General features: G+C 50.1%; 52 protein-coding genes and 1 tRNA gene (1 of these 53 running past the window's edge). 29 read left to right on the forward strand and 24 right to left on the reverse strand.

Features of this window, described 5'->3' with window-relative positions:
• Positions 1-113: 113 nt before the first annotated feature.
• The 5 genes from V2P20_RS15095 to V2P20_RS15115 form a co-directional block, all read right to left on the reverse strand.
• A complete protein-coding gene (locus tag V2P20_RS15095) occupies positions 114-605 on the reverse strand; it encodes a hypothetical protein (RefSeq protein ID WP_331819725.1) in 492 nt (163 codons plus the stop codon).
• A gap of 1 nt (position 606) precedes the next feature.
• Positions 607-1200, reverse strand: coding sequence for a pancortin-3 (locus tag V2P20_RS15100; protein ID WP_331819727.1), 594 nt, complete (start codon positions 1198-1200; stop codon positions 607-609).
• A gap of 413 nt (positions 1201-1613) precedes the next feature.
• A tRNA-Thr gene (locus V2P20_RS15105) sits at positions 1614-1689 on the reverse strand.
• 27 nt (positions 1690-1716) lie between these two features.
• Positions 1717-3903 carry a YgiQ family radical SAM protein gene (locus V2P20_RS15110; protein ID WP_331819729.1) on the reverse strand — a complete coding sequence of 729 codons (2187 nt, stop codon included), beginning with the start codon at positions 3901-3903 and terminating at the stop codon, positions 1717-1719.
• Positions 3900-4706 carry a spermine synthase gene (locus tag V2P20_RS15115; RefSeq protein ID WP_331819730.1) on the reverse strand — a complete coding sequence of 269 codons (807 nt, stop codon included), beginning with the start codon at positions 4704-4706 and terminating at the stop codon, positions 3900-3902. The genes V2P20_RS15110 and V2P20_RS15115 overlap by 4 nt, the downstream gene beginning before the upstream one ends.
• 205 nt (positions 4707-4911) lie before the next feature.
• Here V2P20_RS15115 and V2P20_RS15120 point away from each other — a divergent pair, with 205 nt between their 5' ends.
• The 7 genes from V2P20_RS15120 to greB all read left to right on the forward strand — a co-directional run bounded on the left by V2P20_RS15120 (position 4912) and on the right by greB (position 14816).
• Complete coding sequence (locus V2P20_RS15120) at positions 4912-5292, forward strand: hypothetical protein (protein ID WP_331819732.1); 381 nt, start codon at positions 4912-4914, stop codon at positions 5290-5292.
• Between the two features lie 23 nt (positions 5293-5315).
• Positions 5316-5975, forward strand: a complete 660-nt coding sequence (locus V2P20_RS15125) for a DUF2760 domain-containing protein (protein ID WP_331819734.1) — start codon at positions 5316-5318, stop codon at positions 5973-5975.
• 245 nt (positions 5976-6220) lie between these two features.
• Positions 6221-8065 carry an Hsp70 family protein gene (locus V2P20_RS15130; protein ID WP_331819817.1) on the forward strand — a complete coding sequence of 615 codons (1845 nt, stop codon included), beginning with the start codon at positions 6221-6223 and terminating at the stop codon, positions 8063-8065.
• Between the two features lie 294 nt (positions 8066-8359).
• On the forward strand, positions 8360-11116 hold the full coding sequence (locus tag V2P20_RS15135) for an Hsp70 family protein (RefSeq protein ID WP_331819819.1): 2757 nt from the start codon (positions 8360-8362) through the stop codon (positions 11114-11116).
• 17 nt (positions 11117-11133) lie between these two features.
• Positions 11134-11496, forward strand: coding sequence for a hypothetical protein (locus V2P20_RS15140; RefSeq protein WP_331819736.1), 363 nt, complete (start codon positions 11134-11136; stop codon positions 11494-11496).
• A gap of 433 nt (positions 11497-11929) precedes the next feature.
• Complete coding sequence (locus tag V2P20_RS15145; RefSeq protein WP_331819738.1) at positions 11930-14029, forward strand: AAA family ATPase; 2100 nt, start codon at positions 11930-11932, stop codon at positions 14027-14029.
• Between the two features lie 301 nt (positions 14030-14330).
• Positions 14331-14816 carry a transcription elongation factor GreB gene (gene greB, locus V2P20_RS15150; RefSeq protein ID WP_331819740.1) on the forward strand — a complete coding sequence of 162 codons (486 nt, stop codon included), beginning with the start codon at positions 14331-14333 and terminating at the stop codon, positions 14814-14816.
• 230 nt (positions 14817-15046) lie between these two features.
• On the opposite strand, the gene V2P20_RS15155 is transcribed toward greB, so the two are convergent.
• Entirely contained in the window at positions 15047-15850 is an 804-nt protein-coding gene (locus V2P20_RS15155) for a L,D-transpeptidase family protein (RefSeq protein WP_331819742.1), read from the reverse strand.
• A gap of 263 nt (positions 15851-16113) precedes the next feature.
• Between V2P20_RS15155 and V2P20_RS15160 the strand changes: the two genes are divergently transcribed.
• Complete coding sequence (locus tag V2P20_RS15160; protein WP_194969105.1) at positions 16114-16593, forward strand: peptidylprolyl isomerase; 480 nt, start codon at positions 16114-16116, stop codon at positions 16591-16593.
• Positions 16594-16636: 43 nt separating this feature from the next.
• Here the strand turns inward: V2P20_RS15160 and corA are convergent, their stop codons facing one another.
• Complete coding sequence (corA, locus tag V2P20_RS15165) at positions 16637-17701, reverse strand: magnesium/cobalt transporter CorA (protein WP_331819744.1); 1065 nt, start codon at positions 17699-17701, stop codon at positions 16637-16639.
• A gap of 35 nt (positions 17702-17736) precedes the next feature.
• The gene (locus V2P20_RS15170) at positions 17737-18372 is read right to left on the reverse strand and encodes a YchE family NAAT transporter (protein ID WP_331819746.1); all 636 of its coding nucleotides are present in this window, start codon (positions 18370-18372) and stop codon (positions 17737-17739) included.
• Between the two features lie 92 nt (positions 18373-18464).
• Between V2P20_RS15170 and V2P20_RS15175 the strand changes: the two genes are divergently transcribed.
• Both V2P20_RS15175 and V2P20_RS15180 read left to right on the forward strand, forming a co-directional pair.
• A complete protein-coding gene (locus V2P20_RS15175; RefSeq protein WP_331819748.1) occupies positions 18465-18950 on the forward strand; it encodes an ATP-dependent zinc protease in 486 nt (161 codons plus the stop codon).
• Positions 18951-19221: 271 nt separating this feature from the next.
• Positions 19222-19671: a CBS domain-containing protein gene (locus V2P20_RS15180; protein WP_331819749.1), complete on the forward strand. Its 450-nt coding sequence runs from the start codon at positions 19222-19224 to the stop codon at positions 19669-19671.
• A gap of 3 nt (positions 19672-19674) precedes the next feature.
• Here the strand turns inward: V2P20_RS15180 and V2P20_RS15185 are convergent, their stop codons facing one another.
• Both V2P20_RS15185 and V2P20_RS15190 read right to left on the reverse strand, forming a co-directional pair.
• Complete coding sequence (locus V2P20_RS15185) at positions 19675-21072, reverse strand: alpha/beta hydrolase (RefSeq protein ID WP_331819750.1); 1398 nt, start codon at positions 21070-21072, stop codon at positions 19675-19677.
• A 115-nt stretch (positions 21073-21187) separates the two neighbouring features.
• Positions 21188-21757 (reverse strand): YbhB/YbcL family Raf kinase inhibitor-like protein, encoded by a 570-nt coding sequence (locus V2P20_RS15190; protein WP_331819751.1) that lies wholly within the window; start codon positions 21755-21757, stop codon positions 21188-21190.
• Between the two features lie 170 nt (positions 21758-21927).
• On the opposite strand from V2P20_RS15190, the gene V2P20_RS15195 reads away from it, so the two are divergent.
• The gene (locus V2P20_RS15195; RefSeq protein ID WP_331819752.1) at positions 21928-23547 is read left to right on the forward strand and encodes an AAA family ATPase; all 1620 of its coding nucleotides are present in this window, start codon (positions 21928-21930) and stop codon (positions 23545-23547) included.
• Positions 23548-23681: 134 nt separating this feature from the next.
• Complete coding sequence (locus V2P20_RS15200; RefSeq protein ID WP_331819754.1) at positions 23682-24782, forward strand: AI-2E family transporter; 1101 nt, start codon at positions 23682-23684, stop codon at positions 24780-24782.
• 52 nt (positions 24783-24834) lie between these two features.
• Here the strand turns inward: V2P20_RS15200 and V2P20_RS15205 are convergent, their stop codons facing one another.
• Genes V2P20_RS15205 through V2P20_RS15215 form a run of 3 tightly spaced genes read right to left on the reverse strand, consistent with a single transcriptional unit; the run spans position 24835 to position 27298 of the window.
• The gene (locus V2P20_RS15205; protein WP_331819756.1) at positions 24835-26250 is read right to left on the reverse strand and encodes a PhoH family protein; all 1416 of its coding nucleotides are present in this window, start codon (positions 26248-26250) and stop codon (positions 24835-24837) included.
• On the reverse strand, positions 26247-26729 hold the full coding sequence (locus V2P20_RS15210) for a peroxiredoxin (RefSeq protein ID WP_331819758.1): 483 nt from the start codon (positions 26727-26729) through the stop codon (positions 26247-26249). The genes V2P20_RS15205 and V2P20_RS15210 overlap by 4 nt, the downstream gene beginning before the upstream one ends.
• Positions 26730-26737: 8 nt before the next feature.
• On the reverse strand, positions 26738-27298 hold the full coding sequence (locus tag V2P20_RS15215; protein WP_331819760.1) for an ACT domain-containing protein: 561 nt from the start codon (positions 27296-27298) through the stop codon (positions 26738-26740).
• Between the two features lie 130 nt (positions 27299-27428).
• On the opposite strand from V2P20_RS15215, the gene V2P20_RS15220 reads away from it, so the two are divergent.
• Both V2P20_RS15220 and V2P20_RS15225 read left to right on the forward strand, forming a co-directional pair.
• Entirely contained in the window at positions 27429-28919 is a 1491-nt protein-coding gene (locus tag V2P20_RS15220; RefSeq protein ID WP_331819762.1) for an SPOR domain-containing protein, read from the forward strand.
• A 26-nt stretch (positions 28920-28945) separates the two neighbouring features.
• Positions 28946-29848 (forward strand): 5'-nucleotidase, encoded by a 903-nt coding sequence (locus V2P20_RS15225; protein WP_331819764.1) that lies wholly within the window; start codon positions 28946-28948, stop codon positions 29846-29848.
• 36 nt (positions 29849-29884) lie between these two features.
• Here V2P20_RS15225 and epmB read toward each other — a convergent pair whose 3' ends face one another.
• Positions 29885-30913 (reverse strand): EF-P beta-lysylation protein EpmB, encoded by a 1029-nt coding sequence (gene epmB / locus V2P20_RS15230; protein WP_331819766.1) that lies wholly within the window; start codon positions 30911-30913, stop codon positions 29885-29887.
• An 87-nt stretch (positions 30914-31000) separates the two neighbouring features.
• On the opposite strand from epmB, the gene efp reads away from it, so the two are divergent.
• The 7 genes from efp (at position 31001) to rnhB (ending at position 37495) form a co-directional block, all read left to right on the forward strand.
• Positions 31001-31570 carry an elongation factor P gene (efp, locus tag V2P20_RS15235; protein WP_194968702.1) on the forward strand — a complete coding sequence of 190 codons (570 nt, stop codon included), beginning with the start codon at positions 31001-31003 and terminating at the stop codon, positions 31568-31570.
• Positions 31570-32550: an EF-P lysine aminoacylase EpmA gene (gene epmA, locus V2P20_RS15240; protein ID WP_331819768.1), complete on the forward strand. Its 981-nt coding sequence runs from the start codon at positions 31570-31572 to the stop codon at positions 32548-32550. Before efp ends, epmA begins: the two co-directional genes overlap by 1 nt.
• 74 nt (positions 32551-32624) lie before the next feature.
• Positions 32625-34937, forward strand: coding sequence for an outer membrane protein assembly factor BamA (gene bamA / locus V2P20_RS15245; protein WP_331819770.1), 2313 nt, complete (start codon positions 32625-32627; stop codon positions 34935-34937).
• Between the two features lie 104 nt (positions 34938-35041).
• Entirely contained in the window at positions 35042-35542 is a 501-nt protein-coding gene (locus V2P20_RS15250; protein ID WP_331819772.1) for an OmpH family outer membrane protein, read from the forward strand.
• Positions 35543-35597: 55 nt separating this feature from the next.
• A complete protein-coding gene (gene fabZ, locus V2P20_RS15255) occupies positions 35598-36041 on the forward strand; it encodes a 3-hydroxyacyl-ACP dehydratase FabZ (RefSeq protein ID WP_331819774.1) in 444 nt (147 codons plus the stop codon).
• Positions 36042-36043: 2 nt separating this feature from the next.
• Complete coding sequence (lpxA, locus tag V2P20_RS15260) at positions 36044-36814, forward strand: acyl-ACP--UDP-N-acetylglucosamine O-acyltransferase (RefSeq protein WP_348532250.1); 771 nt, start codon at positions 36044-36046, stop codon at positions 36812-36814.
• A gap of 72 nt (positions 36815-36886) precedes the next feature.
• On the forward strand, positions 36887-37495 hold the full coding sequence (gene rnhB, locus V2P20_RS15265; RefSeq protein ID WP_331819778.1) for a ribonuclease HII: 609 nt from the start codon (positions 36887-36889) through the stop codon (positions 37493-37495).
• 23 nt (positions 37496-37518) lie between these two features.
• Here the strand turns inward: rnhB and V2P20_RS15270 are convergent, their stop codons facing one another.
• The 7 genes from V2P20_RS15270 to aceE all read right to left on the reverse strand — a co-directional run bounded on the left by V2P20_RS15270 (position 37519) and on the right by aceE (position 47438).
• The gene (locus V2P20_RS15270) at positions 37519-38508 is read right to left on the reverse strand and encodes a serine/threonine protein kinase (protein WP_331819780.1); all 990 of its coding nucleotides are present in this window, start codon (positions 38506-38508) and stop codon (positions 37519-37521) included.
• 170 nt (positions 38509-38678) lie between these two features.
• Positions 38679-41309: a glycosyltransferase gene (locus V2P20_RS15275; RefSeq protein WP_331819782.1), complete on the reverse strand. Its 2631-nt coding sequence runs from the start codon at positions 41307-41309 to the stop codon at positions 38679-38681.
• Positions 41310-41547: 238 nt separating this feature from the next.
• Positions 41548-41739, reverse strand: a complete 192-nt coding sequence (locus tag V2P20_RS15280) for a hypothetical protein (RefSeq protein WP_331819784.1) — start codon at positions 41737-41739, stop codon at positions 41548-41550.
• A complete protein-coding gene (locus V2P20_RS15285) occupies positions 41739-41936 on the reverse strand; it encodes a hypothetical protein (RefSeq protein ID WP_331819786.1) in 198 nt (65 codons plus the stop codon). Before V2P20_RS15285 ends, V2P20_RS15280 begins: the two co-directional genes overlap by 1 nt.
• 50 nt (positions 41937-41986) lie before the next feature.
• Positions 41987-43423 carry a dihydrolipoyl dehydrogenase gene (gene lpdA / locus V2P20_RS15290; RefSeq protein WP_331819788.1) on the reverse strand — a complete coding sequence of 479 codons (1437 nt, stop codon included), beginning with the start codon at positions 43421-43423 and terminating at the stop codon, positions 41987-41989.
• 14 nt (positions 43424-43437) lie between these two features.
• Entirely contained in the window at positions 43438-44739 is a 1302-nt protein-coding gene (gene aceF, locus V2P20_RS15295) for a dihydrolipoyllysine-residue acetyltransferase (RefSeq protein ID WP_331819790.1), read from the reverse strand.
• A gap of 14 nt (positions 44740-44753) precedes the next feature.
• Positions 44754-47438 (reverse strand): pyruvate dehydrogenase (acetyl-transferring), homodimeric type, encoded by a 2685-nt coding sequence (gene aceE / locus V2P20_RS15300; protein WP_331819792.1) that lies wholly within the window; start codon positions 47436-47438, stop codon positions 44754-44756.
• 518 nt (positions 47439-47956) lie between these two features.
• Here aceE and V2P20_RS15305 point away from each other — a divergent pair.
• From V2P20_RS15305 to V2P20_RS15320, 4 genes are all read left to right on the forward strand, one after another.
• Positions 47957-49231, forward strand: coding sequence for an FAD/NAD(P)-binding oxidoreductase (locus V2P20_RS15305; RefSeq protein WP_331819794.1), 1275 nt, complete (start codon positions 47957-47959; stop codon positions 49229-49231).
• 10 nt (positions 49232-49241) lie between these two features.
• On the forward strand, positions 49242-49442 hold the full coding sequence (locus V2P20_RS15310) for a DUF2892 domain-containing protein (RefSeq protein WP_268120057.1): 201 nt from the start codon (positions 49242-49244) through the stop codon (positions 49440-49442).
• 112 nt (positions 49443-49554) lie between these two features.
• Positions 49555-50766: an argininosuccinate synthase gene (locus V2P20_RS15315; RefSeq protein ID WP_331819798.1), complete on the forward strand. Its 1212-nt coding sequence runs from the start codon at positions 49555-49557 to the stop codon at positions 50764-50766.
• 205 nt (positions 50767-50971) lie between these two features.
• Positions 50972-51583: a hypothetical protein gene (locus tag V2P20_RS15320; RefSeq protein WP_331819800.1), complete on the forward strand. Its 612-nt coding sequence runs from the start codon at positions 50972-50974 to the stop codon at positions 51581-51583.
• 85 nt (positions 51584-51668) lie between these two features.
• Here the strand turns inward: V2P20_RS15320 and V2P20_RS15325 are convergent, their stop codons facing one another.
• Together V2P20_RS15325 and cysG are read right to left on the reverse strand one after the other, a co-directional pair.
• Positions 51669-52007: a cytochrome c gene (locus tag V2P20_RS15325; protein WP_194968684.1), complete on the reverse strand. Its 339-nt coding sequence runs from the start codon at positions 52005-52007 to the stop codon at positions 51669-51671.
• A 351-nt stretch (positions 52008-52358) separates the two neighbouring features.
• Positions 52359-53753 carry a siroheme synthase CysG gene (gene cysG, locus V2P20_RS15330; protein WP_331819803.1) on the reverse strand — a complete coding sequence of 465 codons (1395 nt, stop codon included), beginning with the start codon at positions 53751-53753 and terminating at the stop codon, positions 52359-52361.
• A gap of 82 nt (positions 53754-53835) precedes the next feature.
• On the opposite strand from cysG, the gene V2P20_RS15335 reads away from it, so the two are divergent.
• From V2P20_RS15335 to V2P20_RS15345, 3 genes are all read left to right on the forward strand, one after another.
• The gene (locus V2P20_RS15335; protein ID WP_194968682.1) at positions 53836-54066 is read left to right on the forward strand and encodes a sulfurtransferase TusA family protein; all 231 of its coding nucleotides are present in this window, start codon (positions 53836-53838) and stop codon (positions 54064-54066) included.
• A 260-nt stretch (positions 54067-54326) separates the two neighbouring features.
• Complete coding sequence (locus tag V2P20_RS15340; protein ID WP_331819805.1) at positions 54327-55205, forward strand: PhnD/SsuA/transferrin family substrate-binding protein; 879 nt, start codon at positions 54327-54329, stop codon at positions 55203-55205.
• Between the two features lie 82 nt (positions 55206-55287).
• Positions 55288-56181 (forward strand): ABC transporter substrate binding protein, encoded by an 894-nt coding sequence (locus V2P20_RS15345; RefSeq protein ID WP_331819807.1) that lies wholly within the window; start codon positions 55288-55290, stop codon positions 56179-56181.
• Between the two features lie 946 nt (positions 56182-57127).
• Here the strand turns inward: V2P20_RS15345 and V2P20_RS15350 are convergent.
• Positions 57128-57409 carry a hypothetical protein gene (locus V2P20_RS15350; protein WP_331819809.1) on the reverse strand — a complete coding sequence of 94 codons (282 nt, stop codon included), beginning with the start codon at positions 57407-57409 and terminating at the stop codon, positions 57128-57130.
• Between V2P20_RS15350 and V2P20_RS15355 the strand changes: the two genes are divergently transcribed.
• Positions 57371-57671, forward strand: the 5' portion of a protein-coding gene (locus V2P20_RS15355; RefSeq protein WP_331819811.1) for a response regulator. Its footprint extends 2630 nt past the window's final position; the window shows 301 of its 2931 coding nt (coding positions 1-301); its start codon is at positions 57371-57373; its stop codon lies off the right edge, out of view. The two genes, V2P20_RS15350 and V2P20_RS15355, sit on opposite strands and share 39 nt — an antisense overlap.

A 57671-nucleotide genomic window follows, 5' to 3' on the forward strand; every position in this document is an offset into this window, starting at 1 on the left:
CTAACCCAAACGATAATTTTAAAATGGAGCCGGATTAAGACGCGTCGTTTAGTCGACGCGTATCCGGACTTTCAGTCCGTTATTCGAACCCACCCGCTTGAGCGGGTGGTTGTTTAGTCTGACTTATGTCTAACATCTTTCGCAATGTCTATTAAACTCCTGGGATCAGATGCTGGCAAATAACCATTTTGATTTATCTGCGGAAGCTCAATATTGACGGGGTTCGTGACAATAATTAGCATGTCAACGTCAGAATGCCCTTTAATGTGAATATCAAGCGCAACTGAACCTTGGAGCCTTTTGGTTACAGATTCACCTTTAGCATTTAGACTTGGAATTAGGCTATCTGCTACTCGATTTCCTTCTTTCTTTGAAACTTCAGTCGATTTAGCCTCAACTGGAGCCATAGAGCCAATCGCATATTTGACACTAACCGGTTCTTTAAGGGTTTCGTAATTCTCAGGTTCTCTAACATCAATACCGCTTAGCGCAGCTATACGAGCAGTAGCTGAATCCCTTGATTCCATTGATTCATATATTGCTCTTTCCCTAGAACCTTGCCTACGTTCTTTTAACGACTGCAATCTTTTTTCAAAATCAATCATACTAATCCTTTTTTAAAGTCATAACGCCAAAAGTTCTTCTTCCTGCGCTATTAAAATATGAAGCCTTACCAATTGATAAGCCTGAGTCAAATTCAATTTCACAATATCCTTTATGAGCGTTAAGTTCATGGCTTTTCTCGAGTTCAGGCTCGTTTTTATAACTATAACTAAGTTGCCAGCCTCCAGTTGGGCCATGTCGTTTTGACAGCGTAGCGGTATAGCTTGAACTTTGACTATTTTTGGTTTTAAGATGGATCAAAATTGATTTCCAGTTTTGTTCGATGCCTATTTCACCGTCCCAGTTAAAACGAGTACTGCAGTCTTCATTAAGTGTTTGCCCTGAGAGTATCCACCTGCCATTCAAATTTGGTATGTCCATGAAAGGAATTTTCCACGCCCACTTATTGAAGGCCCAATCTAGGCAAAAATAAACTAAACCTGTCGTTATAGTTGCTCGGGTAAATACGTCGCTTCCAGTTAGGTTATTTGCCCATGCCATAAACTGAGCAAGTCCACCTGTGATTGAAATAGAGGCAAAACCTAACCATCGCCCTACTGTAGCCCGATCATGTCCAAATATTGCGTAATCATGCATTCAATTTAATCCTATGATTAAATAGAGATTCATAAAGTCCATCCCTTAAGTTTAAAATCTAGTATATGGGTTCATGCTCATAATATTTCAAGTTAATAACTTAAATTTAAATTGTTGGGGATAATTAGAATGGCCTGAATTGGGGATTTTTAATAAGTGTCTTTTAATAACAGAAAATAGCGAGGTAGGATGCAGTGAGGCACGAACTGCATCATTCGAGATGAACTTTAAATGCGATAGGCATGCTCGGCTGCGGTCTAGGCTGTGAGAAATATTAGAACACAATGAGCTTAAAGGATTGCAGCAAGAATTGCTGCTCAATTAAGCAATTTGGTAACAGCTGCCAAAAAGTCGATTCTGATTCGATAGGCAATAAAAAAGGCCTTGGTAAATTACCTAAGGCCTTTGGAATATGGAGCTGGCGATGGGAATCGAACCCGCGACCGGCTGATTACAAATCAGCTGCTCTACCGACTGAGCTACACCAGCGAATGATTGTCATTATACAGCGTTTTATTATTTTGCCAAGCGTTTTTTTAATTTTTGTTTATTTCCTGTTTTATTTTTGTTGCCCGACGGGTGAATCCCGCTGCGTTTGTTGTCCAGGCCGGTGTGTTTGGTTTTAAATGGCAGGGTCTTCTTGTCGGCAGGTTCGACAGTGCCTTTGGGCTGGAATGAAGGCACCAGATGATGCTTGCCGTTGCCGATCAGATCACTGCGGCCCATGGCTTTCAGCGTCTCGCGCAGCAGCGGCCAGTTTTTCGGGTCGTGATAGCGCAGGAAGGCTTTGTGCAGGCGGCGCTGCTTGACGCTTTTGGGGATCGGAATGTCGGCGACAGTACGGCTGACTTTATGCAAGGTGTCCTTGCCCGAGTGGTACATGGCCGTGGCGATGGACATCGGCGAAGGCAGGAAGGCCTGCACCTGATCGGCCCTGAATCCGTTGCGCTTCAGCCATAAGGCCAGGTTCAGCATGTCCTGATCGGTCGTGCCGGGATGCGCGGCGATAAAGTAAGGAATCAGGTACTGCTCCTTGCCGGCTTCCTTGGAAAACTTGTCGAACATGGCTTTAAAGCGATCATACGTACCCATGCCCGGCTTCATCATTTTCGACAGCGGGCCTTTCTCGGTATGTTCCGGGGCGATTTTCAGATAGCCGCCGACATGGTGTTTGACCAGTTCCCTGACGTATTCGGGCGATTCCACGGCCAGATCATAGCGCAGGCCCGAGGCGATAAAGATTTTTTTGATGCCGGGCAGGGCGCGCGCACGCCGGTACAGCTTGATCAGCGACGAGTGGTCCGTGTTCAGGTTAGGGCAAATGCCCGGATAAACGCACGACGGCTTGCGGCAGGCCGCCTCAATCTTCTTATCCTTGCAGGCCAGCCGGTACATATTGGCGGTCGGCCCGCCCAGATCGGAGATATGGCCGGTGAAGTTGGGCGAAATGTCGCGTATCGCTTCGATTTCGCGAATGATCGAATCTTCCGAGCGGCTCTGGATGATGCGGCCTTCATGCTCGGTAATGGAACAGAAGGAGCAGCCGCCGAAACAGCCGCGCATGATGTTGACCGAATGCTGGATCATCTCGAAAGCGGGCACGTTGGCGTTGCCATAAACCTTGTGCGGCAGGCGTGAATAGGGCAGATCGAAGACGCCGTCCATTTCCTTCGTGGTCAGCGGGATCGGCGGCGGATTGACCCAGAGCAGCCGCGAACCGTGTTTCTGAACCAGCGGCCGGGCATTGCCGGGGTTGGTCTCGCCGTGCATGACGCGCGAGGCATGGGCATACAGGATCGGGTCGTCCTTGAGGTCTTCATAATCGGGCAGGCGGATCACGGTCTGCGCGCGTTGGCTTCTGATCAGGTGCTTGTCGAACTGGACGACTTTTTCATCGCTCGGCTCGGCCGTGTTTTTGATTTCGCAGGCGGGCTGTTCCTGATAGGGATTCTGCGGCGGCGCCACGGGGCCGGGCGTGTCGAGATGCGTGGAATCCTTGACGATCCAGCCTTCGGGAATCTGCTTGACGAAATGCGCGGTGCCGCGGATGCCTTTCAGGTCGGAAATGGCCTCGCCGTTCGCCAGCCGGTGCGCGATTTCGACGATCTGCCTTTCGGCATTGCCGTACACGAGCAGGTCGGCTTTGGAATCGAGCAGGACCGATTTGCGGACCTTGTCGGACCAGTAGTCATAATGCGCGATGCGCCGCAGGCTGGCTTCAATGCCGCCGATGATGATCGGGACATCCTTGTAGGCTTCGCGGCAGCGGTGCGAGTAGACGTTGACGGCGCGATCGGGCCGTTTGCCGGCCGCGCCGTCCGGCGTATAGGCGTCGTTCGAGCGGATTTTCTTGTCCGACGTGTAGCGGTTGACCATCGAGTCCATGTTGCCGCCGGTCACGCCGAAGAACAGGTTAGGGCGACCGAGCTTCTGGAAATCGCGGGCGCTGGTCCAGTCCGGCTGCGAGATAATGCCGACCCGGAATCCCTGCGCTTCCAGCACCCGGCCGATCAGCGCCATGCCGAAGCTGGGATGGTCGATGTAGGCATCGCCGGTCACGAGGATGATATCGCACGAGTCCCAGCCCAGATCATCCATTTCTTCCCGGCTCATCGGCAACATCGGCGCGACGCCGAAGCGCTGCGCCCAGTATTTGCGGTAACTGAAAATGTTGGGTACGAAAGGCAAAGCGGAAGACGTCATGGTTTTATCAGATTGGTCAGCGTGTGAGGGTTGTGCGTGTTCAGGTCTCTCAGGAAGACTGGAAATTCGATTTGATACTGCTCTTCAAGAGCCAAAGCTCTTGCTCTTAAATCTCTCATGGAATAAAAGGCGGAATGATCATTAAAGGCGAAGGCGATAATATTGCCTTTGCAGCGTACCGGCAGAAATAAAAGTTTCCACTGGAAAATGCGGCCCAGCCATTGGGAAATTTGCCTAAACTGGGAATTTTCGGTGCCCCAAAGATTAATGACCAGCATGCCGTCTTTTTTCAGCAGCAGCTTGCAGGCTTCAAAAAAAGCTTCATTACAGATGGATTCGGCCATGCCTTCATGATCGAATGCATCGACAAAAAGCAGGCTGTAATGTTCCCGTTCGGTTTCGGTCCGCTTGCAAACGTAGCGTCCGCCGTCATCGATAATAATTTTCAGGCGCGGGTCCAGCGGCAGGCCAAAATGGCTGCGCGCGATTTTGACCACGCTTTTCCTGTATTCCACCGCTTTCAATTTGCATTCGGGAAAATAGTGCAATAAATGCTTGGTGAGTGAACCCCCGCCTAAACCGATAATCAGAGCATCGTCGGCCAACGTTTGCTTGAACAATAGCCAGCCGGTCATGGCGCGCACGTAAGTCAATTGCAGTATGTGCGGGGCGGCCAGACGCATGCTGCTTTGTCTGGGATGGGAGCCGAAATGCAGGGATCTGATGCCGTTGAGTTCGACCACCTCTATAATGCCGTCATCGTCGTGGCTTTGGTGGATCAGGCGGCCATCATATTTGTACATAAAGATTGCTGGTGTTTAATAGTAACCGAATATTATACAGAGGAATGACTCCCGGCCGGTATTTTTGGATAAATAGCCATTCCGTCATACTATGTTATTTATCATGGACAGCATTGAAAAAATGACATTTGCCCCGATTTAGATGTTCATTACTTATTTTTTAACCAGTTCGCGTAAAATTAAACGTTTAATATTGAGGACTATCATGAAAAAGCTTTTTTTCCTGACTATCTTGCTCTCGGCAGTAACCGCTTTCGCTGACGATGCGAAAAACGAATGGCACAATACCGTACTGACTGAAGCCACGATGAAAAAAATTCAGGAAGCCAAATACGACTATAGAAAATGCGTCGTGGAAGAAATGAAAAAACCGGCGTATCAGCAACTGGAAAGCCGCAAGGCAACGGAAGACCTTATCAAGCAGTGCGAGCCGACCTTAGCGAAAATGCGCGAAGTGTACACGGAAGAAAACGTGCCCGGCGTAGTCGCCGACCGCCATCTGAAACAGATGCGCATCCAAACCACTCGTACCGTGCTTCAGGAACTGATGTTTGCCGAAGCAGCCCGTAAAGCGGGTCAACAATAATAATCGAAAGAGCTCCTAATTGAATGAATACTAACTACGCAATTGATTTGACGCTGGTGCCGACCACGTTTGACTTGTGGCATGTGTATCTGGCCGGCGCCGTGGCGCTGTTGTCGCTGATCCTGATCATTTTGCTGCTGGCCATGGTGATCAGTCTGGCCCGCGGCCGCAAGAAAGCGGTAGCGCCGGTTGTCGTGCCAGCCGTACCTGCACCTGCGCCTGAACCCCGAGTCATCGAGAAAATCGTCGAAGTCGAAAAAATCGTCCATGCCCCGGCGCCGGAACCGGTGATATTGAAAGAAGCAACGCCTGATGCCGCCCTGCAATTGCTGGGACTGCTGCAAAAAGAGGCGCGTTTTATCGATTTCATCAAGGAAGATATTTCCGCCTATGGCGATGCCGATGTGGGCATTGCCGCGCGCGTCGTACACGAAGGCTGCAACCGGGCTATCAACGAGCACTTCAGCCTGGCGTCCGTACGCAGCGAGCAGGAAGGTTCGAAACTGACCCTGCCGCAAGGCTTCGATGCCGCCAGTGTGCGCTTGACCGGCAATATTGTCGGCGCGGCGCCGTTTACCGGCACACTGGTCCATAAAGGCTGGAAGGTGACGGACGTCCGCCTGCCGAAACTGACTCAGGGCCATAATGCCCATATCGTTGCACCTGCGGAGGTCGAGCTATGAAAGGGCTGTTCAGTCATATAAAGCCGGATGCGTTGAAAAAAAAGGATGAGAAACCCGACACTTCCGCTCCTGCGCCAGAGCCGGAAAATGTCGCTCCTGCCGCTGCGGATTCAGAGCCTGTAGTGAACACAATGCCGGAAACTGAAAAGGTTGAAGCTGTAGATCAGCAGGCTGGCGATACTTCGCCAGCGGGTGAGAACCTGCAAGCAAGGGATGAGCCGCAAGAAAGTGATGAGGTTGCTGAAATGACCGCTCACGACGGGCCAAGGTTTTCCGTCGGCATCGACTTGGGCACGACGCATTGCGTGCTGTCCTATGCCGATCTCACCAAAATAGAGGACGAATTTCATCAGCAGGTCATGGCCATCCCCCAATTGACCTCGCCCGGTGAGGTTGAGGAAAAAGAGCAGTTGCCGTCGTTTCTGTATCAGGCGCACGAAGCCGAACTGGCGGAGGGTTCGACTTCGCTGCCATGGGCGCCCAAGCCGGATTACCTGGTCGGTGAAATCGCCCGTAACCTGGGCAGCAAAACGCCGATCCGCCTGGTCTCCAGCGCCAAAAGCTGGCTGTGCCATGCCGGCGTCGACTGCAAATCGCCCATCCTGCCGGCCGAGGCGCCCGATGAAATCGAGCGTGTCTCGCCTTTCGAGGCCACGACGGCTTATCTGCAGCACATGCGCGATGCCTGGGAAAGTCTGCATCCCCATGCGCCGCTGGATGAACAGGATCTGGTCATTACCGTGCCGGCCTCGTTTGATCCGGCGGCGCGCGAGCTGACCGTCGAAGCGGCCCGGTCCGTGGGCCTGAATCAGGCGATTCTGCTGGAAGAGCCGCAGGCGGCTTTATACAGCTGGATCGAGAAAAGCCATGGCGACTGGCGTAATTACGCCACTTGCGGCGATATCATCCTGGTCATCGATATCGGCGGCGGCACGACCGACTTGTCATTGATCGCCGTTACCGAACAGGACGGCAATCTGGAGCTGACCCGTGTCGCGGTCGGCGACCATATCCTGCTCGGCGGCGACAACATGGACCTGGCGCTGGCCTATACGGTCAAAGCCAAGCTGGAAAAGGACGGCAAGCGCCTTGAGCCCTGGCAGATACAGGCGTTGACGCACGGCTGCCGCGATGCGAAGGAAAAAATCTTCAACAATGCCGAGATCGATACGATTCCGCTCGTGGTCGCGAGCCGCGGCTCGTCGCTGATCGGCGGCACGCTGCGTACCGAGCTGACGCGCGAAGAAGTCAACCGCGTATTGGTCGAAGGCTTCATGCCCAAGGTTGCAGCCGGCGACCGGCCCATTACCCGCACGCGTACCGGTTTAAGGACTGCGGGCCTGCCTTATGCGCAGGATGCGGGCATTACGCGGCATCTGGCCGCGTTCCTGGCCAAACAGCAAGGCGCGGCAGAGGATTTGAAAGACGTCAATCTGCCCGAGCATGCCTCATTCCTGCACCCGACGGCCGTGCTGTTCAATGGCGGCGTGCTGAAAGCGCAGGTGCTTGCCGACCGGTTGATGGAAGTCCTGAATTCCTGGCTGAAGGCCGAGCAGGCGCCCGAAGCCAGACTATTGCCGGGCGTTGATCTGGATCTGGCCGTCGCGCGCGGCGCCGCTTACTATGGCTACGTGCGCAAAGGCAAAGGCGTGCGCATCAAAGGCGGTACGGCCGCGTCCTACTATGTGGGCGTCGAAAGCGCCATGCCGGCCGTACCGGGTATGGCGCCGGAAATCGAGGCCCTTTGCATCGCGCCGTTCGGCATGGAAGAGGGCACTCAAGAGGAACTGCCCCATGATGAATTCGGTCTCGTTATCGGCGAGCCGGTGCGTTTCCGATTCTTCGCGTCCAATACGCGCCGCGATGACCAAGTAGGCACGCGTCTTGATTATTGGGCGCCTGACGAGCTTGAAGAGTTGGATGAAATCGAGGTTACGCTGCCGGAAGAAGGCCGCCGGCCCGGTGAAATCGTACCGGTGCATCTGTGCGCCGCCGTGACCGAAGTCGGTACGCTGGAATTGCAGGCCGTATCGCAAAAAGACAATGGCCGCTGGAAGATCGAGTTTGATGTCAGGGCCGGGGAAGAATAGCAGGTTCCACGGACAACAGGGCGGCCGGTTGGCCGCCCTGATGATATCGGCTGAATCCGGCAAATATCATCTCCAGGACTTACGCAGTTTGCCTGTTCAACCGCCGAAACAAGTGGTTTTAAAACTTGTGGGGGCGACTTCGCCTAGAGCGCCTACTGTTGGTAGTCGCCTTTTATCTGAATGGGCGACTGAAGTCGCCCCCACAGGCTTGCGTAAGTCCTGATCCCAATGACTCATGGAAGAGGCTGATTTAAATAGCCTGGATCAATTGGACTCTTGAAATCATATAACACCGTGCAAAATCAATCCGCCAAGTATTTAGTCGGCATCGACCTGGGCACAACGCATACCGTTGTCGCCTTTGCCAGAGCCGATAAACCCAATTCCGAAATCGAAATTTTTCAGGTCGAGCAGCTGGTCGCTCCCGGCCAGGTTGCGGCGCGGCCTTTGCTGCCGTCCGTGCGTTATCATCCGGCTGCCGGCGAGTTGTCCGGGGCCGATGTTGCTTTTTCGCCGGCCGGCGAGACGGCCGTGATCGGCGAGGCCGCGCGCCTGTTGGGCGCCAAGACCAAAGGCCGGTTCGTGACCAGCGCCAAGAGCTGGCTGTCGCATCCGTCGGTCGATCACGGCGCCGAAATCCTGCCCTGGGGCAGCAGCGACGACATCGACAAGGTGTCGCCGATCGACGCCAGCGCCAGTTATCTGGCGCACATCCGTACGGTCTGGGGGCACCGGTTTCCCGATGCGCCGCTGGATAAGCAGGATATCGTCATTACCGTGCCGGCCTCATTCGATGAAGCGGCGCGCTCGTTGACGCTGGAAGCGGCCAGAATCGCAGGATTTCCCAATGTCCGCCTGCTCGAAGAGCCGCAGGCAGTGTGCTACGACTGGCTGAGACGCCATGCCGGCACGATCGGGCAAGCGCTGGCCGATGTCCATCTGCTGCTGGTCTGCGATGTCGGCGGCGGCACGACCGACCTGACGCTGATCAAGGTCGAACACGGCGAACAGGAGCCAAAATTGACCCGTATCGGCGTCGGCGAGCATTTGATGCTGGGCGGCGATAATATCGACCTGGCCTTGGCGCATCTGGCCGAGAGCCGGCTGGTCAGCGACGACAGGCGCCTGTCGGCGGCCGATCTGTCGCAGCTGATCGAGCAATGCCGTATCGCCAAAGAGCGGCTGCTGGCCGAGGATGCGCCGGAGCGGGTCAATGTCACCTTGCTGGGCGGCGGCTCCAAACTGATCGGCAGCTCGCGTTCCGTTTCACTGAACCGGGATGAGGTCAGGGCCATCGCCCTGGACGGATTCTTCCCGCTGTCGGGGCTGGATGAATTGCCGGACAGAAAGCGCAGCGGCGTGGTGGAGTTTGGTCTGCCTTATGCGGCCGAGCCGGCGGTCAGCAAGCATATCGCTGCGTTTTTGAAACTGCACCGAGAAGCCTGCCGCGAAGCTCTGAAAGGCGAGGGCGTCGTACCCGATGCGTTGCTGCTCAACGGCGGCGTGTTCCGCAGCCGGCCGCTCACGCAGCGCACGATCGGGCTGATCAATTCATGGGCCTCCAAGCCGCCGGTGCTGCTGGAAAACAAGCATCCTGAATTGTCTGTGGCTTTGGGCGCGGTCAGTTACGCCATCGCCCGCCGCGAAAAGAAGCTGAAAATCGGGGGCGGCGCGGCGCGCAGTTATTTTCTGCTGGTCGATACCGACAAAGCCGTGCAGCAGGGCGTCTGCATCCTGCCGCGCGGCAGCGAAGAGGGCGACGAGGTGATCCTGAAAGATCGGCAATTCGCCTTGCGTCTGGGGCAGCCCGTGCGCTTCCATCTGGCCTCGCTGTCGGGCGATGCGCCGTTCAAGCCCGGCGATCTGGCCGACATTACCGACCAGTTCCATTCGCTGCCGCCTCTGGCCGTGGCCTTCGGGGCTGACGAGGAGCAGGGCAACCGCGAAGTCATCGTGCAACTGGCCGTGACCCAGACCGAAATCGGCACGCTGAAAATTCAGTGCGTGTCCGTGGCCGACAGCACGCAGCGCTGGGATGTGGAATTCCAGATCAGAAAGAAAGGCATGGCGGGATTGCAAACCGATGCGGCCCTGCCGGCCCAGTTTAATGCCGCAGTCGAAAAGATACAGACGGTCTTCGGTTCAAAGTCCAGGCAGGTCGATCCCAAAGCGGTCAAGAATCTGCGCGCCGACCTGGAAAAGCTGCTGGGCAGCTCGCGCAATGAATGGGAAACGCCGTTGCTTCGGGCCATGTTCGCGGCGCTGCTGGATGGCCTGAAGTATCGCCGTCGTTCCGATAACCATGAAAGGGTCTGGCTCAGCCTGACCGGCTTCTGTCTGCGTCCGGGATTTGGCTATCCGCTCGACGACTGGCGCGTGGAACAACTCTGGAAAACCTATCCGCAGGGTATTCAGTTTGTCAACGAAGCCCAGAACTGGAGCGAATGGTGGACGTTGTGGCGCCGTATTGCCGGCGGCCTCAGCAGCGAGGCGCAGGAGCAGATATTCAACGATATAGCCAAGTATATCGATCCCACTGCCGCCAGACAGCCCGCTGTTGTCAAACAGCTGAAGACGCGCAGCTATGATGACATCGTGCGTCTGGCGGCAGTGCTGGAGCGCCTGCCGGTCGACAAGAAGATACAACTGGGCGAATGGCTGCTGAAGCGCTTGCAGAAAGCCGGTGAGTCCAGCCAGACCTGGTGGGCCGTCGGACGTATCGGGGCGCGCATGCCGTTTCATGGCAGCAGCCATAATGTGATCCCCGCCGATACGGTCTGCCTATGGCTGAAACAGATGATGTCGGAAGACTGGAAGAAAAATCCTCAGGCCGGTTTTGCCGCAACGCTGATCGCGCGCATGAGCGGCGATCGCGCTCGCGACATCGACGAGGCCGTGCGCAGGCAAATCATCGACAAATTGAGGCTGAGCAAGGCACCTTCATCCTGGGTAGACATGGTCGAGCAGATACGCGAGCTCGATGAAAAAGAGGAGAAACAAATTTTTGGCGAGGCACTGCCGCCGGGGCTAAAATTAATCAATAATAATTAAAACCTAGCGAACTAAAGATGAAATCAGTCGGCATTGTCATGGTGGTAGGATTTATCCTGCTTTATTTCGTAAATGCGGCCTTTAAGGTGGATATATGGCACCAGGAGATTCTGATCCACAGTGCCATCCGATTCTTTACCGGCTTTATCGCTATCGGAATCTGGTTTTTTTTAAAGCATAAAATCAGATTCATGAACGTGTTATATGTCATTCTAGCCGTGGCATTCGCCGATGATATCTGGGATTATTTCAGAAATATCAACAGCTTTCAGTTCGAAGCCGAGCTGCATGGCGCTTATATGCTGCTATGGGGCGCTCTGGCGGGCTATGTGTTCGCGAGGCATTTAAAGAACAAGAGAGATAAACGGTGGGAGCTCTAGTCTGGATATTTCATAAAACCACAGCGAACACGAAGAAAAGCAAGCCGTTGTCATTCTCTTCACTGATCACTTCATGAATTCATCTGAAAATATTGGCAAGCATCTGAATTGAAAAACCTTCGTGTACTCGATTGCTGTTCCAGACGCAATTCTACCTTCTGCGTCCATGCAGTCGTTCGTGGTGAAATATTCAGATTAATGACTACATCATCAATCGTTTTCTTAAGCAGCGCTCTTAAATCAGGTATCGAAATGTGTGTCTGAGGCAATTCACTGCACATCAACTCTTCTTCGACCCTTTCTGGCCCGGTTTCTGTGTATTTGCACAAAGGCAGCGGAACCTCAGGCTTGAATCAGGGTCTAACAGGCTTTTGTTCAGCGCACTCATGCTCCGGCCCCGGAACATGATTAGCGCCCGCTTTGAGGTACTTTCATGTCAGATTTGTCGAAATCCAGCGATGCGGCTCCGGCTGCAACGCGTCTTAGGCTCGCCATCAGGAAGGCTCCCGGCCGGCTGCAGGACTGGTTTGTAATCCAATCGGCGGCCGTCAAGCTGACGGTGCTGGCCGTTGCCCTCCTGATCCCCGTCACCGGCATCTATTCGTTCACGCTCATCCAGAAACAGGCCGTCGTGGCCGAGCAGGTCAAGAGCATGACGACGGACGAGGCGGCGTGGACGCTCAACGACAAACTGCCCGTAGTGTTCGGTACCGGTTCGGTATTGAGTTTTTTGGAAGCGAACCCGGTCGAGCGCATCACCGTGGTTTACGAACCACTGCTGTGGAACGTATCGGAGCGCATCATCCTGGTTGAATCGCAGGGCAAACTGCATGCGTATTACCCCAGCGACATGGAGGCCAAGATTTTCGCCGACAAGGCCGTCACTGCGCCGTGGGGCGGCAAGCTTGCCTTCATACCGCGCGCAGAGCTCAATCCCGGCAGCCTTGAATTGTTCGAGCTTCTGGACCAGCGCTTTGCCAGCGCCCGCCCGCAGTCCGAGAACGACGACTTGAAGGCAGGCGTCAGCGGTGTAGTGTCGGTCCTACTGACACTCGGCGTGCTGGGCTTCCTGTACTTCCAGCTCAAGAGCCAGCACAAATCGCTCAAATTCATCGAGCCGGCCCAGGTGGACGGTTCCATCGACGATCTGGTGGGCATGGATGACATCAAGGCCGAGGTGGCGCAGATCAAGGATCAGTATGAACGCCGCGCGGAATATGCCGAGTACGGTATATTCAAGCCCTTCAATGTAATGTTCAGCGGCCCGGCCGGTACCGGCAAGACCAAGCTGGCCAGCTATCTGGCCAAGGAACTGCAGTTGCCCATCCTGTTCCACTCCGCAGCCAACCTGGAAACGGGGTTCGTATCCGGCGGCTCGAATACACTTAGCCGCATCGTGGCCATGGCCAAACGGCGCAAGCGCTGCATCGTCTTTCTGGACGAGGCGCAGGATCTGTTCATGAAACGCGGCGGCCGCCGCAAGTTTGACGACGACACCGCGAATACGTTTCTGTCCGTGCTGGATGGCGTGCGCAGCAAGAATGAAGCGGAGATTATCTGGATCGTAGCCAGCAACTTCAATAGCGAAACCATGGAGATGGACGAGGCCATGCTGCGTCGCTTTCAGATGAAGGTGGACTTCCGCATGCCCAACCGGGCGGAACGGCTGGCTATCTTCGATCACTACCTGGGGCAGCGGGTCGACAAGGTGCTGCCCGACCTGGACCTGCGCCATCTGGTGGAAGTGACCGAAGGCCGCAGCCCGGCCGATCTGGAAACCATCGTCAACCAGGCGGGCATCACGGCCGTGAAGACGGGCTGCATGATCGGCGCCGACACCCTGATGCAGGCCGCCGAGCGTGTGCTGGTGGGCAACGTCAACACCAACACCACGAAAGAACGCGAGCGCGACCGCCGCATCATTGCCGTGCACGAATGGGGCCACTTTCTGGTGGACCTCGAGCGCGAACGCCAGCTGACCAGCGACAACTGGGAGCAGATCCTGGCCGACATGAAAACCATCAAGATTTCGCTCAAGGCCAACCCGCGCACCAACGCCTTGGGCTTTGTCTTTCACAAGCAGGGGACCAACCTGCTCAAGACCAAGGGCGATATCGAACACGATGTGCGCGTGCTGCTGGGAGGGATGGCCAATGAGGAACTGTTCTTCGGCGAAGATGGCACGACCAACGGCGCGCATAACGACATCACCCGCGTGACGCAGTTGCTGCACCACGCCGTGGGCGAGATGGGCATGTACCGCAAGACCCGCCTGAACTTCGGCGCGCTCTCCCGCGAGAGCCGCGAAGTGGACGAGGAAACGCGCAGCATCATGGAAGCGCAGAGCGAGCGCATGTACGGCGAAACCAAGGCCGTGCTGGCTAAGCTCAAGCCGCTGACCGAGCATCTGGTCGGCAAGCTCCTGGCAGCCAATGAAATGAGCCTGAGCGAGGCGCTGTTCGAGGTCCGCAACTTCGAGGCGGCCTGTAATGTGCAGGAATTTCAGAGTGAGGCTGAGATCGAAACAGTTTGACGCTTGCAGCATCACATAAAAATGCGCTCAAGGCGGAAGCTATTGCGTACAGCGACGGCAGGCGCTTGCGCCGGGTTTCGATAATCATGGCCTAAAAATTAATATTCACAGGACTTACGCAGTTTGCCTGTTCCACCGTCGAAACAAGCGGTTCTAAAACCTGTGGGGCGACTTCAGTCGCCACTTGGGCCTGAAATGGGCGACTACCAACAGTAGGCGCTCTAGGCGAAGTCGCCCCCACAGGTTTGCGTAAGTCCTGTATTCATATAAATTATTGAAGTAAATCAATCATAAAAAAATAATGACTTCTAGAAATAATCTGATAACTCGTGAAGGAAGAACTCAGTTGGAAAACGAGCTGGATTATCTTTGGCGGATAGAGCGCAGAGCGGTAACGCAATCGGTCACAGAAGCTGCTGCACATGGCGATCGTTCAGAAAATGCCGAGTACAAGGAAGGGAAGCGGCGGTTAAGAGAAATAGATCGTCGAATCCGTTTTCTTACCAAGCGATTGGACGTTTTAAAAGTTGTTGATTACTCACCGCAGCAAGAAGGTAAAGTATTTTTTGGAGCCTGGGTGGAGCTTGAAAATGAGGCGGGGGAAATCGTTCATTATCGAATAGTTGGCTCAGATGAATTTGATCCACACAAAAAGGCGATTAGCATAAATTCGCCTATGGCCAGAGCCCTTATTGGAAAATCAGTTGACGATGAGATAGTGGTTATTACCCCTGAGGGAAGAAGGGAGTGGATTATCAATGCAATTCAATATAAACCTTTTGACTGAGGCGGTTGGCAGGAAATAGCTTTATCAGGACTTACGCAGTTTGCCTGTTCAACGGCCGAAACAAGCGGCTTTAAAACCTGCGTGGGGGTGACTTCGCCTAGAGCGCCCCCACAGGCTTGCGTAAGTCCTGATTGGTTATCTAAAATCGAAAATAACCAGCCGCCAATTGGAAATTGGCGAGCGACTCCCGGGCCGGTTTTTTTCGATTCCAACACGCCCAGACTGGATGATCACAGTCCGGCGGCAGCCACCGGCTTCGGCTCAGGCGACAGGGCTTTAATTTCGCGGGAGATCCGCGAATAGAGCTCCGGAGTCCAGGCCGGGAGGCCTTCGATGTCAGCCTTCAGAGGGAAAATTCTAGGGTCATGCGGGGCAATCACAACTTTCACATTTTCGGCGCCCGTGTGTGCGGTCAGGACGAAAAGTTCCTCTATCGTTTCATCTTCCATGGCCAGGCAGCCGAGGGAATTGGCTTTGCCATGGATAAAAATATCCGACCCCGGATCGGAGCGTCCTTCCTGCCATGCATGGAAGAGGTCGAATTCGTTGGGGTAATTTAATTTCATCGACAAATGGAAATGACTGTTCGGATTCAGTCCCGCGATCCGGTAAACGCCCTCCGGCACTTGCATGTCGCCCTGGCGCAGCTTGGGGCCGGGCATGCCGCTGGCGGCGCGGATGCGATAATCACGGATGAGGCGGAACTCGCCGCTGTCCCTGGCCCAGAGCTCCAGCCTCATTTCCTGTTTCAAGGCGATGAAAGTCACTTCCCGGGGCGGATAGGCCACCTTCGCCTTGTCGAAATAGGGTTTGAGTTTGCTCGCTGCATAAGCGCCATAAGTTTGCAGAACATCCTGCACGGTCCGTTGGCCGGGCAGCTTGCTGAGCGGGATGTCATGAGTTTTCCTCGCAGCTTGAGTCTGCGGTTTGACGACTGTGGCGTTGGCCGTAGGAGAGGCAGGCTTGTGCCCGGAGCAGGCGTTGAGGAGTCCTGTCACGGCCAAGCCGACGATGATTTTGGCAGTTGATTTCATTATAGACGCTGGAAATGAAGTGGCGGCCAGCATAGTTTAGGTAACCCTTAACCTATCCGCAAGCTCAAGATTTGCCATCGAAGGAAAATGGTGCAGGATTTACGCATTTTGCCTGTGATTGAGGCGACCGCCAGCGTGATATGTAAGAATTCCTCATGGCTGATTTCAATCATAGGATTTTGGCTTTGTCGCTTATTTTTCCAGACAAATGCTCGATAAATCTATATGATAGCCACCTTTTAATTCACGAAAAAGGTTTTATCATGCAAGTAGCAGACAATATGGCTGTTTCTATTCACTACACTTTGACCAATGATGCCGGCGAGGAGTTGGACAGTTCAGTTGGGGATGAGCCGTTGGTTTACCTGCATGGCATGGGAAACATCATTTCCGGCCTGGAAAAAGCCTTGACGGGTAAATCGGCAGGGGACAAATTCAACGTCCACATCGAGCCGGCGGATGCTTATGGCGAACATGAAGACGATATGGTTCAGGTTCTCCCTCGGGCGATGTTCGAAGGCATAGACACGGTTGAAGTCGGCATGCAGTTTCATGCCGATGTCAGCTCAGGTCCGGGCATTGTCACAGTGGTCGATGTCGATGGCGATGACATTACCATCGACGGCAACCACCCGCTGGCCGGCGAAGCGTTGAATTTCGACGTTGAAGTCGTAGCGGTCAGGCCCGCAACACAGGACGAGCTCGCGCACGGCCATGTGCACGGCGCCGGTTGCCATCACTAATTTATTAGCGATACCGGTTCCGGCATCAGCGGAACCGGTTCGCCTAAAGCCAGTTTTTCTTCTTGAAGTAGCCGAGCAGAAAGACCGAGATGGCGATAAAGACGCCCCATAAGGCCGGGTAGGCCCACTTCCATTTCAATTCCGGCATATACTCGAAGTTCATGCCGTAGACGCCGGCGATGAAAGTCAATGGAATAAATATCGTGGCGAACACGGTCAGGACTTTCATGGTCTCGTTCATTTTGTTGCTGACGCTGGACAGGTAAATGTCCATCATGCCGGCGATCAGATCGCGGCAGGATTCCATGGCTTCGATGACGCGTATGGCATGGTCATAGACATCGCCGAAATAGCGCTTGGTGCGTTCCTGCAGCAAATCCGACTCGCTGCGCTGTATGCCGGCCAGCAATTCCCGCAGCGGCGAGACGCTTCTGCGTAAAAAAATCAATTCGCGCTTGATGATCTGTATGGTCGCCAGCGTTCTTGCCGAGGGCGATGACAGCAATTCATCCTCGACGGTTTCAATCAGCTCATCGAGCTTGTCCTGCAGGGTGAAATACTCATCGACGACGGTATCCATGATCACGTAAGCCAGGTAATCCGTGCCGAAATTGCGCAAGCGGCCTTTCTCATTGTTGAGCTGCGCCAGAATCGGATCGAATATATCGTCGGGTTTTTCCTTGAAAGAAAAAACGAATTTGTCGAGGACCAATAAGCTGACCTGTTCATAGGCTACGTCAAATACGTCGTCACTGAGGGACAGGGCTTTCAGGACGATGTACAGATAGTCCTCATAATCCTCGAATTTGGGCCGTTGATGGGTATTGAGGATATCTTCAAGCACCAGCCCATGAATACCGAAATGCCTGCCGATAGCCTCGATGGCTGAAACATCCGTCAGACCCTCGATATTGACCCAGGTTACCGTATCGGTATCTTTATACGGCAGAATGTCGTCGATCGATTTGACGCTGCGTTTTTCGAGCATGGATTTATTGTAATCCACGACCGTGATGCGGTTTTCAACCATGTGCACTTCGCCGACATGCACGAGCGAACCGGACGGCAGGCCGGATTTTTCAGACGAATAACTTAATGATTCAGGCATGATAAAAAATAATCAGGTGAGCAGTATTGCTGGTTTCAGCCGGCCAATACCGGGAACAAGCCTTTCAGGCCGCTGGCGATAAATTCAACGGCTAGCGCCGAAAGAATCAGTCCCATTAGCCGTATGAATATGTTGATGCCGGTTTGGCTGATATGCCGGACCAGCCAAGGAGTCGTCCTCAGCACGATCCATAAAATTATCATGACGGCAATGATATCCAGGCTCATGAACAAGTAATGATTGATGTCAGTGCCCCGGTGCGAATACAGGATGACCGTGCTGATGGCGCCAGGCCCTGCCAGCAGCGGCATCGATAAAGGCACCACAGCAATGGATTGTTTGGCTTCGCCTTCTTTGGCTTCCTTTTTGGTATGCACGGTTTCGCTGATTTTAGCTTGCAGCATGGAAAGCGCCATCAGCATCAGCAAAATGCCGCCGCTGACCCGGAATGAATTGAGGCTGATACCGAAAAATCGAAGCAGGCTTTCGCCCAGAAAGAGCGCCAGCAGCAGAATCGTCGTGACCGTTATCACGACGGTTTTTTCGATGGTTCTGAGTTCGGTTTCCTTCGTGTTGGCGGTTAGCGCGGCGATAATAGGAATCATGCCTATCGGATCGACCACGGCAAATAAGGCGACAAATATTTTTATATAATCCGTATATTCAAGCATAATGTTTTCCGGCAATCGGAGCGAATCGAAGGATTCGACAGGCTACAAGCATAACTCTAAACCGATAATAGATCTCCAGGCAAAGATAAATAATGACTGATTTATCGACACAGTTACCGATGCTGGGCTGGCGCGAATGGGTGGCGCTGCCAGAGCTGAATATCGGACAGATCAAGGCTAAAATCGACACCGGCGCCCGCTCGTCGGCCCTGCATGCTTTCACTATAGACCCTTATCGAAAAGGCGGGCAGCGCTGGGTCATGTTCGCCCTTCATCCCAGCCAGCTCAGGACCGACGTGGTGGTTGAATGTCACGCGCCGGTCAAAGATCGCCGCCTGGTTTCGGATTCGGGCGGGCATAAGCAGCTGCGCTACGTCATAGAGACCGAGCTTGTGCTGGGGCGTTCGCTGATCAGGGCCGAAATGACGCTGACCAATCGCGACAGTATGCGCTTTCGCATGCTGCTCGGGCGTACCGCGATGAACAGGCGCTTTGTTATCGACCCCAGTTCATCCTATCTGCAAGGAAAGCCGGAAGTCTGCCGGGATGATCGCTTGCTGGAACTCGCTGATAAGTGACCGGTATGGCGATAGCGACACAGGGAGGTTTTTGGCGATGACCTTATTGTGACAGTCCGGCGGCCGCATTCAAGATGATGCGGGCCCGCTGCACCAAACTGTGCAGCAGTTGCCGGCTGCGAACTATGGCTTCCAGTGTCGATTGTTGGCCTGCTGTCAAAATGAGGGGTATTTTTAATGAGTTGATCAAAATCATTATAAATTTTATCCAGTCGGTCATTATGACGATTCATACCCTGTCGTTCAGGCTTCTTTAAATTCAGGAGGCGTTATGTCAGTAGGAACAATTTGTAATCGTGAAGTGGTCATCACCGAAAAGGAGTCCTCTGTCTCGGAGGCCGCAAAGCTTATGCGCGAGTATCATGTCGGTAATGTGATCGTCGCCGAAAACCGTAATGGCTTGAATTATCCGATAGGCATGGTAACCGACAGGGATATCGTGATTAAGCTCATCGCCAAGGATATCGATATCGATGCCGTTGATGTCGGCATCATTATGGCTGAAGATCTTGTCGTGGCCAGAGAGAGTGACGATCTGATCGACACTGTCAAAAAAATGTGCAGCAAAGGCATTCGGCGTCTGCCTGTGGTTGATGCGGGAGGCGCGCTGATCGGTATTTTGGCCATGGACGATCTTATCGATCTGTTTGCCGAGCAATTAAGGGATCTGGCTGGCTTGATCAGAAAAGAATTGCTGTATGAAAAAAATCTCAGATCATAACTATTATTTTCGTGTCAGGCGTTTTTGCAGCCAGTCATCGATAACGGACAGGATACGCTCGCGCAACGGCGGGGACGAAAAAAGCTGCTCGTGGTGGCTGATGCCGGCTAGCAGGACGAGCCGGTTGTCAGGATGATTCGATCGTGCAGCGGCTGCGAAATCAATGCTCCCCCAGGCCGGCGTGATGGGATCGTTTTCGGAATAAATAAGCAGATAAGGGGCGTCGAATCGATCCATTTGGCGCCTGAACCGGATAATTTCCTTTTCAATCGCCAGCACATAGCGCAGCACGGACTGCCGCATCATGTATTTATCCTTTCCCAGTTTTTGTTTTTCCTCTTCGGAATCAGTCAGATAATCTTTTACCCAATCCGGCGAGGTCGGTGAAAACAGGCTGCGCATGCCCGGCAGTGAAAATAATTCAATCACGCCGTCTTGCAGCGGCACGCTGATCAAGGCCAGCAGCTGGTTGAACAGCATGACAGGCAGCGCCTCATCCTGCGGATTCAGAAAATGTTCATGCGTATGAAAAGTAAACCGGACTATCGGGTTTTGGAACCAGCCGCGCCAGCCGGGCACTTCGGTCACAGAAAAGGCCGGGGCACTGAACACAACGCCTTTCACCCGTTCCGTTAATGCCTTATCTTCAGTTTGCAGCAAATAGGAGGCGGCGACCAACGAACCCAGGCTGTGGGACAAAATAAATATAGGCAGCGGTTTATCGCCAGGGATGGCGTGTATGCCGCAGGCCAGTCGGGAACTGGCGCGGCGATCGCCAGGGATGGCGTGTATGCCGCAGGCCAGTCGGGAACTGGCGCGGCGATCACCAGGGACGGCGTGTATGCCGCAAGCCAGTCGGGAACTGGCGCGGCGATCGCCAGGGATGGCGTGTATGCCGCAGGCCAGTCGGGAACTGGCGCGGCGATCACCAAGGGCGGCGTGGCTACTGCATTGCTCGGCCAGATAATGCAGCGCAGACGCCAGATCGTCGCGCATGGGTTGCAGGTCCCGGAATTGGGCCTGCTCGAGATAAGCATGGCTGGCATCATAAGCCGCCGCACCGGCAGTGATGCTTTCATGGGCTTTTGATAATACCGGATTGCTCAGCCCGTGAGCCGTCAGGTCCAGGCCAGCTACTATAAAACGGTCGGCGAAGTGTTCGGCTATATGCCCATAGCGGCCGATATGTTCATTCATGCCATGCACGATCAGCAGGCAGCCTTGAGCGGCATCCGGCGCGGTCGGCCTCAGGATCTGCATGCTCCGCCAGACATCACTTCCCTCTGCCTTCAGGTAGACTGGCCGCCCCCAGAAAGGATAAGGCGCTGTGACTGTCTGCTGACGCGAGCAGGCACTGCACAACAGGCATATTGTGAAACAGAAAAGCACCGGCTTATTCATGCCTGTAGGCTGGTTGGCGCTTTAGCGGAAACCCGGCATGGGCGGCCGAAATACTGGGTTTAGCAACCAGCCTACAGCGGTTGTAGCCGCCTTAAGAATGTATCTGCGCATCCGTTTATTGACGCTGGTAAGTGCCGATCAATTCCGTCTGGCCGATGATGTGACCGGCCATCGCCTTCTCAAGCTGGGCTTTATCAGGCCAATGCATATCCGGCAGTTCTATATCCAAGGCGTACAGCTTATGAAAATAACGGTGCCGGCCTTTGGGCGGGCAAGGTCCGCCGTAACCGGTGCGTTTCCAGTCGTTCTTGCCTTGCAGCGTGCCGGTCGGCAAGGCGCTTGGAGCGACACCTTGCGGTAATCCGGAAGCTGCCGGCGGGATGTTGTAAAGCACCCAGTGAACCCAGGTCATTTTAGGAGCAGCCGGGTCGGGCGCATCGGGGTCGTCGACGATTAATGCCAGCGATTTGGCGTTTTGCGGAATGTCCGACCAGGTCAGTGCCGGTGAAACATCAGCGCCATCGCACGTATATTGCTTGGGGATTTCGCCCTGGTGGTTAAAATCGGGAGACTTCAACGTCATGGTCATGGACTGTCCTCCTTCAGCCGGAAAGGCCGGAATGGTATAAAAACAGCAAGCCAAAAAAATCGAGCTTATAGAGACGGCTCTATTGATCGCCTTCATGGGTCACCTCGTTTTCTGTTGATGGCATAGTATCGGCGGCGCTGTTCAAGTGCCGCCATGAGACGAATCAATAAACCCGCCATTTCAGGTTGGCGGCAACTCTAGGAAGATCTGGTACTCTTAAGGTCATCTACAAATTTTTTGCCATACTAAAACGGCAGAGGTATAGCATGAATAATGAGTCAGACGAAAAGCGTCATGAGCCAACCAGGGAAGGAGATGCCCTTCATCCGCCGCTGATCCAGGCATTACGCAAGGCCGATGCCTATCCGCATGCGGTTGCCTCGATCAGGCTGATTGAAACGCATATTTCCTGGTTATTGCTGACAGGAGACTATGTGTACAAAGTCAAAAAACCGGTTGATTTCGGCTTTCTGGATTTTTCAACACTGGAGCGGCGGCGATTTTGCTGTGAGGAGGAGATAAGGCTTAATCGCCGCCTGGCGCCGGAACTTTATCTCGATGTCGTGCCCATAACGGGAACGCCGGAGCATCCGCAGCTGGCCGGTACAGGCCAGGCCTTCGAATATGCCGTCAGGATGGTGCAGTTTCCTGCCGGGCAACTGCTGAGCGAGCGGGCTGCGGACGGGAGGCTTAAGGCCGATGAGATCGATCAGACAGCCAGGCTGATTGCCGAGTTTCATGAATCCGTTGAACGGGCAGATGAAGACTCCGCTTATGGCGACAGTGAGGTGATTCAAAAATGGTTTCTGGAGAACCTCGACACGGTCAAGCCGTTGCTGACCGATGAGCGACAATTGCGCCAGCTTGAATTGATCCTGGAATGGGGCGATGCGCAATGGCGCTGCAAGGCCGGCCTGATGCAAGTGCGCAAGCGGCAGGGTTATGTGCGCGAATGCCACGGCGATCTGCACCTGAACAATATTACCCTGATCGACGGCAAGGTCACGCCGTTCGATTGCATCGAGTTCAATCCGACACTGCGCTGGATCGACGTCATGAGCGAGATAGCCTTTTTGTTCATTGATCTGCTGCATGCCGGGCATGAACGTCTGGCTTATCGTTTTCTCAATCATTACCTGCATTACACGGGTGATTATTCCGGCTTGGCGTTGTTGCGTTACTATCTGGTTTACCGCGCCATGGTGCGCGCTAAAGTGACGATGCTGCGGATGGCGCAACAGCGCAATGATGAGGCCGTTTGCCTGCAGGCACGCGCCGAGTATGCCGTTTACGCGGATCTGGCCGAGCGCTTTACTAAAGAGGGCAAGGCCGCATTGATCATTACCCATGGCTATTCCGGATCGGGAAAGTCCACGCTGGCCAGCCAGCTGGTCGAGCGGCTGGGCGCGATACAGATTCGTTCCGATATCGAGCGCAAGAGGCTGTTCGGTTACCGGATGCTGGAGGCGACTGACAGCGGCGTCGATCAGGGCCTTTATACGCAAGAGGCGGGGCGCCGGACTTTCCAGCGTCTGTCCGAACTGGCTAAAGCCGTGATCGAAGCGGGCTTTACGGTGATTGTCGATGCGACCTTTATCCAAGCTTCACTGCGTGAGCAATTTCGAAATCTGGCAAGTGATTGCGGCGTACCATTTCTGATTATTGATTTTAAAGCCTCCGAGCAGGAATTATACAGGCGCATAGAACAGCGGCGGCAATTGATGAATGACGCGTCCGAAGCGACTTTGGACGTGCTGAAAAAGCAGCTTGTGTCGGCGCAGCCGCTGTCTGCCGATGAACTGAATTGCACGATAACCGTGGATACCGAGATGAACAATGCGCTGGATCAGTTATTAGATGAGCTAAGTAACGTTCTGCCGCCTTGATGGCGGCAGAGCTTACATCGGGTTGGGCGATAGGTATCCTTTTTAAGCATCTCATCCCCAAAATCATCATAGGTCTAATGGTTTATTGGATGTAGAATAAAGCTAATAACTATTATAAAAATGCGTCGTTATTTATGACAACCCAACCCCCATTTGTGAATTCAAGTTTCTTTCGAGACGGTTTCAAGCGTTTTCTGCCCAATTCTCAAGCAATTGCGTTGGCAGTTATTTTAATCGTCGGCTTTGTGCTGATTTATTCATTATCCGGTTTGTTGATGCCGGTTTTCGCTTCCATTGTATTGGCCTACTTGCTTGAAGGACTGGTCAGTAAGGCTGAGAGTATACATGTGCCGCGGCTGCCGGCGGTCTATCTGGTGTTTTCCGGATTCATGGCATGTTTGGGATTTTTGCTGTTCTATTTGATGCCGATAGTGTCACAGCAGGCCGTAGAGCTTGTTCAGCATATTCCACTGATCATCAACCAGGTGCAGGATGGCATCATGCGCCTGCCCGAAAGGTATCCGCAATTCATTTCGGAACATAGAGTCAGGGAAATGATGCTTGTCGTTCAGCGGGAACTGTTGACGTATGGTCAGAATATGCTGTCGATGTCGGCCGCGTCTGTGATGAGTCTGGTCAGCGCCATGGTTTATCTGTTTCTGGTGCCGCTAATGGTTTTTTTCTTTTTAAAGGATAAAAAAGTGCTGGTGGACTGGCTGTTGCAGTTCATGCCCAGGGATCGGCATTTAACCGAGAGCGTATGGCAGGAGGTCGACATACAGATAGGCAATTATATACGCGGAAAATTTGCCGAGGTTTTTATTCTGTGGTCGGCCAGTTATGTTACGTTTTCTACGATGGGCCTGAATTACGCCATGTTGCTGGCTGTGCTGATGGGCTTGTCGGTCATTATTCCGTATGTAGGCGCCACGCTGGTGACTTTTCCGGTTTTGGGCGTGGCTTACTTTCAATGGGGACTGGCTGGCGATGACTTTATGTATGTCGTGGTAGCCTATTCAGTCATTCAGGCATTGGATGGCGTGTTTCTTGTGCCGTTCTTATTTTCCGAAGCGGTTAATTTACATCCGATAGCGATTATCGTGGCGATCCTGTTTTTTGGCGGCTTATGGGGGTTTTGGGGCGTATTTTTCGCAATTCCGCTGGCCACAGTCGTTAAAGCCGTGCTGACGGCCTGGCCGCGCCTTGGCGATAACAGCGACAATAACGTTTACTAAAATTCAGGACTAAGGCGATTTTATTCATTCGCCTTGATCCCTTCTGCCGGCTTTACAATATATCCGATGCGTAATCGGCCAGGCGCGAGCGTTCGCCCCGGCGCAGGGTGATGTGCGCACCATGCGGCCAGGTTTTGAAGCGGTCCACCACATAGGTTAATCCGGATGTGGTCGCGGTTAAGTAGGGCGTATCTATTTGTCCCAGATTGCCGACACAGACAATTTTTGTGCCGGGGCCTGCGCGCGTTATAAGGGTTTTCATCTGCTTGGAGGTCAGGTTCTGCGCCTCGTCTATAATCAGGAAGCGGTTCAGGAATGTTCGGCCGCGCATGAAGTTTAGCGATCTGATCTTGACCCGGTTCATGATCATATTCGTGGATGCGCCTTGTTCCCATTCGGTTTGCCCGGAGCGGCTACCGAGCAGTTCAAGGTTGTCGATCAATGCCCCCATCCATGGAGCCATTTTTTCTTCTTCGGTGCCGGGCAGGAAGCCGATATCTTCGCCGACCGGAATGGTTTCGCGCGTCATGACGATTTCATGATAGGCTTTGTGCTCTATGGTCATGGTCAGGCCCGCGGCCAAAGCCAGTAAGGTTTTGCCGGTGCCTGCCGTGCCCAACAAGGTGACAAAATCGATGTCCGGGTCCAGCAGCACATTAAGGGCGAAGTTCTGTTCGCGGTTTCTTGCCGTAATGCCCCAGACATTATTGTGTTTGGAGCGATAGTCCCTCGCCAGTTCCAATACGGCCACCTGGCCTTCCACGGATCTGACGATGGCTTCAAAATTGGATTCATCTTCTATATATAAGTACTGATTGGGATACCATTCGGCGACCAGCGGATTTTCCAGTTTATAAAAAGTGCGATCTTTTTCCTGCCAGGATTCCATTTTCGTGCCGTGCTTTTCCCAGAAGTTGCTGTCCAGCGCTTTGACGCCGCTGTATAACAGGTCGATGTCTTCCAGTGTTTGGTCGTTATGGTAATCCTCGGCGGGCAATTCCAAAGTCGCTGCCTTGATGCGCATATTGATGTCTTTGGAGACCAGAATGACTTTGGTGTCGGGCAATTCTCTTTTGAGCGCCAAAACAATACGCAGGATAGAGTTATCGGCGATATTGCCGGGCATGCTTTCCGGCAACAGTGCCGTCATGGCGCTGGTTTGGAAATACAAGCGTCCTTGACTTTCAACGCCTTCCGCCAAGCCATGTTCTATGCGCGATAAGGGCAGGCCGTCATTGATGGTTTGCGGGCTGGCATCGCGGATCAGTTCATCCAGGAAGCGGCTGACCTGTCTGACGTTGCGGGCAACTTCGGTCAGGCCTTTTTTGGAATGATCCAGTTCTTCCAGTACGATCATCGGGATGAAAATGTCGTGCTCCTGGAAGCGAAAGATGGCGGTCGGATCGTGCATCAGCACATTGGTATCTAAAACGAATAACTTTTTGTCCGGCGATGTTTGAATGTTCATTGCTGATTTCCTGTGAGTTCCATCAATGCTTGCAACACTTCTTCTATGTGTGTTTTGACTTTTACTTTGCGCCATTCACGGGCAAGCAGTCCTTGCGGATCGATAAGGAAAGTGCTGCGTTCGATGCCGCGGACCTCCTTGCCGTAAAGGGTTTTCATTTTTATGACATCAAACAATCGGCAAAGTGCTTCATCTTGATCCGATAGCAGGTCAAAAGGGAATGCCTGCTTGCATTTAAACCCCTCGTGGGCGCGGAGGGTGTCGCGCGATACGCCTACTACGACCCCATTGAAGGCATTGAATTTTTGGATATTGTCGCGGAAATGCTGGCCTTCCTGTGTGCAGCCCGGCGTGTTGTCTTTGGGGTAAAAATAAAGGACAACATAGTTGCCGCGATAGTCCGATAATTTGAAAGTTTTTCCGCCGGTAGACGGAGCCTCAAAATCAGGCACAGGATGGCCTATGCTGAGTGTCGTCATTTCTGGGCCTATCGTTTTATGGGTTCAAGGATTGAATCAATGTTTAACTGATCGCAGAAGTCCAGGAATTCCTCGCGCAGCGACAGCAGGTGCAGATGCGGCGGGATCAGTATGACAAATTTGGTGGAGAATACGGAGGTTTGAATATAGGGCGCCTGATAGCAACTGCCGGATATTTCCTCAATGCTGATATCGCGGTCAAAAAGGAAAGTCGTGATGGATTCCATTACATTGTCGCGGTCAAGCGATATGGTTTCTAACGAATAAGGTACGTAATCACAGCTTTTTTCTTTGTTTTCCAGGCGTAATTTATGAATTTGAATCTCAAGACGCTTCTGAATGGCGTCTAGTGAACTTTCGAGTTTGGCAATGTAGTTCCAGTTTCCTTGAATAAGCATATAGGCGGCTGTAGACTGAGCCAGGCGGGAAGATCTTATCTCGAGAATATTGCATTTACAGTCGCGTATGGCGGGTAATATTTCTGCAATAAAATTAATCTGGTTGTCGCCTAAAGCAGTGATAGCTAGTTGCATATTGTTCTTATAAAGTTTTATTTGAAAGTTTAACATCAAATGAGCGAAACTTTATGAACATTAAGTTTTATTGAACTTAAAATAAAGAAATTTTTTTTCAAATCGGCAAGCACCGATACTGATTCAGATTTTATGGTTATCTTTATCCCCACCAAAGGACGTGAATATGGCAGATCCAGCAAATAATAACCGCAAAAACAGCCTTAATGACTTTTATGATGAGTTAGATGCCATGCTGGATAAAGTAAAGTCTTCTCAGGTTTCATCAAATGACCGGGAAGACGAAGAGGATGCCATTGACAGACTGCTTCTGGCAGAGGATTTCGATTCAGAGGCGTTGTATCAGGCAGACGACAATGACGATCCTCAGATTGACGATATCGATTTGTCAGACGAAGCTGATGAGTTTGGCGATGATTTGCTTGCTGAAGAACAGGAAGAATACGCTTCATTTGCCGATATCATCATCGATGATGAAACAAGCGCTTCAGATGAAGAAATGCCGGATGAAATCGAGAATTTTTTCGAGATTAATGACTCTGAAGAACAGGCGTTTGAGGCTTCCGATCATCAGGCGGTTAAGACTGGGGATCAAAGTGGGTATGAGGAAGCATTATTTGAAGACTACAGGGATAACAATGTGCTTTTTAATAATTTTAATGCGCCTTCCGGCCGGGACGTTTTGGATGATGCGGAACTTTTCGGTCTAAAAAATCGGCCTGATGTTGATAAAATCCGTACTGCCGCTCAGGATGAAGTCTTGGCTGGAATAAGGCCGAGGCGCGGTGACGATGGCCGGTTTGAATCTGATAATGCTGACATGGCAGCATCGAGTGCATTCAATTCCGATCAGGATTCCATTAGCCTGCTTCAGAAGATGCTGGAGACTGAATTAGAAAGCAAAACCCAAAGTATAAGAGTTTACGCTTATATCGCCATGGTTTTGGGCGGTGCCGCATTGATGGCTGCAATTGGGCTCGGCTTAATAGCCCATGATGCGAAAAAGGAGGCATCAAGGCTAAACGAACTCGTTAGTACGCTTGGAACGGCTTCTGTACAAAGTTCCGATAATGAGCTGAACGATATCAAGGCCGCTATTGAACAGTTGAACCAGAGAGTCGATGACATCATGGCGCAGTTGTCGAGCAAGGCGCCATTATCAGCGGAAACAGAGATAAATGAGCTTGCTGAAGATGTAGCGGAAAAAGAAAAAGCGCACGATCTGCTTAAAGATTTGCAAGCCAGGCTGGCCGTTATGGAAAGCAAGGCGCTGGCGGCGCAAGCCGCCAAACCGAAAGCTATGAGAACTGAAACCATAAAACCGGCTGTTGAAGAAATCAGCAAGCCGGCGTCCGCTTCTGCAAAGACGAAAAAAACCAAACCTCAAAAAGGCGCATCAGGAAAAGACAATACAACAGCCGACTGGTCCGTCAATTTAATCGCTTATAGGCAACAAGGGTACGCCAAAAGCAAAGCGGCTGAATTTGGCAAAAAAGGCGTTCCTGTTGACGTAGTTGATGTCAAAGTGGGCAGGGATACCTGGTACAGGCTATGTGTAGGAGGTTTCAAGAACAGGAATGAGGCAGCCTCGTACGCCGCGAAAGTCAAGAAGACCCTTAAGCTGAGTTCGGTCTGGGTAGGCAATACTCAGGGTTAAAGTTCAAAATACTGGCCTAGAAGCGCATGAGCAGGCAAAAACTTGTTGTCGCTATTTCATCCAGAGCCTTGTTTAATCTGGATGATTCCCATGCGATATTCCAGACGCAGGGAAAGGAAGCTTTCTGCCGTTATCAGGTCGAGCATGAAGATGAAGTCCTCGCTCCCGGCTACGGATTTTCTCTGGTTCAGAAATTCCTGGCCATCAATGAAAGTTGTCTTGATGAACCGCTCGTTGAAATCATCCTGGTCTCGCAAAACAGCGCCGATACGGGATTGAGAATCTTCAATTCAATCGCCCATTATGGGTTGAATATCAGCCGCGCCGCATTCACCAGCGGCATTTCGCCTTACAACTATATTTCGGCTTTCGGTGCGCATGTGTTTTTGTCGGCCAATTCCGATGATGTCGCCAAGGCGCTCGAAGCCGGCTTTGCTGCCGCTACAATACTCTGCGGCCCGTCCTCGATTACTTCGTCCGGTCAGTTGCGCATTGCGTTTGACGGCGATTCCGTTTTATTTTCCGATGAATCGGAGCGTATTTATCAACAGCAAGGTCTGCAGGTATTTGCCGAGAACGAGCGCAAAGCGGCTAAAACGCCTTTGCCGGGCGGGCCTTTTAAAGAGTTTCTTGCCGCTTTGCATTACATTCAGTCGCAGTTCGATCCGCAATCGTCGCCGATCAGAACGGCATTGGTGACTGCACGCTCGGCCCCGGCTCATGAGCGCGTGGTCAGAACGTTAAGACTCTGGGGCATCCGTATTGACGAAGCGCTGTTTTTGGGCGGCATGGCCAAAGGGCCTTTCCTGAAAGCCTTTGGGGCCGATATTTTCTTCGACGATCAGAAAAAACATTGCGAATCCGCTGCCCAGCATGTGGCCGCGGCGCATGTGCCGCATGGCATCACCAATCAAACGCCGGCGGAGTAGCGCCAGCTTGCCGGCGCTGCAATAAAGGCCTGGCCGTTAGCAGCCGCTGGCGTCATTAAACACGTATTGCTTGGAATTCATGCCGGCCACTTCCTTAACCAGTTTGGGCACAAGATAACCGGGGAGGGCGGCCTGGACTTGTCGCATCAATGTCAGCGCATCCTGTTCGGAGACTTCAAAGTGGCCCGTTCCGTTCGCTTTATCGAGCAGATGCAGGTAGTAAGGAATGATGCCGTGGCTGAATAAGCGCTCGCTGAGTTCGCATAGCTGTTTTTCCGTATCATTGACGCCTTTTAGCAATACCGATTGATTAAATAGGGTAATGCCGCTATTTCTGAGCGCCGTACAGGCGGCAATGACGCGCCCACTGATTTCGTTGGCATGATTGCAATGCACGACCAGAACAATCTGCGCGGGACTTTGTGTCAGCGTATCGAGCAATTCATTTGTTATGCGAGCGGGCAGAACGATAGGCAGCCGGCTGTGTATCCGGATGCGTTTTAAATGCCGGATCCGGCTCAGTTGTTGAATGAGTCCGGCCAAGCGGGCGTCATTGAGTATTAATGGATCACCGCCGCTTAAAATGACTTCCGAGATGGCGGGGTCTTCCTCTATATACCGGATAGCGGCATCTTCCTTCTGTTTGCTGAGCTGCAGGTCGGCATAAGGAAAGTTTCTGCGGAAACAATACCTGCAATTGATGGCGCAGCTGCCTGTGTTGATGAGCAAGACGCGGCCCTGATACTTGTGCAGTACGCTGGCTTCGGTTGCCGCCCGAAGATCGCCGACAGGATCATTGCTGAAGCCCGGGTAAGCAAGCAGCTCATCGTTGACCGGCAATACCTGCCTGAGCAGGGGATCATTAGGGTTGCCTTTTTCCATGCTGGCGGCGAAATTGAGCGGAACACGCAAAGGAAAACGCTTGCCAGCCGCTGATGAGACCGGTAAATCATCCGGCGATAAGTGCAGATAACGGCATAATTCTTCAATGCTATTAAAGGCTTCAGCAAGTTGTTGCTGCCAATTTAGATTAAAGTGCTCTGTCTCGGTTCGTCGTTCTAACATGAAATGGGTTATTTAGAGTTTCTATCAGTTGGGGCCATCTATTATAATGGTTAAATTTTAATTATTGTTTGTAGTCTCGAGGATAAAATGGCTAGTTATAGTACCAATGAATTTAAAGCCGGGTTGAAAGTCATGCTGGATAATGATCCCTGCGCGATTATTGAAAATGAATTTGTCAAACCGGGAAAAGGCCAGGCCTTCAACCGGGTTAAAATCAGAAACCTCAAAACTGGCCGCGTGATCGAAAGAACATTCAAATCTGGCGAGTCTCTGGAAGGCGCTGACGTTGTCGATGTGGAAATGCAATACCTGTACAACGATGGTGAATACCGCCACTTCATGGTGCCGGATACGTTTGAACAGTACCAAGCCGATGAAAAAGCCGTCGGCGAAGCTAAGAACTGGCTCAAAGATCAGGATCTTTGCACCGTAACCTTATGGAATGACGTGCCTTTGTCTGTGGCACCGGCCAACTTTGTCGAATTGGCCATTACCGAAACCGATCCCGGCGTGCGCGGCGATACTTCCGGCGGCGGCGGCAAACCGGCTACGCTGGAAACAGGCGCCGTGGTCAGAGTGCCTTTATTCGTGCAAATCGGTGAAGTCGTCAAAGTCGACACGCGTACCGGTGAATATGTTTCACGCGTCAAAGACTAGTGCTGGGTGATTGGCGGCCGGCGTGTTCCGTAGAGCACTTGCGCCTGAGAGCGCAAGTGCTCGCCGATATACGTAAATTTTTTTCTGAAAGGTCTGTGCTCGAGGTGGAGACGCCTCTGTTGAGCCAGGGGATCGGAACTGATCCGCAGCTGGCGTTTTTTACTACCGAATATTCTTTGGTTCCTCAGAAACAGACGCTGTTTCTGCAAACTTCGCCCGAGTTCGCCATGAAACGGCTGCTTGCGGCCGGCAGCGGTTCCATCTATCAAATAGCCAAAGCTTTCAGGAACGGCGAATCCGGGCGATTTCACAATCCTGAATTCACGATGCTTGAATGGTATCACGTCGGTTTCAAATTGGCGGAATTAATGGATGAGTGCGCCGACCTGATAGCCAGGTTGTTCGATCACCGCAAGCCGCTGATGGAAACAGAAAGATTCACTTACCAGGCCATATTTCAACGTTATACCGGGCTGGATCCGCTCGAGTTTTCATATCCGCAGTATTGCGCTTATGCGCTGGATAATCAATTACCGGAAGCTGTCAGTATCTGCGGAAATGATCATGCTACTTGGCTGGATTTTATTTTCAGCCATAAGGTTCAACCCTATTTAGGCCGGAATGCTTTATGCATGGTGTACGGCTTTCCTGTTTGCCAGTCATCATTAGCGAGAATCAATGAACACGATCCGCTGATTACGGATCGGGTCGAGCTGTTTATTGATGGCGTTGAATTGGGCAACGGTTATTTTGAGTTGACCGATGCCAAGGAACAGAGTGAACGTTTTGACAAGGAGCTGGATATCAGGCGGCAAAGAAATCTGCCTGCTTCGGTCAAGGATGAACGTCTTATTGCTGCATTGCAGGCCGGCCTGCCGGAGTGTTCGGGCATGGCCATAGGTTTGGATCGCTTACTGATGCTATTGTCGGATAGCGCATCGATTGAAGATGTGCTTGGCTTTCCTGTCAATAGGGCTTAACTCGTTTAAAGCTGTTACTGTGCTATAATCCTGCGAGTTTTAATACCGGACATTATGTTTTATTAGACGTTTACATGAGATCAAATACTTTTTCACGCTTGCTGTTGCTATTACTACTCGTTTCCCAAGCGGTTAAAGGTGACGAAGAATTTGTTGTTGATAACATCCAGGTCAAAGGTCTTCAGCGTATTTCGGTAGGCACGGTCTATAACTATCTGCCCGTCAATGTAGGCGAAAGATTTTCTCTGGATAATGCCGGTCCGGCAATCAAGGCCCTGTTCAAAACCGGGTTTTTTAAGGATATTTCACTGGAAAGGGATGGCTCAACGCTGATTGTTAATGTCGTGGAACGTCCATCGATAGCAAAAATCATCTTTGAAGGCAACAAGGACCTGAGCAAGGATGATTTGACAAAAGCTCTAAATAAGATCGGTCTATCCGAAGGTAAGGTTTTCGATCCGCAGGTGCTCGATAAAGTTGAGCAGGAATTGAGCCGCCAGTATTACAGTCACGGCAAGTACGGTTTAAAAATCGACACGGAAGTAACCGATTTGACCCGGAACAGGGTCGGCATTCATATCAAGATCTCAGAAGGCCGAGTTGCCAAAATCAAACAGATCAATATTGTCGGCAATACTGTATTCGATGATGAAACGCTGTTGAGCAAGTTTGAATTAAGCACCTCAAATCTTTTGTCTTTTTATACAAAAAATGACCAGTATTCCAAGCAGAAATTATCCGCGGACCTGGAAAAATTGCGTTCTTATTACCTTGACCGCGGTTATATCAATTTTTCGGTAGAATCCACGCAGGTAGCGATTACGCCGGATAAGAAAGATATCTATGTGACGATCAATGTCAAAGAAGGCGACGTTTATACGCTTGAAAAAGTAAAACTGGCCGGTAATCTGGTCGTCAAGCCTGAAGAGCTTATAAAGCTCGTCAAAGTCGGGCCGAAGGAAGTATTTTCCAGGAAAAACGCTACGGAAACCTCGAAAGCGATTTCCGACCGCTTAGGCGATGAAGGCTATGCTTTTGCCAACGTTAACATGGTGCCGGAAATCAACGAGGCCAATAAAACCGTTGATATGACTTTTTTTGTTGATCCCGGCAAGCGCGTTTATGTAAGGCGCATCAATATGAAGGGTAATACTAAAACCCGTGATGAAGTCTTGCGGCGGGAAATGCGGCAAATGGAGTCGAGCTGGGCATCAAGCTCAAAAATTGAACGGTCGAAAACGCGCCTGGAGCGTTTAGGCTACTTTGAAGAGGTTAATGTTGAAACACCGCCTGTTGCTGGAACTTCCGATCAGATCGACGTGAATTATTCAGTGGTGGAAAAACCCAACGGTAACCTGATGGCCGGTATAGGTTTTTCTCAAACGCAAGGCATCGTTTTGAATGCCAATATTTCCCAGGATAACGTTTTCGGTTCCGGTAAACGGGTGAATCTGGCCTTTAACAACAGTGACTATCTTACTCAATATCAGTTCGGCTTTTTTAATCCATATTTTACATTAGATGGCATAAGCTTTGGTTATGATCTTGGCTATACGACCCGAGATGCGAGGCAAGTTAACCTTGCCAACTATTCGACTGACGTTATTAATACCGGGATCAATTTCGGCATTCCAATAAATGAATTTGACCGGCTGCAATTTAATGCGGATTTAAGACATACTAAATTAAAAGCTGCTGATTTCACATCCGACGAGATTGATAAATTTCTTAAGAAAGAAGGCGATAAGTATTTGACTTTTGCGCCGTCTCTGGGCTGGACGCACGATACGCTTAACAGGGCGATATTTCCTGACAGAGGAGGTCAGCAACGGTTCTCCGCCTTGGGGACAGTTCCCGGCAGCGATCTTGAATATTACAAGGTCAGTTACAAGCAACAGCACTATTTTCCTCTGGCCAAGGATCTTACGCTACGTCTGCATGGTGAAGTTGCGTATGGCGATGGCTATGGCAAAACTGATGAACTGCCTTTCTTCGAAAATTATTTTGCCGGCGGTTGGGGCTCTGTGCGTGGTTACGATACTAACACATTGGGTCCGCGAGATTCCCGGGCGCGGCCTTTTGGAGGATCAAGCAAAATAATCGGTAATGCCGAAGTGTTTTTTCCTGTGCCTTTCATGTCGGAAACAAAATCGGTTCGACTGGGGACTTTCTTTGATGCCGGTACCGTTAACAATGGCTTTAAATTTGATAACTTAAGGTATGCAGCCGGTCTTTCCGGCGAGTGGCTGTCACCATTCGGTGCACTGTCTGTCAGTGTGGCCATGCCTTTAAACGCAGGCTCAACTACATACACTGATGCTGCCGGTGAGCATGAACAAAAAGATGACAAAAAATATTTCCAATTCAACTTTGGACAAAACTTTTAGAAGAAGTTTTTGGTTTAGTTAGCTTATCACCTATAATTTAACTAATACATTAACAATTTTTATCAATTATTTAATTTTAACTATAACCGGAGATAGGTTTGACAATGAAAATGAAAATTGCTTTATTTTTAGGACTGTTACTGACTGCGAATGTAAGCTTTGCCGACTTAAAGATAGGTTTTGTCAACATTCCTGCCGTTCTTGAAAAAGCCCCTCAGGCCGAAAAGGCTAAAAAACGCCTGGAGAAGGAATTTTCACCTCGTGATAAGCAATTGGTCGCCCAACAAAAAGAAATTCAAAATCTGGAAGAAAAAATGGCTAGAGATTCCTCCGTTATGGGCGAATCAGAAAGAAGAAATCTGGAAAAAGATATTTTAAACAAAAAGAGAGATGCAAAAAGAGCTCAGCAGGAATTCAGTGAAGACTTCAATCTTCGCCGCAATGATGAGTTAGGTAAGTTGCAACGCCGTATAGTTGAAGTTATTCGTGAAATAGCCAAAGATCAAAATTTCGATTTATTGCTGACAGATGGCGTGATCTACGCGAGTGAACAGATTGATGTCACCAGTCAAGTTCAAGAAAAACTGTCAAGATCGCCAGAATAATTCATTAAATTTTTCATGCATATAATTATAACTCTTTAATGAAGCATTCTCTGCTATGTCTGTTAAGCTAGATATTTTACAAATACAAGAATTCTTACCGCATCGTTACCCTTTTTTATTGGTTGACAAAGTCATTGAGTGTGAACCCGGAGTAAGATTAGTCGGCGTCAAAAACGTTACTTATAATGAACCGTTTTTTCAAGGCCATTTTCCGCAAAAACCCATTATGCCCGGCGTGCTGATTCTGGAGGCTTTAGCTCAGGCTACCGGATTGCTGGCATCGGAAACAGCCCGCGATGAGTTGGTAGGCATGATTTATTATCTTGTCGGTATTGATAAGGCAAAATTCAAACGCCCGGTTGTACCAGGTGACCAATTGATGCTGGAAGTTAAATTCCTTAAAAGCAAACGTAATATTTGGGCTTTCGATTGCCGCGCCGAGGTAGACGGCGAGTTTGTCGCGAGCGCTGAAATCAGATGTGCGGCAGTGGTAGACTAACCTTGATTGATCCAACAGCTATTATTGATGCTAAAGCTGAGCTAGCGGAAGATGTAACTGTAGGCCCTTTCTCCGTTATAGGGCCTGATGTCAAGATTGATTCCGGAACAGTCATAGGCCCTCATGTGGTTATCAAAGGGCCTACATCAATAGGCAAGCAGAACCGCATTTACCAGTTCACATCAATAGGTGAAGATCCTCAGGATAAGAAATATGCATCCGAGGTGACCCGGCTTCAGATCGGCGACAGGAATACGATCCGGGAGTTCGCCACCATGCACAGGGGCACCAAGCAGGATAAGGGAGTGACTCAGATTGGCAATGACAATCTATTCATGGCTTATACGCACGTAGCGCATGATTGTATTATTGGCGATCATGTCATTATGGCGAATGGCGCGTCGTTAGCCGGTCACGTGCATTTAAACAGTCACGCTATCCTGGGCGGATTTACGTTGGTGCATCAGTTTACCCAGATAGGGCAGTACAGCTTTGCCGCCATGGGCAGTGCAATTACACAGGATATCCCGCCGTTTGTCATGGTCGGCGGCAAGCCAACCCGGCCGCATGGCATAAACTCTGTCGGCATGGAACGCAACGGTATTTCTCCGGAAGACATTCGGTTGATCAGGAAGGCTTATAAAATCATTTATAAAATGAACTTGCGCCTGGAAGATGCAATTGAACAAATGGAAGACATGGCCGGCGACAGCAAACAGTTATCCGATATGGTTAGTTTTCTGCGCAATGTGACCAGGGGCATTTTGCGCTAACTATCGACGCAAATGCGTCGCCGCAAATGCGAATTAAGCCATGACTTTTTAATTTCAACTGGGCTATTCGTTATGGATGACCACTATCTATTAAAGCGTCCCTTCAATTTCAAGATCGCAGGCGTTGATGAGGCCGGCCGGGGACCTCTGGCGGGTCCTGTTGTGACGGCAGCTGTCATTTTGGATCCGTCGCGGCCCATCGACGGATTGGACGATTCAAAAAAGCTGAGTGAAAGCAAGCGGGACAGCCTGTGCAGGATTATCAAGGAAGTCTCTTTAAGTTGGGCAGTGGCTGAAGCCAGTGTTGAAGAGATTGATGAACTGAATATTCTTCAGGCTACACTGCTGGCCATGCAGCGGGCTGTAAATGGCTTGTCTGTAAAGCCGGACGAGGTTCTGGTAGACGGCAACCAGCTCCCGGATTTGTTCATGCCCGCTCAGGCCATTGTCAAAGGCGACAGCAAAGTGAAAGCCATCAGTGCAGCTTCTATCTTGGCGAAAGTCGAGCGGGATAAGATCATGTATGACTACCACAAAAAATATCCTGACTTTTCCTTTCATCTGCACAAGGCTTACGGTACCAAGCAACATCTGGCCGAAATCGAGCAATTTGGTTATTTAAGCGTGCATAGAAGATCATTTAATCCGGTAAAATCCATGATAGCCAATGGGATGAAATAGATTCTAATCCGGCCGTTTTGGTGTTAAATCGCTTCCAGAGGCTCCTCATTCATCAACGCTATCTGTTCGCGCAGCTCAATGATACGATCCTGCCAATAACGGGGCGTATTGAACCAGGGAAACGCCAAGGGAAACGCCGGGTCGCTCCAACGCCGTGCAATCCAGGCCGAATAATGAATCAAACGTAACGTGCGCAGCGCTTCAATGAGGTGTAACTCCGCGACGTTAAAATCATAAAAAGTTCTGTAACCGGTGAGCAGGTGCTTTAATTGCACAGTCATATCGGCACGATCTCCTGCCAATAACATCCACAAGTCCTGAACAGCGGGGCCCATCCGGCTGTCATCAAAATCAACAAAGTGCGGACCGTCTTCGGTCCATAGAATATTGCCCGGATAACAATCGCCATGCAACCGCAGGGTATTCAGTTTGCCAGCGCGTTCGAAGCAGCGTTCCACGGCATCAAGCGCATGGGCTGTGACGCTACTGTAAGCATCGATCAGATCAAGCGGGATAAAATCATTGGCCAACAGATAGGCTCTCGGTTCATGACCGAAGCTGTCGATGTTTAGAGTAGGGCGTTTCTTAAAAGGCTTTAAAGCACCGATTGCATGTATGCGGCCGATAAACCGCCCCATCCATTCAAGTTTTTCAGGATCCTCCAGTTCAGGAACCCGGCCGCCCTGGCGGGCAAACACTGAAAAACGAAAGCCTTCTATTTGGTGTAATGATTTGTTTTCATTGAATGTCATTGCCGGCACAACGGGGATTTCATGTTGTGCCAGTTCTTTTACGAAAGCGTGTTCTTCGAAAATAGCCGCATCGCTCCAGCGGTCGGGTCTGTAAAATTTCGCGACAACAGCGGGGCCGCCTTCTATGCCAACCTGGTAAACACGATTTTCATAACTGTTGAGCGCGAGCAAGCGGCCATCAGTCTGTAGACCGACACAATCGAGCGCATTTAAAATTATATCGGGGGTCAGTGCCGAAAACGGTGCGAGATCAGTATTCATAAGCTTGTTGTAACTTGGAATGCTATCCCTTGCTGTGGACCAATATCAATATATTGACTCATTTTATAGGATAGTTGCTCAATGGAAAATATCGTTCAATAAACCTGAGCTGGAGAGAAGCAGTCATGCCTCCGATGTGTCAAGAGGCACGACTGTTACTGCGGATAGGACTAAACTGCGTCGTCAAGTTCCTCGGCAGTCTGCAAGGCTTTTTTCGATCTGTAGCTTGGCGCTATGCTGATCAATAGGGTCACTAAAGTGGCCGCATAGGGGACTGCCTGTACCGATAATACAGCTGTCCACAGTCTGCCGCTTAGATTATCGAAATGATCTAAAGACAACATCAAGGTAATAGCTGCGCCCAATAGAATCAGCAATATCAATTCATGACGTATCGTCATTAAGCCTTCGAATAGAGGGCCTTGCTTCTCGTACTTAGGCGTGCGCATAAACGGTTTATTGGATGTGAACAACCCCTGGATTGTGCCCTTGGCGACCGTATGCGTTAGGGCCAATCCGGATAAAGCCGCACCAAGCGAATGCCAAATCGAGCACGGGACACGCGCCTGATATAGCCATAAGCCGCGCAGGACTTTAAAGCTGAAAATGCCGATCGTTGGCAACAGAAAGGCATTAACCGGCAACTCGCTGTGCGTCGGATCCAGCGCAATAAAACCGGTCAGCATCAGGCTCGCTGTGGTAAACAATAAGGCCAATGCATCCGAAAACCAGGGCAGCCAGCCGGCTACAAAATAGTAACGCTGTGCAGATGTCAGCGGCGATTTTTGGGTAGGCAGGAAGCTGCGCCAATGCGCTTTAATGATTTGCATAGCGCCGTATACCCAGCGGTAGCGCTGCGTCATGTAGCCGGACATGGTGTCGGGCATCAGGCCGCGTCCGAACGAATCCTTGACGTAAACCGAATCGTAGCCTGCTTCGTACAGGCGCAGACCGAGCTCACTGTCTTCGCAAATACACCACTCAGCCCATTTGCCGACTTTCTCCAGAGCCGACTTCCGGATCATTGTCATAGTGCCGTGCTGGATAATGGCGTTGTATTCATTTCTTTGTACCATGCCGATATTGAAGAAGCCGGCATATTCCCAGTAACAGAACGCTTTAAATGTACTCACATGCAGATCGCGGTAGTCTTGGGGCGACTGGACGAATCCGACATTTTCATTATCGAAATAAGGCACCATGCATTTGAGCCAGTCAGGCGAAAGAATGTAATCGCTGTCGATAACGGCGATAATTTCCGCATCCGGCGCTGTCTGTTCAAGAGCGTGATTGATCGCGCCAGCTTTAAAACCGGGCCAGTTTTCCAGATGGAAGAAGCGGAATTTCGGCCCTAAACGTTCGCAGTCATCGCGTACCGGTTCCCAAACGGCCGGGTCTTTGGTGTTATTGTCCATGACCAGCACTTCCAGATTGGGATAATCAACTGCAGCCAGGGCTTCAAGCGTCTTGCGCACCATGGCGGGAGGCTCATTGTGAATAGGCAGGTGCAGCGATACTTTCGGGTATTTGAAATCAGGTCCCGGCGCCAGTGGCTCAAAAGTTCTGGCGGTTTTTCTGTGCCATATCACTTCTGCAATTTCGAGGCTTTCGATCATCAGAATAATCACAGCCAATATCTGCATTAATATCAGTATGACCCAGAAGGCGATGGTGAGAGGCGAATGATATTGTTGGGCGCCGATTGAGGCGGACCAGAAAATTGCCGATGCGGCAAGGTTGGCCATGACGCCGAAAAACACCATGCCGGGCAGTTTTATACTACGGCGTGTAAACAGGAAGATGGCCATTAACACAGCGCTGAAAATAGCCGCGCCTGTGGCCCAGTGTTTCCATGCAGGTAAGGCTAATACATCGCCATCTAACGGGAATTTCGGTTTGCGGTCGGCGTCAAAAACACCCCAATAGGCACCCGCTGAACCTTCTATAGCCATTTTCCATGGCTGGTCAAAGGCTTCAACGATATAGTAAGCAAGTTTTTCCTCTGTGGCACGGTTAAGGAATTCGCGCAGGAATTTTGCCTGGTTAGACAGCGACGCTGTTGCATGTTTGAATGGCTGGCCATTGGAAGGCCAGCCTACCTCAGTAATGACGATAGGCTTGTTAGGATAGTGCTGTTGCAGCTCGTGATAGCGATAGAAAACATAATCAACCGCTTCATCGATATCGATTCCTTCCCAATAAGGCAGGATATGGACCGCGATGTAATCAACCTCGTTAACCAAGTCCGGATGTTTAAGCCATATATCCCAGGTTTCAGCAGTACTGACCGGCCGCCAGGTGCGTTTGCGCACTTCGCGCAAATACTCAATCAATTGTTGCTTGGCTTGCAAATGCTGCTCTTCATTCTTCTGGTGACGGAGCAGAAACTCGTTGCCGACCAAAAGTCTGACGATTTTCGGATTATCCTGGCGACTGACTTGGATGAGCGTTTCGATTTCCTGCCGGTTCGCTTCCAGATCATCATCAATCCAGGCGCCGACCGATACATTCAGTTTGTGTTTGGCCGCGAGTTCGGGGACTTTATCCTGGCCTCTCAGCACGCTATAAGTACGGACGGCATGCACTTTCCCGGAAAGCAGGGCCAAGTCTTCCTCAATTTGTTCTGCTGTGGGGAATTGGTTGTTTTCCGGTGTGTGGTTTTTCCGTCTGGGATCAAAAGTCACCCCCATCATGGGCTTGTTCCATGACTTTAGCTGCAGCGGGTTATTGGTGTAGCTCCAAATACTGAAATTTATGACGACCAGCAAGGCGAGTGCAATTACAGTAATTATTTTTTTCATTAAGTTGCTCGAAAATTAACGCTAAAGCGAAAAAATTTTTTGGTTTGAGGGCCGTGTAGGGTATAGGACTATTGTTTACGCAAGCTTAACCATAAGCCGAAAAAATACAACCATTTTCATCATAAAATGAAGACGATTGTCGTCTATGGTTTTTAATCTGTTAAATAGCTCGAAGTCGGTTTAAGCGCGTGCTTCACGCTTGCTCTAAAACTGGAAAGAATCCCTTTGGCGCCGACGGCTATAAGTCCTGCTTCACATCGGGTTTTAAATTAGGCCAGCGGCTGAAGGCGAAAACCCAGATCATTATAATGTTGACGACCGGGATCAACAGACAGAATACCCAGGTTTTATGAAGGCCCGCTTTGTCCAGTATTCTAGACCCCAGCCATAAAACAAAAACGACAAATACGGCTATCAGAAAAGCTTCCATTATAGATCCCTTTTATTGTCTTGTTGGTTAGGCCAGGGCACAAAGGCAAGCTGTAAAAATATCAACAATAGACCAAAGCCTGGCAAGAATACCAATGATGCCCATGCCGGATGAAAACCTGCTTTTCTATAGATCAGGCTAACCGGCAGGGCTATCAATAAACCGACAATAATTACATGAGCTAATTCAGGAAGCATATTTTCAGCAAGCAAGATGAATACAAGATGAATGACATCTTTCCTGAATCTTAATCCTTCTTTATATAAAGATCGGTAATCGTGCCGGCAATCATTTCAGCGGCAAAAGCAAAAGTTTCGGATAGCGTTGGATGAGAATGTACAGTTAAGCTGATGTCTTCCACATCGGCGCCCATTTCCAAAGCCAATACCGCTTCGGCCAGTAACTCGCCCGCGTTGGTGCCGACTATGCCTGCGCCGAGAATTCTGCCTGTTTCTTTATCACAGATTATTTTGGTCAAGCCTTCCTTGCGTCCCAGGCTTAAGGAACGGCCACTGGCCGCCCATGGAAAGGTCGCCTTGTCATAGGCAATGCCTTGCTGCTTAGCCTGGTTTTCAGTCAGTCCCATCCAGGCTACTTCAGGATCTGTATAGGCAACGGCCGGTATGGTTAAGGCGTCGAAACCGGCTTTATGGCCGGCGGCCACTTCCGCCGCAACTTTGCCTTCATGGCTTGCTTTATGGGCCAGCATAGGGTTGCCGACTATATCGCCGATGGCAAAGATATGCGGGACATTGGTGCGCTGCTGTTTATCAACGGCAATGAATCCCATGTCGTCGACATTGACACCGGCTTGTTCGGCGCCGATTGATTTGCCGTTTGGCCTGCGGCCTACTGCAACCAGAACCGCATCGAATATGTCTGAATCCGGCGCGCCTTTGCCTTCAAAGGAGACTTTCAGGCCTTCATCAAGCGCTTCAATTGAAGTTACACGCGTCTCCAGCCAGATGTTTTTGTATTGCTTCTTAATGCGCCGGTATAAAGGTGTGACCAGATCATTATCGCAGCCGGGTATGATTTGATTCATCAGCTCAACGACGCTGATTTCCGATCCCAAGGCATGATAAACCGTAGCCATCTCCAGTCCGATGATGCCTCCGCCGACAATCAGCAGTTTTTTCGGAATTTCTTTTAACGCCAAGGCGTCGGTCGAATCCCATAAACGCGGATCATCGTTAGGGAAGGTCGGTATTTTGGTCGCATGTGATCCTGCGGCTATGATGGCCTGATCAAAGCGGATAGTCTGTGTGCCGGATTCGGCTTGTACCTCAAGCGTATTGGCTGAGGTGAACTTGCCAACGCCTTGTATCAAGTTGATTTTGCGCTGTTTTGCCAGTTGAGCCAGACCATTGTTCAAAGCGCCTGATACGCTCTCTTTCCATGCGCGAATCTTGTCGATATCGAACGTTGGCTTGCCGAAGTGGACGCCGTGGTGTTCGAATTCTTCCGCTTCATGGACGATTTGGGCAATGTGCAGCAGGGCTTTGGAGGGTATGCAGCCAACATTCAGACAAACACCGCCTAAGACAGCATGCCGCTCGACCAGTACCACCTGTTTGCCTAAATCAGCCGCACGGAAAGCGGCTGTATAGCCGCCCGGTCCGCCGCCCAGCACCAGAACTTCTGCATGCAGAGTCGATTCATTAATCGCCGGATTAGCATCCATATTATTTCCCCTGATTAGAGTAGCAAGCGGCGAATATCGCCCAGATATTGTTTGATGACAGCCATGAAGCGTGCACCTTCCGCGCCGTCGATCACGCGGTGATCATAGGTCAGATCCAAAGGCAGCATCAGGCGCGGTACAAACTCACGTCCGTCCCACATCGGTTGCATTTTGGATCGGGTGATACCAAGGATGGCTACTTCAGGAGCGTTGACGATCGGCGTGAAAGCCGTGCCGCCTATGCCGCCCAGGCTGGAAATGGTGATGCAGCCGCCTTGCATGTCGGCCGGCATGAGCTTGCCTTGACGTGCTTTTGCGCTTTTATCAGCCAGTTCGGCTGTCAGCTCATTGATGCCTTTTTTGTCCGCATCGCGGATTACAGGCACGACCAGGCCGTTGGGCGTATCAACTGCAATGCCGACATTGAAATATTTCTTATAGATCAGCTTTTCACCATCGGGCGATAAAGACGAGTTGAACTGAGGGAATTGCTGCATGGCAGCAATAAGGGCCTTGATAATGAATACCAGCCCGGTAATTTTGGTATCCCCTGCGGCTTTTTCGGCATTGAGCGCATTTCGGAATGCTTCCATTTCAGTAATGTCGACTTCTTCGTGATAGGTGACCATCGGCAGGTTCAACCAGGCGCGGCTCAGATTCTGGCCAGTCAAGCGCTTGATCTTATTGAGTTTCTGCTCTTCAATGGCGCCAAACTGGGAGAAATCGACTGCCGGTATTGGAGGAATCCCTGCGCCAGCTTGGGAAAAGCCTTCCGCCATTATCTGCTTGACGTAGTTTTTTACATCTTCTTTTAAGATACGTCCTTTCCGGCCGCTGCCGGCAGTGATCTTGCCGATATCGACGCCCAGTTCGCGCGCAAAAAGCCGGACAGCCGGAGTGGCATGCGCGACTTTGCCAGAGGCTGGCTGTGCGGCTGGCTCAGGAGCAGATGCAGGTTTTGATACTGGGGCCGGTGCAGGCGCTGGCTGAGCAGGCGGTTCAGGCGCCTTTTCTTCCGGGGTAGCCTCTTTTGGCTCAGGCTTTTCCTCCGGTTTTGCCGCGCCAGCCTGCTCGGCCTCTGCCGATACGGTAGCGACCAAAGAGCCTTCAGAGACTTTATCGCCGACCTTGATAAAGACTTCTTGCACAGTGCCTGCTGCGCTGGCAGGCAGGTCCATACTGGCCTTGTCGGTTTCCAGCACTGCCAGCGTCTGATCAACTGCTATAACGTCGCCCGGTTTAACCAAGACATCAATGACATCGACACCAGTGAAATTGCCAATATCTGGCACTTTTAATTCAATTAGGGAAGCCATTTTAATTCCTTTTCTCAAGATAACCAGGAAGGTGTAACATCAGGGGCTATGCCATACTTGGCAATGGCCACCTCTACTTTTGCCGGGTCAAATTGTCCCAAATCCGCCAAGCTCTTTAGGGCCGCGACGGCAACATGGTAGCGATCGACTTCAAAGAAGCGGCGCAATTGCTCGCGAGTGTCGGAACGGCCGAAGCCATCGGTGCCAAGTACGGTATAAGGCGCTTTAATATAAGCCCGAATTTGATCGGCAAAGGCACGGTTGTAATCACTTGCAGCAATGACCGGCCCTTGCGCATTGCCGAGGCAGTGATCTACATGCGATTGCTTTGGAGTTTCAGTTGGATGCAGGCGGTTCCAGCGCTCGCAGAACCGACCGTCTCTTGCCAGTTCGGTAAAGCTTGGACAACTCCACAGGTCGGATTCAACGCCCCAATCATTGCGTAGTAATTCAGCGGCAAATTCAACTTCACGGAAAATGACCCCTGAGCCCAGTAGCTGTACCCGTGGGGTCTTTTTCTTTTGATCGGCGCCACGGCGGAAGCAGTACATGCCTTTGATAATATCCTGTTCTATACCTTTGGGCATGGCTGGATGGGCATAGTTTTCATTCATCACAGTAATGTAGTAGAACACATTTTCCTGTTCGACATACATGCGGCGCAAACCGTCCTGAATGATGACTGCCACTTCATAGGCGTAGGTTGGGTCATAAGAGACACAGTTGGGTACAGTCGCTGAAATCAGATGGCTGTGTCCGTCTTCATGCTGCAGGCCTTCGCCGTTCAATGTCGTTCTTCCGGCCGTGCCGCCCATCAGGAAGCCGCGGGTGCATTGATCCGCACCGGCCCAGATCAGGTCGCCGACGCGTTGGAAACCGAACATGGAGTAGTAGATGAAAAACGGAATCATCGGCACGCCATGGGTCGAATAGGAGGTGCCTGCCGCGATCCAGTCACAGAGGCCACCGGCTTCATTGATACCTTCCTGCAGTACCTGGCCATGCTTGTCTTCTTTGTAGAACATGAGCTGATCAGCATCCTGCGGCGTATATAACTGGCCAACCTGCGACCAGATGCCCAGCTGTCTGAACATGCCTTCCATGCCGAAGGTGCGCGATTCATCAGGTACGATAGGCACGATGCGCTTGCCGATGTTCTTGTCTTTGATCAGTATGTTGAGCAGGCGCACGAAAGCCATGGTTGTCGAGAATTCGCGTCCTTCACTGCTGGCTTCCAGCAATGGTTTGAAATCTGCCAGCACCGGCACATCCAGGGCATGGGATTTGGTTCTTCTGGACGGTAAATATCCGCCTAAGTCAGCACGGCGCTGCTTCATGTATTCCAGCTCTTTCGAGCCTTCAGGGAAAGTCAGGTAAGGCAGGTCATTCAGCTGTTCATCAGTAACAGGAAGGTCATAACGATCACGGAATCGGCTCAGTGAACTTACACTCATTTTTTTCTGCTGATGGGTGATGTTCTGTGCCTGTCCGGACTCGCCCATACCATAGCCTTTAATGGTCTTGGCCAGAATGACGGTTGGCTGTCCTTTATGATTGACTGCGGCATTGAAAGCCGCAAAGATCTTGATTGGATCATGACCGCCGCGATTTAATTCCCAGATATCGCGATCAGACCAATCGGCGACCATGGCTTTCAGCTCAGGCGTGTTAAAGAAATGCTCGCGTACATAAGCGCCATCTTTGGCTTTAAAAGTCTGGTAATCGCCGTCGACGCATTCCATCATACGCGCTACCAGCAGGCCGTCTTTATCGCGCGCCAGCAGTGCATCCCAACGGTGGCCCCAGATCAATTTGATTACATTCCAGCCGGCGCCGCGGAATTCACTTTCCAATTCCTGAATGATTTTGCCATTGCCGCGTACCGGGCCATCCAGCCGCTGCAGGTTGCAGTTGATGACGAAAATGAGATTGTCCAGCTTTTCACGGCCGGCCATGCCGATCTCGCCCAGTGATTCGGGTTCATCCGTTTCTCCATCGCCGAGGAAGGCCCAGACTTTACGTCCTTCCGCATTGGCCAAGCCGCGATCTTGCAGATAGCGCATGAAGCGTGCCTGATAAATGGCCATAATGGGGCCTAAGCCCATAGATACAGTCGGGAATTGCCAGAAGTCGGACATCAGCCAGGGGTGCGGATACGAAGACAAACCGTTTCCGTTGACTTCCTGGCGATAATTATCCAGCTGCTCTTCAGTGAACCGGCCCATCAGGAATGCACGGGAATAATCGCCCGGAGCCGAGTGTCCCTGGGTAAAAATCAAGTCGCCGTCGTGCTTGTCGGAAGGCGCATGCCAAAAATGGTTGTAACCGATATCGTATAAAGTCGATGCCGAGGCGAAACTGGCGATGTGGCCGCCAACATTAGTATGTTTATTGGCTCTCAGCACCATCATCATCGCGTTCCAGCGCACATAGGAACGGATTTTATATTCTATTGTAGTATTGCCAGGGAACGGTGGCTGCCGTTCGACGGGAATGGTGTTGATGTAGGCAGTGTTGGCGCTGAATGGGATATCCAGGCCTGCATGACGGGTTGCGGCTACTAATTGCTCAATAAGAAAATGTGCACGAGCACCGCCTTCCCGCTCTAATACTGCTTGCAGAGCTTCAAGCCATTCTTTGGTTTCTGCCGGATCGACATCATCCTGCCCGGTAATCTCTGTAATTGAAGTTTTGTTCATGTCTGTTCCTAATTGGAGCGGGTATGCATGCTTATTAAAATTATTATTGAAAAAGTATTCAGTGGCTTCGGCGCGATTTAACAGACTTAAAACTACAAATCAAAAATGACATGACTGTAAACTAGGCCAAAATACGCTGGCGATGGCTAAAAGGAGCGGCACGTCAGCTGTTAAGCGGAATAAAATAGCATTTTTAGTACCAAAATTAAATAGCGAATGGTCCACATGACTATTTTCGGATGACTAAATTTTTCTGTCATTTACAAAACAGTTAGTATCTGTTAGTTGTTGATAAGGCCTATATCAGGCTCCATAGTTCACAGGGATGGAAATCAAGTGAAATTCCATCAGATATTTAGATAAAAAGAGGTGGGGACTCGATACAAAATTGTAATGAAAATTAGAATATGCTAATATTCTTTTCAAATATTGTTCTTGTAGTTTAACACGCACAATATATCCTTAAGTGATGGTGATCATTTAGGCAAAATGCAAAGCAACTAATAAGAGGGTGTAACATGGCTCGTATAGTAATTTTAGGCGCCGGCATTGGCGGCGTACCAATGGCTTATGAAATGAAAGAAACGGTAGGGAAAAAACATGATGTGATTGTGATTTCCGATACGCCTACGTTTCATTTTGTGCCGTCAAATCCTTGGGTTCCACCGCGGTGGCGTAAGCCGGAAGAGCTGAAGATTGAATTAGCGCCGATTATGAAAAAGAAAGGTATTGAATTCATTCAAAAAGCGGCGTCAAAAGTAGATCCTGTAAACAATCAGGTGCAGTTGGCAGATGGCTCTGCAGTGCCTTATGATTTCCTGGTCATTGCGACCGGTCCTCGCCTGGCATTCGATGAAGTGCCCGGTTTAGGTCCCGAGGGCTATACATCATCTGTCTGCCATGTGGATCATGCCGAAGTTGCGGCTCGGGACTGGGATAAATTCATGGAAAATCCGGGGCCTATCGTTATCGGTGCGGTTCAGGGGGCATCCTGCTATGGTCCTGCGTATGAATATTTAATGATTATTGAAACGGAATTGCGTAAGCGCAAGATTCGCGACAAAGTGCCAATGACTTTTGTGACGGCAGAGCCATACATCGGTCATCTAGGCTTAGGCGGCGTAGGCGATACCAAAGGTTTATTGGAAAGCGCACTGCGTGACAAGAGTATTAAATGGATAACCAATGCCAAAGTTGACAAAATTGAAGATGGCATGATGTATGTCACGGAAGTCGACGATGAAGGCAAGGACAAGAAAAAACATGAGCTGCCGTTTAAGCATTCGATGATGTTGCCGGCTTTCACTGGTGTCGATGCTGTACGTAATGCCGATGCGCCAGGTCTGGTGAATCCGCGTGGTTTTGTTTTAGTTGATAAGCATCAGCGCAACCCAACCTTCAAAAACATCTATTCTGTCGGTGTCTGCATTGCGATTCCGCCGGTAGAACCAACGCCGGTGCCGGTAGGTGCGCCAAAAACCGGCTATATGATTGAGTCTATGGTAACCGCTACGGCTCATAATATTGCTAGTGAATTAGAGGGTAAGGAGCCTACTTATGAGGCCACCTGGAATGCACTGTGTCTGGCCGATTTCGGGGATTCCGGTGTCGCGTTTATGGCCAAGCCGCAAATTCCGCCGCGCAATGTGACCTGGTCAGCGGAAGGCAAGTGGGTGCATCTGGCGAAAATCGGTTTCGAAAAGTATTTTATGCGTAAGATCAGAAAAGGCATCAGTGAGCCATTGTATGAAAGAATGATGCTTAAACTGATGGGTGTCGTACGCTTGAAATAGAGGAGAGTTGATGACTATCGATCGTGTAGTATTTGCCGTAGCAGGCAGTTTTATTCTGATCAGTCTGCTACTGGCGCATTTGCATTCTGAAAACTGGCTGTGGTTTACAGCGTTTGTCGGAGCAAATTTATTTCAATCCGCTTTTACCGGCTTTTGCCCATTAGCCATGATATTGAAAAAGTTGGGCATTAAGCCTGGCTGTGCTTTTTAAGCATTGCTTTGCAGAAACGTAACAGCGTTTAGAAAATCGCCTGTTACGTTTCTGCCGCAAACTTTATTTTCCGGTATAATTTGCCTATTTTTTAACTCAAGGTTAAGGCGTTATGTCGGAAATCAATAAAGTAGTACTGGCTTATTCCGGAGGTTTGGATACTTCCGTCATTCTCAAATGGTTGCAGGATGTCTATTCTTGTGAAGTTGTCACTTTCACTGCCGATTTAGGTCAGGGCGAAGAGGTTGAGCCGGCCCGGGCCAAAGCGCAAGCGCTGGGTATTAAGGAAATTTATATTGAAGATCTGCGTGAGGATTTCGCGCGCGATTATGTTTTTCCAATGTTCAGGGCCAATACGATTTACGAAGGCGAATATCTGCTCGGCACATCGATCGCCCGTCCTTTAATTGCCAAACGCCTCATCGAAATCGCCAATGGATCGGGCGCCAGCGCGATTGCTCATGGCGCAACCGGCAAAGGTAATGATCAGGTGCGTTTCGAGTTAGGCGCTTATGCGCTGCGTCCGGATATCCGAGTTATCGCACCTTGGCGCGAATGGGATTTAACTTCCCGGCAAAAGCTGCTGGACTATGCTGAAAAGCATGGCATTCCCGTTGAAATGAAAAAAGGCAAAGCATCGCCTTATTCAATGGATGCCAATTTGCTGCATATTTCTTATGAAGGCCGTATTCTGGAAAACCCTTGGGCCGAGCCTGAGGAAGATATGTGGCGCTGGACCGTATCCCCTGAGGCAGCCCCTGATCAGCCGACCTACATCGAATTGACTTACCGCCAGGGCGATATTGTCGCGATTGACGATGTTCCTCATACGCCTGCCGAAGTTCTGCAGAAATTAAACAAAATAGCCGGCGAGAACGGCATTGGCCGTCTCGACATCGTTGAGAACCGCTATGTCGGTATGAAATCGCGCGGTTGCTATGAGACGCCGGCCGGCACGGTCATGCTGAAAGCGCATCGTGCGATTGAATCAATAACACTGGATCGCGAAGTGGCGCATTTAAAGGATGAGTTGATGCCGCGTTATGCTTCGCTGATTTATAATGGTTACTGGTGGAGTCCAGAGCGCAAAATGTTGCAACAAATGATCGATGCGTCTCAGGAGCATGTTAACGGTAAAGTCAGGCTGAAACTCTATAAAGGTAATGTGATCGTAGTCGGTCGTCAGTCTGAAACAGACAGTCTGTTCGATGAGAGTATTGCCACGTTCGAAGAAGATGGCGGCGCTTACAATCAGAAAGATGCCGAAGGCTTCATCAAACTGAATGCATTGAGAATGAGAATAGCGGCTAAAAGAAATCGCTAATCATTAAACACAGCCGTACGATCTTTGAAGCGTGCGGCTGTGTTTTGCAGTTTGAGACGGCAAGTTTATCTTATAAAACGCACGACAAATTTCATTAAACTTGTATAATTACCCGATCGGGTAGTGGCGCTGCCAATTATAAAAATAATATTTTTTCAGCCGGAATGTCGCTATTTATGGATTTCTGGTTGAGGGGAAGTAGATAATGAGCGATATGCGAGAGATAAATTCAGAGATTGTTGATGACCAGAGAGGGCGCCCTGTGATTCTGCAAACAATACCGTCGCATCAGGGATTAATGAAAACCAACAAGTTGTTGCTGACTGTAGTGTTTTTCTTGATGACTGTCGTCTTGATATTGGGCTTTTTGTTATTTCCAACGCATGATGTTGTGCCCAATTATAGAAAAGCCACTCCATCTGAGATTTATGCCACTGAAATGAATTCAGTATTATCTGCCGAAGTTAATACGCTCAAAGGCCAGCTTATTGGTTTAATCAGTGGTTCAATTGAAAGTAAATTAAGAACTTTGGAAGAGAGTATACGCTTAGGCGCTGTTTCCAGTTCTCTAGGTACGATAGAAGATTTAAAGAATGACGTTAAAGTGCTGCGTTCCTATTCAGACCCTGCTCAAAAAGAGCAGTCGGCTGTCGATAGCGAGCAGATCATGCTGGAAATGTCGCAATTAAAAAATCTTATCTATCTCACTCTCGCCTCTTGTGGGTTAATGTTGGCCGCAGTGGCTGGAATCTGGATCAAAAATCGTAATCGATTGCCTTATAAAGAAATCAAAAGAAGTTATTTAGGCAGAAATTAACTATTTTTAAATTTTATATATACTAAAAAGCCGCCCTAATCTGTGATTAGGGCGGCTTTTTTATACCGGTTTAGCTAGTAAAAACTTATTTGCTGCCCAGGTATTTGTATAAAGCGTCAAGCGCTTGATCTTCGCCGTAACCGGCTTTTTTAACAGGGCCAACAGCCATGATGGCTTCCATAGCTTTTGGCATGCCGCCTTTGCCTTCTTTAATAACTTGTTCGAATTTTGCTCTGTCCAGTTTGCCGGATTTAACCAAGTCGAACAGTTGTGGGTTTGATGCGATGTCATGGCAAGTGCCGCAACCACGACCGAAAGCGCGCTCATAAATTTTTTGACCGATTTCGACATCTTCTGAAGCAAATGCTTGCGAACTTAAAGCGATTAAGGCAACGCCCGCTAATGAACCTAATGATTTTTTCATATTGACCTCTCTTGGTGATTAAAAAAGACTGTAATCATTTATTTAACAAATACAGCCCAATTAAAAAGTTAAAGCCGCAAAGGATAGGGAATTTGACAGTAAAATTCAATCCTTTTATTTAATTTATATAGTTATTATTTACTTAAAATCCATTATCATTAAGTTATGTGAATAATAACTGAATTGTTCAGATTATTTCATTCTGTAAGCGCAGAAAACCATTAGCTGATAATTTAGCGCGCCGTAACCGTGTGAGGTTTTTGAGATATTTCAGTGGGCCAAAATTAATTTCCTGAAATTTGTCTCGTCTAGGTTTTTATTCAGCCATCGCCAGTAACCGGATAGTAGTTCTTAAGAAAAATGCTCCGTATGAAACCAGTCCAGTTTGTCGTGTAATGTCACAACAGTACCAATAATGATCAATGTTGGAGGTTTGATGTCTTGGCCAGCTACTAAACCGGGCAAGGATTCCAATGTGCCGGTAATAACCCGTTGATTGGCTGTGGTGCCTTGTTGCACCAAGGCGACTGGTAAATCCTTGGGACTGCCGTGCTCAATTAAAGATTGGCAGATTTTTTCCAGTCCGACCAGGCCCATATAGATGACAATGGTTTGATTGGGAGCCGCCAATTGTTTCCAGTTCAGATTGATGGAATTGTCTTTTAGATGGCCAGTCACGAAAGTGCAGGACTGGGCATGATCCCTATGTGTCAGCGGAATGCCGGCATATGTGGCGCAGCCTGAAGCGGCGGTAATGCCTGGCACAACCTGAAAATTGATTCCCTGTTGCATAAGGGTTTCTATTTCCTCGCCGCCGCGGCCGAAAATAAAAGGGTCGCCGCCTTTTAGCCGGACCACGCGTTTCCCTGCTTTCGCCAAGTCCGCCAGCAGGATGTTGATGGATTCCTGCGGGAGCGCATGGTTATGTCGCTGTTTGCCGACATAGATTTTTTCCGAATCTCGGCGGGCCAAATCGAGGATCTCGGGCGAGACCAGCCGGTCGTAGACGACCACGTCAGCCTGCTGCATCAGCCTCAGGGCGCGAAAAGTCAGCAAATCGGCTGCGCCGGGGCCGGCTCCGACCAGATAGACTTCGCCAACATTAATGTTTTCTTTCTGATTAGTGAGCGTCTGCTCGAGCTTTTGTTCAGCTTCCTGTTCTTTGCCGGAGAAAATCAATTCGGCAATGGAGCCTTGTAATGCATTCTCCCAGAAAATCCTGCGCTGAGCCGGCTCTTTAATGACTTCTTTAACGCGTGATCTGAATTTTTCGGCAATATGAGCCAGTCGGCCATAAGACGGCGGAATCAGGCTTTCTATTTTAGCTCGAAGCAGCCTGGCTAAAACCGGCGAAGCGCCGCCGGATGATACGGCGGCAACGACAGGCGAACGATCTATAATGGCAGGAAAGATGAAACTGCAAAGTTCGGGGCTATCGACCACGTTCACGGGGATATTTTGTTCAGCAGCTGTTTTGGCAACTAATTTATTCGTATCGGCATTGTCGGTAGCCGATACGACCAGTCTGAATCCATGCAGGTCGGACGGGGAAAAAGTTTTCTTCAGTATGTTCAGATTGTGAGACTCTCTCAGATTGGCAACGGCGGTGCTTATTTCACTGGCGATGACAGTGATTTTTGCATCGGCTCGAGCCAATAAATCAATTTTGCGAGCGGCGACTTCGCCAGCACCGACAACGAGACAATTCTGATCTTTAAGTTGTATGAAAATTGGAAAATAATCCATTGTATTACTATGATTCGCGGATTAAGTAGAGAATGGTATTATAAGCATTCTGAAGCAAGTTAAGAACCTTTAAAACCAAGCAATGATTGAATTTAACCTCGAATTAGATGCCAGCGGCTTAAATTGCCCCCTGCCTTTGTTGCGCCTGAAAAAAACATTGACGGAAATGACCAGTGGGGATGTTGTCAAGGTAATCGCGACAGATCCTGCTGCGCATTTGGATTTTGGCGTTTATTCTGACCAGACAGGCAATCAAATCGTTAAATTTATAAGAGAATCGGAAAGACAGATTTTTTACATCAAGAAGAAATGATCAGCTTGGCGGCAGATAAGGCGGGGTATCCGACTGATCCCGAACCGCAGGTATAACAAATAATAAAATGGGGAGCTGCAATAAAAATGGACATAGCGAAAATCAGATTTCTTCCAGGCGAGCCTCTGCATCGCCGGTTTTTAGTGCTCAATTGCACGTATCCATAACCTAGAATGTAGACATCTGCTCAATGTTATCAGGCGAATTCATATGATTTCATGGCTTGATTCATCATCTATTTAGCCGATTCTGCATATCCTATGCGCTATGAGAAATTCGGACTATCCGCAATTTTCAAGATGCCTTCTGTCATCAGATTTTTAGCGCTTGCCATTTTTGCATTATTGCTGGTTATTATCAGCCCTATAGGGTACTCCGAGCCTGAAACTAATGCCCACTTAGACGGCAATACACTGTATTTTTATAATTCGGAGACAAATATAAATAATTATGTTTCATTGAAAATTGCATTTGATACCTATTTTGCAAAATTTGGGGCTTTCCATTTTCAGCCGTTCAGCGACAAGGATATTTTTGAGAAAACGCTCATGGAGAAGCAAGACGGAGGATTTTTACTTTCCAGCTGGCATTACCGCATTTTACAAAAAAAAATACCGATGACGCCGGTTTTGGTAGGGGTGTCGCACGGTAAATCGACTCAGCGCAAGGTTCTGTCTGCAAAAAATCAGATTGATAAAGTTGAGTTATTAAAGGGCGGAAAAATTGCTTCGGCAGCTAATGAAGCCTATACCCGAACCATTCTTAGCCAGATTCTGGGCGGGAAAAGTGCAGAGATTCTTGCACAGGTAGAGTTGATTCTGGTGCCGAAAGATATTGATGCCTTAATGGCAGTAGGCTTTGGCATGGCCGATGCTGCTTTAACCACGGAAGACAGTCTTGAAAATCTCGCGAAAATTAATCAGAAGCAGTACGGCATGCTGAATCGTTTGGGAGCAAGCGAGAAACAATTTCTCACATTGGCTGTGGTGCCGAAAAAGACGGCTATGAATAGCGCTGCCTTGCTTGAAATTTTAGAGGGCATGAGCAAAGCCCCTGAGGGAGAAAGTAAGTTGAGAATGCTTGGCCTTGACGGTTGGCGAAAGCTTACTCAGTCTGAGCTCAAGGAGCTTGAGCCCTAGTATGATGATAAATATGGCAAGCACAGACTGTCTTTTAATCTTGCGAGCAGCATTCGCCAGGAGAATATGCGTGCTATTGTCTATGTCAGTGCTGGCATTATTTCTGGTAGGTGAAGCGAGGGCGGAAGAAAGCAGAGGCATATTGATTCTTAATTCGAACTCCGCGGTAAAAAACTATGAATTGGCCCAGGCGGCGTTTGCAGCAAATTCGGCAGGAATAAAGGCCAAAATAAATCTTGGGGATAGTTCAAACGATATCGATACAGTCAGAGAACGGATTCGGCAAGTCAATCCTGATGCAATTTATGCAATTGGTTCAAAAGCTTACTTGCTGGCGCATGATATTGCGGAAGATAGAAAAATAATTTTTTCATCCGTGCTGAATTGGCAGCGCTTGCCGATGAGTAAGCATTCTTATGGTGTTTCCAATGAGTTATCGCCGGGTATGCAGTTGATGACTTATCGTTATCTTTTTCCGAAGCTGAAAAAGATCGGGATCATCTATAGTGAAAAATTTAACAAGGAATGGCTGTCGGCAGCAGCTGAAACCGCAACAGATGTGGGCATGGAAATCGTTAGCATACCCATTGCCGAACCGGCAGAGCTAACTTCTGCCCTGGAAAAACTTTTGCCGGAAGTGGATGTGCTATGGCTTATTTCCGATCCAGTCGTCCTTGCTGATCAAGAATCTGCGCTTGAAATCTTTAACCGGAGCGCGACGGCGAAAAAGCCGGTCATTGCTTATGCTGAAATATTTTCTACCTTGGGCGCAACGCTGGTGATATCGGCTGATATTTCCACGATGGGCCTGCAGGCGGCAACTCTGACGAGAGATTTGCTGGAGCATAAAGAGGTTTTGCGACCCGTGGTTGATCCCGCGGGTTCTTATATTATGCTCAACATGAAGAAAGTGAAGGAATATGGATTAGATTTGAATAACGAAGCCTTGGGTTCGGTTAATCAAATTATCGAATAATCTTTGATAGATCAAGCTGAGAATAGAACAAATGGTTAAACGGAGTATTTACAAAAAGCTGCTTGTGACGATGGTGGGTTTAATTATCGCCTTGTTGACCATGTTGACCTTTGTTCAAATCAAGTTTCAAAAAGATATGTTTGAAAAGGAGCTGGATAAACGCATTGCGCTGATGAAAGGAAAATTGATAGATAGAGGACAAATTCTATCCGACAGCTTATCCGGCCAGGTTAAAGACGGCATCGCTTCGGTTAATCTTTCACACGTTTCCGATCTGTTAAGGAATGCAGTGCAGGAGAATGCAGAGCTTTATTACATAATCCTGATGCAGTCCTCCGGCATGGCGTACATTCATACTTTAAAACCGCAGCTTGAAATGGAGATCCTTGCCGAGAAAGAAGACGTGTTTGCAGCCAGCCAAAATACCGCAACGGTTAATGAATATATCAGCAACGGTAAATCTGTTATGGAATTCATCATGCCGATTCAGGTGAGTGCGGAACCTTGGGGCGTTCTCAGGCTGGGGTTTTCACTGGATCTTCTTAATCAGGAAATCGCTAACTCGCGAAAGGAAAGCGCCGAGCAGATTCGTGTAATGATAACGCGGCTATTAATGATTACGATTGCTTTTATTCTGATAGGCGCCGGTATCGTGTTATTCATATCCGAACGCCTGTCCAGGCCGCTGTTGCAATTAACTCATTTGGCAAACCAGTTGGCCCGGGGCGATTTTGAGGTCAGCGACTATATCAAAGGAACTCCGGAAGGTGAAATCGGCGCTTTAACGACAGCGTTTGTACAAATGGCCAGGAACCTAAGGGTTTCTTACGACAAGCTTGAAGAATACAGCCGGACGTTAGAGCAGAAAGTCTTTGAGCGCACCTCCGAACTGGCTGAAGCGCGGGATCAAGCGATTGCTGCCAACAAAAGCAAATCGGAGTTTCTGTCAATCATGAGTCATGAGATTCGCACGCCGATGAATGCCATTATCGGCATGACCCGATTGGCGCTGCAGACGGAAGTTACAGCCAAACAGCGCGATTATCTGACTAAAGTTCAAACCTCCTCTCATACGCTGCTCGGTATCATTAACGATATCCTGGATTTTTCCAAAATCGAAGCCGGGAAACTGGAACTGGAAGCCATCGCGTTTAATCTGGATGACGTGCTGAATAATCTTGCCAATTTGATGAGTGTTAAAGCCGAAGAAAAAGGCCTTCAGATACATTTTACCACTGGCCGTGATGTGCCTTTGTATCTGATAGGCGATCCGCTCAGACTAGGCCAGGTATTGCTTAACTTGGTCAATAATGCAGTAAAATTTACCCAATACGGCGAAATCGTCGTTAATGTTGCATTGGCTGAAGACGATGGCCGGCAAGTCAAAAGAAATGGTCAGGTAGTGCTTGAGTTTTCTGTCAAAGATACCGGCATAGGCCTGACGAAAGAACAAATAAGCGGTTTATTTGAATCTTTCAGCCAAGCGGATA

The sequence above is a fragment of the Methylobacter sp. Wu1 genome, assembly GCF_036553575.1.
GTDB lineage: Bacteria > Pseudomonadota > Gammaproteobacteria > Methylococcales > Methylomonadaceae > Methylobacter.

Bases quoted from the DNA above. Each gene is read 5' to 3' on its own strand.
- V2P20_RS15335 (WP_194968682.1), top strand. From the start codon at position 53,836: ATGATTGAATTTAACCTCGAATTAGATGCCAGCGGCTTAAATTGCCCC.
- V2P20_RS15325 (WP_194968684.1), bottom strand. From the start codon at position 52,007: ATGAAAAAATCATTAGGTTCATTAGCGGGCGTTGCCTTAATCGCTTTA.
- V2P20_RS15185 (WP_331819750.1), bottom strand. From the start codon at position 21,072: ATGAATAAGCCGGTGCTTTTCTGTTTCACAATATGCCTGTTGTGCAGT.
- lpdA (WP_331819788.1), bottom strand. From the start codon at position 43,423: ATGGATGCTAATCCGGCGATTAATGAATCGACTCTGCATGCAGAAGTT.
- V2P20_RS15270 (WP_331819780.1), bottom strand. From the start codon at position 38,508: ATGAATACTGATCTCGCACCGTTTTCGGCACTGACCCCCGATATAATT.
- V2P20_RS15345 (WP_331819807.1), top strand. From the start codon at position 55,288: ATGTCAGTGCTGGCATTATTTCTGGTAGGTGAAGCGAGGGCGGAAGAA.
- V2P20_RS15140 (WP_331819736.1), top strand. From the start codon at position 11,134: ATGAAATCAGTCGGCATTGTCATGGTGGTAGGATTTATCCTGCTTTAT.
- cysG (WP_331819803.1), bottom strand. From the start codon at position 53,753: ATGGATTATTTTCCAATTTTCATACAACTTAAAGATCAGAATTGTCTC.
- V2P20_RS15145 (WP_331819738.1), top strand. From the start codon at position 11,930: ATGTCAGATTTGTCGAAATCCAGCGATGCGGCTCCGGCTGCAACGCGT.
- V2P20_RS15160 (WP_194969105.1), top strand. From the start codon at position 16,114: ATGCAAGTAGCAGACAATATGGCTGTTTCTATTCACTACACTTTGACC.
- V2P20_RS15350 (WP_331819809.1), bottom strand. From the start codon at position 57,409: ATGTATCTGAAGGCCTTTTTCTTCGGCTTTAACACTCATCAAATTGGC.
- V2P20_RS15310 (WP_268120057.1), top strand. From the start codon at position 49,242: ATGACTATCGATCGTGTAGTATTTGCCGTAGCAGGCAGTTTTATTCTG.
- V2P20_RS15305 (WP_331819794.1), top strand. From the start codon at position 47,957: ATGGCTCGTATAGTAATTTTAGGCGCCGGCATTGGCGGCGTACCAATG.
- V2P20_RS15170 (WP_331819746.1), bottom strand. From the start codon at position 18,372: ATGCTTGAATATACGGATTATATAAAAATATTTGTCGCCTTATTTGCC.
- V2P20_RS15120 (WP_331819732.1), top strand. From the start codon at position 4,912: ATGAAAAAGCTTTTTTTCCTGACTATCTTGCTCTCGGCAGTAACCGCT.
- fabZ (WP_331819774.1), top strand. From the start codon at position 35,598: ATGTCTGTTAAGCTAGATATTTTACAAATACAAGAATTCTTACCGCAT.
- V2P20_RS15095 (WP_331819725.1), bottom strand. From the start codon at position 605: ATGATTGATTTTGAAAAAAGATTGCAGTCGTTAAAAGAACGTAGGCAA.
- V2P20_RS15130 (WP_331819817.1), top strand. From the start codon at position 6,221: ATGACCGCTCACGACGGGCCAAGGTTTTCCGTCGGCATCGACTTGGGC.
- V2P20_RS15115 (WP_331819730.1), bottom strand. From the start codon at position 4,706: ATGTACAAATATGATGGCCGCCTGATCCACCAAAGCCACGACGATGAC.
- V2P20_RS15180 (WP_331819749.1), top strand. From the start codon at position 19,222: ATGTCAGTAGGAACAATTTGTAATCGTGAAGTGGTCATCACCGAAAAG.
- V2P20_RS15205 (WP_331819756.1), bottom strand. From the start codon at position 26,250: ATGAACATTCAAACATCGCCGGACAAAAAGTTATTCGTTTTAGATACC.
- V2P20_RS15275 (WP_331819782.1), bottom strand. From the start codon at position 41,309: ATGAAAAAAATAATTACTGTAATTGCACTCGCCTTGCTGGTCGTCATA.
- V2P20_RS15315 (WP_331819798.1), top strand. From the start codon at position 49,555: ATGTCGGAAATCAATAAAGTAGTACTGGCTTATTCCGGAGGTTTGGAT.
- V2P20_RS15220 (WP_331819762.1), top strand. From the start codon at position 27,429: ATGGCAGATCCAGCAAATAATAACCGCAAAAACAGCCTTAATGACTTT.
- corA (WP_331819744.1), bottom strand. From the start codon at position 17,701: ATGCCTGAATCATTAAGTTATTCGTCTGAAAAATCCGGCCTGCCGTCC.
- V2P20_RS15320 (WP_331819800.1), top strand. From the start codon at position 50,972: ATGAGCGATATGCGAGAGATAAATTCAGAGATTGTTGATGACCAGAGA.
- V2P20_RS15100 (WP_331819727.1), bottom strand. From the start codon at position 1,200: ATGCATGATTACGCAATATTTGGACATGATCGGGCTACAGTAGGGCGA.
- V2P20_RS15195 (WP_331819752.1), top strand. From the start codon at position 21,928: ATGAATAATGAGTCAGACGAAAAGCGTCATGAGCCAACCAGGGAAGGA.
- efp (WP_194968702.1), top strand. From the start codon at position 31,001: ATGGCTAGTTATAGTACCAATGAATTTAAAGCCGGGTTGAAAGTCATG.
- V2P20_RS15190 (WP_331819751.1), bottom strand. From the start codon at position 21,757: ATGAAGGCGATCAATAGAGCCGTCTCTATAAGCTCGATTTTTTTGGCT.
- V2P20_RS15155 (WP_331819742.1), bottom strand. From the start codon at position 15,850: ATGAAATCAACTGCCAAAATCATCGTCGGCTTGGCCGTGACAGGACTC.
- V2P20_RS15175 (WP_331819748.1), top strand. From the start codon at position 18,465: ATGACTGATTTATCGACACAGTTACCGATGCTGGGCTGGCGCGAATGG.
- bamA (WP_331819770.1), top strand. From the start codon at position 32,625: ATGAGATCAAATACTTTTTCACGCTTGCTGTTGCTATTACTACTCGTT.
- V2P20_RS15110 (WP_331819729.1), bottom strand. From the start codon at position 3,903: ATGACGTCTTCCGCTTTGCCTTTCGTACCCAACATTTTCAGTTACCGC.
- V2P20_RS15250 (WP_331819772.1), top strand. From the start codon at position 35,042: ATGAAAATGAAAATTGCTTTATTTTTAGGACTGTTACTGACTGCGAAT.
- V2P20_RS15285 (WP_331819786.1), bottom strand. From the start codon at position 41,936: ATGCTTCCTGAATTAGCTCATGTAATTATTGTCGGTTTATTGATAGCC.
- aceF (WP_331819790.1), bottom strand. From the start codon at position 44,739: ATGGCTTCCCTAATTGAATTAAAAGTGCCAGATATTGGCAATTTCACT.
- aceE (WP_331819792.1), bottom strand. From the start codon at position 47,438: ATGAACAAAACTTCAATTACAGAGATTACCGGGCAGGATGATGTCGAT.
- V2P20_RS15215 (WP_331819760.1), bottom strand. From the start codon at position 27,298: ATGTTAAACTTTCAAATAAAACTTTATAAGAACAATATGCAACTAGCT.
- epmB (WP_331819766.1), bottom strand. From the start codon at position 30,913: ATGTTAGAACGACGAACCGAGACAGAGCACTTTAATCTAAATTGGCAG.
- V2P20_RS15125 (WP_331819734.1), top strand. From the start codon at position 5,316: ATGAATACTAACTACGCAATTGATTTGACGCTGGTGCCGACCACGTTT.
- greB (WP_331819740.1), top strand. From the start codon at position 14,331: ATGACTTCTAGAAATAATCTGATAACTCGTGAAGGAAGAACTCAGTTG.
- V2P20_RS15340 (WP_331819805.1), top strand. From the start codon at position 54,327: ATGCGCTATGAGAAATTCGGACTATCCGCAATTTTCAAGATGCCTTCT.
- V2P20_RS15200 (WP_331819754.1), top strand. From the start codon at position 23,682: ATGACAACCCAACCCCCATTTGTGAATTCAAGTTTCTTTCGAGACGGT.
- V2P20_RS15210 (WP_331819758.1), bottom strand. From the start codon at position 26,729: ATGACGACACTCAGCATAGGCCATCCTGTGCCTGATTTTGAGGCTCCG.
- rnhB (WP_331819778.1), top strand. From the start codon at position 36,887: ATGGATGACCACTATCTATTAAAGCGTCCCTTCAATTTCAAGATCGCA.
- V2P20_RS15225 (WP_331819764.1), top strand. From the start codon at position 28,946: ATGAGCAGGCAAAAACTTGTTGTCGCTATTTCATCCAGAGCCTTGTTT.
- V2P20_RS15280 (WP_331819784.1), bottom strand. From the start codon at position 41,739: ATGGAAGCTTTTCTGATAGCCGTATTTGTCGTTTTTGTTTTATGGCTG.